General features: G+C 67.7%; 47 protein-coding genes. 21 read left to right on the forward strand and 26 right to left on the reverse strand.

Annotated elements, in window-relative coordinates:
• The 4 genes from sdhA to gltA all read left to right on the forward strand — a co-directional run.
• A partial coding sequence (gene sdhA / locus RMP06_RS00305; protein WP_310459778.1) for a succinate dehydrogenase flavoprotein subunit occupies positions 1–1,530 on the forward strand: 1,530 nt, incomplete at its 5' end.
• A 19-nt stretch (positions 1,531–1,549) separates the two neighbouring features.
• Entirely contained in the window at positions 1,550–2,254 is a 705-nt protein-coding gene (locus RMP06_RS00310; protein WP_310459779.1) for a succinate dehydrogenase iron-sulfur subunit, read from the forward strand.
• A gap of 25 nt (positions 2,255–2,279) precedes the next feature.
• Positions 2,280–2,546, forward strand: coding sequence for an FAD assembly factor SdhE (locus RMP06_RS00315; RefSeq protein ID WP_310459780.1), 267 nt, complete (start codon positions 2,280–2,282; stop codon positions 2,544–2,546).
• 58 nt (positions 2,547–2,604) lie between these two features.
• Positions 2,605–3,915 (forward strand): citrate synthase, encoded by a 1,311-nt coding sequence (gene gltA, locus RMP06_RS00320; RefSeq protein ID WP_310459823.1) that lies wholly within the window; start codon positions 2,605–2,607, stop codon positions 3,913–3,915.
• Between the two features lie 99 nt (positions 3,916–4,014).
• On the opposite strand, the gene RMP06_RS00325 is transcribed toward gltA, so the two are convergent.
• From RMP06_RS00325 to RMP06_RS00355, 7 genes are all read right to left on the reverse strand, one after another.
• A complete protein-coding gene (locus tag RMP06_RS00325; protein ID WP_310459781.1) occupies positions 4,015–5,364 on the reverse strand; it encodes a methyl-accepting chemotaxis protein in 1,350 nt (449 codons plus the stop codon).
• Between the two features lie 29 nt (positions 5,365–5,393).
• The gene (locus tag RMP06_RS00330) at positions 5,394–6,110 is read right to left on the reverse strand and encodes an RNA polymerase sigma factor FliA (RefSeq protein ID WP_310459782.1); all 717 of its coding nucleotides are present in this window, start codon (positions 6,108–6,110) and stop codon (positions 5,394–5,396) included.
• A 19-nt stretch (positions 6,111–6,129) separates the two neighbouring features.
• Complete coding sequence (locus RMP06_RS00335) at positions 6,130–6,966, reverse strand: flagellar biosynthesis protein (protein ID WP_310459783.1); 837 nt, start codon at positions 6,964–6,966, stop codon at positions 6,130–6,132.
• A 26-nt stretch (positions 6,967–6,992) separates the two neighbouring features.
• Positions 6,993–8,750: a flagellar biosynthesis GTPase FlhF gene (gene flhF / locus RMP06_RS00340; RefSeq protein ID WP_310459784.1), complete on the reverse strand. Its 1,758-nt coding sequence runs from the start codon at positions 8,748–8,750 to the stop codon at positions 6,993–6,995.
• Complete coding sequence (flhA, locus tag RMP06_RS00345; RefSeq protein ID WP_310459785.1) at positions 8,747–10,852, reverse strand: flagellar biosynthesis protein FlhA; 2,106 nt, start codon at positions 10,850–10,852, stop codon at positions 8,747–8,749. The genes flhF and flhA overlap by 4 nt, the downstream gene beginning before the upstream one ends.
• Entirely contained in the window at positions 10,849–12,030 is a 1,182-nt protein-coding gene (flhB, locus tag RMP06_RS00350) for a flagellar biosynthesis protein FlhB (RefSeq protein ID WP_310459786.1), read from the reverse strand. Before flhB ends, flhA begins: the two co-directional genes overlap by 4 nt.
• Positions 12,031–12,246: 216 nt before the next feature.
• A complete protein-coding gene (locus tag RMP06_RS00355) occupies positions 12,247–13,851 on the reverse strand; it encodes an ABC transporter substrate-binding protein (protein WP_310459787.1) in 1,605 nt (534 codons plus the stop codon).
• A gap of 120 nt (positions 13,852–13,971) precedes the next feature.
• Between RMP06_RS00355 and RMP06_RS00360 the strand changes: the two genes are divergently transcribed.
• On the forward strand, positions 13,972–16,212 hold the full coding sequence (locus tag RMP06_RS00360) for a heavy metal translocating P-type ATPase (RefSeq protein ID WP_310459788.1): 2,241 nt from the start codon (positions 13,972–13,974) through the stop codon (positions 16,210–16,212).
• Positions 16,213–16,230: 18 nt separating this feature from the next.
• On the opposite strand, the gene RMP06_RS00365 is transcribed toward RMP06_RS00360, so the two are convergent.
• Entirely contained in the window at positions 16,231–16,839 is a 609-nt protein-coding gene (locus RMP06_RS00365) for a c-type cytochrome (protein WP_310459789.1), read from the reverse strand.
• 276 nt (positions 16,840–17,115) lie between these two features.
• Between RMP06_RS00365 and RMP06_RS00370 the strand changes: the two genes are divergently transcribed.
• From RMP06_RS00370 to ubiA, 3 genes are all read left to right on the forward strand, one after another.
• Complete coding sequence (locus tag RMP06_RS00370) at positions 17,116–18,054, forward strand: hydrogen peroxide-inducible genes activator (RefSeq protein ID WP_310459790.1); 939 nt, start codon at positions 17,116–17,118, stop codon at positions 18,052–18,054.
• A 104-nt stretch (positions 18,055–18,158) separates the two neighbouring features.
• Positions 18,159–20,621 (forward strand): putative bifunctional diguanylate cyclase/phosphodiesterase, encoded by a 2,463-nt coding sequence (locus tag RMP06_RS00375; protein ID WP_310459791.1) that lies wholly within the window; start codon positions 18,159–18,161, stop codon positions 20,619–20,621.
• 16 nt (positions 20,622–20,637) lie between these two features.
• Positions 20,638–21,492 (forward strand): 4-hydroxybenzoate octaprenyltransferase, encoded by an 855-nt coding sequence (gene ubiA / locus RMP06_RS00380; RefSeq protein ID WP_310459792.1) that lies wholly within the window; start codon positions 20,638–20,640, stop codon positions 21,490–21,492.
• Here ubiA and pdxA read toward each other — a convergent pair.
• Positions 21,477–22,553 (reverse strand): 4-hydroxythreonine-4-phosphate dehydrogenase PdxA, encoded by a 1,077-nt coding sequence (pdxA, locus tag RMP06_RS00385; RefSeq protein ID WP_310459793.1) that lies wholly within the window; start codon positions 22,551–22,553, stop codon positions 21,477–21,479. The genes ubiA and pdxA overlap by 16 nt on opposite strands.
• Before the next feature lie 57 nt (positions 22,554–22,610).
• On the opposite strand from pdxA, the gene hisI reads away from it, so the two are divergent.
• From hisI to tatC, 6 genes are read left to right on the forward strand one after another with little or no spacing between them, the layout of a single operon-like run.
• A complete protein-coding gene (gene hisI / locus RMP06_RS00390; RefSeq protein ID WP_310459794.1) occupies positions 22,611–23,021 on the forward strand; it encodes a phosphoribosyl-AMP cyclohydrolase in 411 nt (136 codons plus the stop codon).
• 8 nt (positions 23,022–23,029) lie between these two features.
• Entirely contained in the window at positions 23,030–23,380 is a 351-nt protein-coding gene (locus RMP06_RS00395; RefSeq protein WP_310459795.1) for a phosphoribosyl-ATP diphosphatase, read from the forward strand.
• Positions 23,377–23,724: a histidine triad nucleotide-binding protein gene (locus RMP06_RS00400; RefSeq protein ID WP_310459796.1), complete on the forward strand. Its 348-nt coding sequence runs from the start codon at positions 23,377–23,379 to the stop codon at positions 23,722–23,724. Before RMP06_RS00395 ends, RMP06_RS00400 begins: the two co-directional genes overlap by 4 nt.
• A gap of 37 nt (positions 23,725–23,761) precedes the next feature.
• Positions 23,762–24,013 carry a Sec-independent protein translocase subunit TatA gene (tatA, locus tag RMP06_RS00405; protein ID WP_310459797.1) on the forward strand — a complete coding sequence of 84 codons (252 nt, stop codon included), beginning with the start codon at positions 23,762–23,764 and terminating at the stop codon, positions 24,011–24,013.
• 20 nt (positions 24,014–24,033) lie between these two features.
• Entirely contained in the window at positions 24,034–24,528 is a 495-nt protein-coding gene (tatB, locus tag RMP06_RS00410) for a Sec-independent protein translocase protein TatB (protein ID WP_310459798.1), read from the forward strand.
• Between the two features lie 3 nt (positions 24,529–24,531).
• The gene (gene tatC / locus RMP06_RS00415; RefSeq protein WP_310459799.1) at positions 24,532–25,305 is read left to right on the forward strand and encodes a twin-arginine translocase subunit TatC; all 774 of its coding nucleotides are present in this window, start codon (positions 24,532–24,534) and stop codon (positions 25,303–25,305) included.
• 27 nt (positions 25,306–25,332) lie between these two features.
• Here the strand turns inward: tatC and RMP06_RS00420 are convergent, their stop codons facing one another.
• Complete coding sequence (locus RMP06_RS00420) at positions 25,333–26,499, reverse strand: S1C family serine protease (RefSeq protein WP_310459800.1); 1,167 nt, start codon at positions 26,497–26,499, stop codon at positions 25,333–25,335.
• 11 nt (positions 26,500–26,510) lie between these two features.
• Between RMP06_RS00420 and RMP06_RS00425 the strand changes: the two genes are divergently transcribed.
• Positions 26,511–27,275, forward strand: a complete 765-nt coding sequence (locus RMP06_RS00425; RefSeq protein ID WP_310459801.1) for a Nif3-like dinuclear metal center hexameric protein — start codon at positions 26,511–26,513, stop codon at positions 27,273–27,275.
• Between the two features lie 21 nt (positions 27,276–27,296).
• Here RMP06_RS00425 and RMP06_RS00430 read toward each other — a convergent pair whose 3' ends face one another.
• Entirely contained in the window at positions 27,297–28,136 is an 840-nt protein-coding gene (locus RMP06_RS00430) for a DODA-type extradiol aromatic ring-opening family dioxygenase (protein ID WP_310459802.1), read from the reverse strand.
• 97 nt (positions 28,137–28,233) lie between these two features.
• Between RMP06_RS00430 and RMP06_RS00435 the strand changes: the two genes are divergently transcribed.
• The gene (locus RMP06_RS00435) at positions 28,234–30,828 is read left to right on the forward strand and encodes an ABC transporter permease (protein WP_310459803.1); all 2,595 of its coding nucleotides are present in this window, start codon (positions 28,234–28,236) and stop codon (positions 30,826–30,828) included.
• Between the two features lie 21 nt (positions 30,829–30,849).
• Here the strand turns inward: RMP06_RS00435 and RMP06_RS00440 are convergent, their stop codons facing one another.
• Together RMP06_RS00440 and RMP06_RS00445 are read right to left on the reverse strand one after the other, a co-directional pair.
• Complete coding sequence (locus RMP06_RS00440) at positions 30,850–32,910, reverse strand: chemotaxis protein CheA (RefSeq protein ID WP_310459804.1); 2,061 nt, start codon at positions 32,908–32,910, stop codon at positions 30,850–30,852.
• Between the two features lie 28 nt (positions 32,911–32,938).
• On the reverse strand, positions 32,939–33,301 hold the full coding sequence (locus tag RMP06_RS00445; protein ID WP_310459805.1) for a response regulator: 363 nt from the start codon (positions 33,299–33,301) through the stop codon (positions 32,939–32,941).
• Between the two features lie 137 nt (positions 33,302–33,438).
• On the opposite strand from RMP06_RS00445, the gene RMP06_RS00450 reads away from it, so the two are divergent.
• Both RMP06_RS00450 and RMP06_RS00455 read left to right on the forward strand, forming a co-directional pair.
• Positions 33,439–34,599 (forward strand): hybrid sensor histidine kinase/response regulator, encoded by a 1,161-nt coding sequence (locus RMP06_RS00450; protein WP_310459806.1) that lies wholly within the window; start codon positions 33,439–33,441, stop codon positions 34,597–34,599.
• The gene (locus RMP06_RS00455) at positions 34,596–35,225 is read left to right on the forward strand and encodes a response regulator (protein ID WP_310459807.1); all 630 of its coding nucleotides are present in this window, start codon (positions 34,596–34,598) and stop codon (positions 35,223–35,225) included. Before RMP06_RS00450 ends, RMP06_RS00455 begins: the two co-directional genes overlap by 4 nt.
• 13 nt (positions 35,226–35,238) lie before the next feature.
• On the opposite strand, the gene hisF is transcribed toward RMP06_RS00455, so the two are convergent.
• The 11 genes from hisF to RMP06_RS00510 all read right to left on the reverse strand — a co-directional run bounded on the left by hisF (position 35,239) and on the right by RMP06_RS00510 (position 43,575).
• Positions 35,239–36,018 carry an imidazole glycerol phosphate synthase subunit HisF gene (gene hisF, locus RMP06_RS00460; protein ID WP_310459808.1) on the reverse strand — a complete coding sequence of 260 codons (780 nt, stop codon included), beginning with the start codon at positions 36,016–36,018 and terminating at the stop codon, positions 35,239–35,241.
• Between the two features lie 16 nt (positions 36,019–36,034).
• A complete protein-coding gene (gene hisA, locus RMP06_RS00465; RefSeq protein ID WP_310459809.1) occupies positions 36,035–36,784 on the reverse strand; it encodes a 1-(5-phosphoribosyl)-5-[(5-phosphoribosylamino)methylideneamino]imidazole-4-carboxamide isomerase in 750 nt (249 codons plus the stop codon).
• A 1-nt stretch (position 36,785) separates the two neighbouring features.
• Positions 36,786–37,457, reverse strand: coding sequence for an imidazole glycerol phosphate synthase subunit HisH (hisH, locus tag RMP06_RS00470; RefSeq protein WP_310459810.1), 672 nt, complete (start codon positions 37,455–37,457; stop codon positions 36,786–36,788).
• A complete protein-coding gene (gene hisB, locus RMP06_RS00475; protein ID WP_310459811.1) occupies positions 37,457–38,080 on the reverse strand; it encodes an imidazoleglycerol-phosphate dehydratase HisB in 624 nt (207 codons plus the stop codon). The genes hisH and hisB overlap by 1 nt, the downstream gene beginning before the upstream one ends.
• An 11-nt stretch (positions 38,081–38,091) precedes the next feature.
• Positions 38,092–39,186, reverse strand: a complete 1,095-nt coding sequence (gene hisC / locus RMP06_RS00480; RefSeq protein WP_310459812.1) for a histidinol-phosphate transaminase — start codon at positions 39,184–39,186, stop codon at positions 38,092–38,094.
• Positions 39,183–39,644: a PIN domain-containing protein gene (locus RMP06_RS00485; RefSeq protein WP_310459813.1), complete on the reverse strand. Its 462-nt coding sequence runs from the start codon at positions 39,642–39,644 to the stop codon at positions 39,183–39,185. Before RMP06_RS00485 ends, hisC begins: the two co-directional genes overlap by 4 nt.
• Positions 39,616–39,855, reverse strand: a complete 240-nt coding sequence (locus RMP06_RS00490) for a CopG family transcriptional regulator (protein ID WP_310459814.1) — start codon at positions 39,853–39,855, stop codon at positions 39,616–39,618. The genes RMP06_RS00485 and RMP06_RS00490 overlap by 29 nt, the downstream gene beginning before the upstream one ends.
• 69 nt (positions 39,856–39,924) lie before the next feature.
• Positions 39,925–41,244 carry a histidinol dehydrogenase gene (gene hisD / locus RMP06_RS00495; RefSeq protein ID WP_310459815.1) on the reverse strand — a complete coding sequence of 440 codons (1,320 nt, stop codon included), beginning with the start codon at positions 41,242–41,244 and terminating at the stop codon, positions 39,925–39,927.
• Positions 41,245–41,257: 13 nt separating this feature from the next.
• On the reverse strand, positions 41,258–41,899 hold the full coding sequence (gene hisG, locus RMP06_RS00500; RefSeq protein WP_310459824.1) for an ATP phosphoribosyltransferase: 642 nt from the start codon (positions 41,897–41,899) through the stop codon (positions 41,258–41,260).
• Positions 41,900–41,922: 23 nt separating this feature from the next.
• Positions 41,923–43,194, reverse strand: coding sequence for a UDP-N-acetylglucosamine 1-carboxyvinyltransferase (gene murA / locus RMP06_RS00505; protein WP_310459816.1), 1,272 nt, complete (start codon positions 43,192–43,194; stop codon positions 41,923–41,925).
• Positions 43,195–43,305: 111 nt separating this feature from the next.
• Positions 43,306–43,575 carry a BolA family protein gene (locus RMP06_RS00510; RefSeq protein WP_310459817.1) on the reverse strand — a complete coding sequence of 90 codons (270 nt, stop codon included), beginning with the start codon at positions 43,573–43,575 and terminating at the stop codon, positions 43,306–43,308.
• A gap of 70 nt (positions 43,576–43,645) precedes the next feature.
• Here RMP06_RS00510 and RMP06_RS00515 point away from each other — a divergent pair, with 70 nt between their 5' ends.
• Both RMP06_RS00515 and RMP06_RS00520 read left to right on the forward strand, forming a co-directional pair.
• The gene (locus RMP06_RS00515; protein WP_310459818.1) at positions 43,646–43,918 is read left to right on the forward strand and encodes an AbrB/MazE/SpoVT family DNA-binding domain-containing protein; all 273 of its coding nucleotides are present in this window, start codon (positions 43,646–43,648) and stop codon (positions 43,916–43,918) included.
• Positions 43,905–44,300 (forward strand): type II toxin-antitoxin system VapC family toxin, encoded by a 396-nt coding sequence (locus RMP06_RS00520; protein WP_310459819.1) that lies wholly within the window; start codon positions 43,905–43,907, stop codon positions 44,298–44,300. Before RMP06_RS00515 ends, RMP06_RS00520 begins: the two co-directional genes overlap by 14 nt.
• A gap of 21 nt (positions 44,301–44,321) precedes the next feature.
• On the opposite strand, the gene RMP06_RS00525 is transcribed toward RMP06_RS00520, so the two are convergent.
• Together RMP06_RS00525 and RMP06_RS00530 are read right to left on the reverse strand one after the other, a co-directional pair.
• The gene (locus tag RMP06_RS00525; protein WP_310459820.1) at positions 44,322–45,113 is read right to left on the reverse strand and encodes an ABC transporter permease; all 792 of its coding nucleotides are present in this window, start codon (positions 45,111–45,113) and stop codon (positions 44,322–44,324) included.
• On the reverse strand, positions 45,110–46,021 hold the full coding sequence (locus RMP06_RS00530) for an ABC transporter ATP-binding protein (protein WP_310459821.1): 912 nt from the start codon (positions 46,019–46,021) through the stop codon (positions 45,110–45,112). The genes RMP06_RS00525 and RMP06_RS00530 overlap by 4 nt, the downstream gene beginning before the upstream one ends.
• 99 nt (positions 46,022–46,120) lie before the next feature.
• Between RMP06_RS00530 and RMP06_RS00535 the strand changes: the two genes are divergently transcribed.
• Complete coding sequence (locus RMP06_RS00535) at positions 46,121–46,336, forward strand: hypothetical protein (RefSeq protein ID WP_310459822.1); 216 nt, start codon at positions 46,121–46,123, stop codon at positions 46,334–46,336.
• Positions 46,337–46,572 lie beyond the last annotated feature (236 nt).

The raw sequence follows: 46,572 nt of genomic DNA on the forward strand, positions 1-46,572 counted from the left end.
CGCGAAGCGCCGAAGGTTGTCTATGAGCTTGAGCACATGGGCATGCCTTTCGACCGCAACCCCGACGGCACGATCTACCAGCGCCCCTTCGGCGGCCACACCGCCAATTACGGTGAAAAGCCGGTGCAACGCGCCTGTGCCGCCGCCGACCGCACGGGTCACGCCATGCTGCACACCCTGTACCAGCAAAACGTGAAGGCCCGCACCAACTTCTTCGTCGAATGGATGGCGCTCGACCTGGTGCGCGATGCGGCGGGTGATGTGCTGGGTGTTGTCGCCATGGAAATGGAGACTGGCGACGTGCACATCATGGAAGCCAAGACCACGCTGCTCGCCACCGGCGGCGCCGGGCGCATCTACGCCGCGAGCACCAACGCCTACATCAATACCGGCGACGGCCTCGGGATGGCGGCGCGCGCCGGCATTCCGCTGCAGGACATGGAGTTCTGGCAGTTCCACCCGACCGGCGTGGCCGGCGCGGGCGTGCTGTTGACCGAAGGCTGCCGCGGCGAAGGCGCGATCCTGCGCAACGCCAACGGCGAGCGCTTCATGGAACGCTATGCCCCGACGCTGAAGGACCTGGCGCCACGCGACTTCGTCTCGCGCTGCATGGACCAGGAAATCAAGGAAGGTCGCGGCTGCGGTCCGAACAAGGACTACATCCAGCTCGACATGACCCACCTGGGCGGCGACACCATCCTCAAGCGCCTGCCCTCGGTGTTCGAGATCGGCCACAACTTCGCCAACGTCGACATCACCAAGGAGCCGATCCCGGTGGTGCCGACCATCCACTACCAGATGGGTGGCATCCCGACCAACATCAACGGCCAGGTCGTCACGCCCAAGGGCGATGACTACAAGAGTGTCGTCAATGGTCTGTACGCCGTGGGCGAGTGCTCCTGCGTGTCGGTGCACGGCGCCAACCGCCTGGGCACCAACTCGCTGCTGGACCTGCTGGTGTTCGGCCGTGCCGCCGGCAACCACATCGTCGAGGCGATCAAGTCGGCGCCGAAGTCCCACAAGGAGCTGCCGAAGGATGCCGCGGACCTGGCGCTGGCCCGTCTGGCCCGCCTGGACAAGAGCGGCTCGGGTGAGTATTCGCAGGCCGTGGCAGGCGACATGCGCGATGCCATGCAGCAGCACGCTGGCGTGTTCCGCACCCAGAAGACGATGGACGCCGGCGTGGTCAAGATCAACGCCCTGCGCGAGCGCGTGAACCACATCACCCTGAAGGACAAGTCCAAGGTCTTCAACACCGCCCGCATCGAGGCGCTGGAAGTGGACAACCTGATGGAAGCTGCCCAGGCCACCATGACCTCGGCAGCGGCCCGCCAGGAATGCCGCGGCGCGCACACGGTCAAGGACTACGAGCGCGGCGCCGATGACGCGCAGTTCCCGCTCGGCCGCAACGATGCCGAGTGGATGAAGCACACCCTCTGGGACAGTGCCACCAACACCCTGTCGTACAAGCCCGTCAACCTCAAGCCGCTGACGGTGGATTCGGTTCCGCCCAAGGTCCGCACCTTCTGACCTTCTGAAGAGACCCAACATGGCCAAGCGCACATTCCAGATCTACCGCTACGACCCGGACAAGGATGCCAAGCCCTACATGCAGTCGATCGAGGTCGAACTCGACGGCAATGAGCGCATGTTGCTGGATGCCCTGATCAAGCTCAAGGAAGTCGATCCGACCTTGAGCTTCCGCCGCTCCTGCCGCGAAGGCGTCTGCGGTTCGGACGCGATGAACATCAACGGCAAGAACGGCCTGGCGTGCCTGACCAACATGCGCGACCTGCCGGGCGCCGTGGTGCTCAAGCCGCTGCCGGGGCTGCCGGTCATCCGCGACCTGATCGTGGACATGACCCAGTTCTTCAAGCAGTACAACTCGATCAAGCCGTATCTGGTGAACGACGAGATCCCGCCGGACAAGGAGCGTCTGCAGTCGCCGGAAGAGCGCGACGAGCTGAACGGCCTGTACGAGTGCATCCTGTGCGCGAGCTGCTCGACCAGCTGCCCGAGCTTCTGGTGGAACCCGGACAAGTTCGTCGGCCCGGCCGGTCTGCTGCAGGCGTATCGCTTCATCGCCGACAGCCGCGACCAGGACACCGCCGCCCGCCTGGACAACCTGGAAGATCCGTACCGCCTGTTCCGCTGCCACACGATCATGAACTGCGTGGACGTCTGTCCGAAGGGCCTGAATCCGACCAAGGCCATCGGCAAGATCAAGGAATTGATGGTCCGGCGTGCCGTCTGACGGTCAGACCCCTGAAAGTACGGCGATGGACACTCTGCTCGACGAGCGGGCCCTCAGCAAGCTGCACTGGCGTTGCCGGCGTGGCTTGCTGGAAAACGATCTGTTCATCGAGCGGTTCTTCGGACGCTACGAGTCCAGCCTGACCGTTCGACAGGCCCGGGGCCTGGAAGTTTTGATGGATCTTGCCGATAACGACCTGCTGGACCTGCTGCTGTGCCGGCGCGAACCCGAAGGCGATCTGGATCAGCCAGACGTGCGGCTCGTGCTGGGCATGCTGCGGCAGCGTCCTTGAGGTCCGGGCAGGATCGACCCGATACAGACACTATTGACCTACCGAGGAAACCGCCATGATGATCCCCTCCGACGTGAAGGCCACCCTATCGTTCTCCGATGGCAGTGCCTCGATGGACCTGCCGCTCTACAAGGGCACGATCGGCCCGGATGTCATCGACATCCGCAAGCTCTACGCGCAGACCGGCAAGTTCACCTACGATCCCGGCTTCCTGTCCACGGCCTCGTGCAACTCGACCATCACCTACATCGACGGTGACAAGGGCGAGCTGCTGTACCGCGGCTACCCGATCGAGCAGCTCGCGGTCAACTGCGACTTCCTCGACACCTGCCACCTGCTGCTGTACGGAGATCTGCCGAACGCGGACCAGCGCACCGACTTCCATGGCCGCGTGACCAACCACACGATGGTCAACGAGCAGATGCAGTTCTTCCTGCGCGGTTTCCGCCGGGACGCACACCCGATGGCCATCCTGACCGGCCTGGTCGGCGCCTTGTCGGCCTTCTACCACGACAGCACGGACATCAACAATCCGCAGCACCGCGACATCGCCGCGATCCGCCTGATCGCCAAGATGCCGACGCTGGTGGCCATGGCGTACAAGTACACCGTGGGCCAGCCCTACATGTACCCGCAGAACAACCTCTCGTACGCCGGCAACTTCATGCGCATGATGTTCGCCACACCGTGCGAGGACTACAAGGTGAACCCAGTGATCGAGCGCGCGCTCGACCGCATCTTCATCCTGCACGCGGACCATGAGCAGAACGCCTCGACCTCGACCGTGCGCCTGTGCGGCTCGTCGGGCACCAACCCGTTCGCGGCCATCGCGGCTGGCGTGGCCTGCCTGTGGGGCCCGTCGCACGGTGGTGCCAACGAGGCCTGCCTGAACATGCTGGGCGACATCCAGAAGATGGGTGGCGTGGCCAAGGTCGGCGAGTTCATGAACCAGGTGAAGGACAAGAACTCCGGCGTCAAGCTGATGGGCTTCGGTCACCGCGTCTACAAGAACTACGACCCGCGCGCCAAGCTGATGCGCGAGACCTGCCACGAAGTGCTGGGGGAACTCGGTCTGCACGACGACCCGCTGTTCAAGCTGGCCATGGAGCTGGAGAAGATCGCGCTGGAAGACGATTACTTCGTCGCCCGCAAGCTCTATCCGAACGTGGACTTCTACTCCGGCATCGTGCAGCGCGCCATCGGCATCCCCGTGCCGCTGTTCACCGCGATCTTCGCGCTGGCCCGCACCGTGGGCTGGATCGCGCAGCTCAACGAGATGATTGGCGACCCGGAGTACAAGATCGGCCGTCCGCGCCAGCTCTATGTCGGCGCAGCCCGCCGCGACGCGCCGCCGCTGTCGGCGCGCTGATCCGGTTCGGCACCTGCACGCAGGTGCCGCAGCCGAAACGCACAAGGCCCCTTCAAGGGGCCTTGTTCATTGGGGAAAGGTGATTCGCGGCGGCCCGGATCAGAACCGGTAACCGATGCGCAGCGCGCCCCAATGACGACCCTGGACCACGATCGGCGCGGCCACCTCCTTGAGCAGCACGAAACTGCCGCCGCCCATGTCGCGCCGGTAGGTCTGCACGAGGAACGGCCGGCGGTTGCGGGCCGATGCCAGGCCCGTGCGGTCGTTGAAGATGCGCCTGTAGCGGCTGTTGGCGGTGTTCCACACCACGTCCCCACGTCGCTGCGCCTGGCAATAGATGCGGTTGTGCGTGGCCACATAGCCGTTGCGATCGACCGCGATGCAATACGCCACCTTGTCGCCACGGGCCAGCACCTGCTCCTGCACCTCCGGGAACAGGCGGTCGGCCAGCGGCACGAAGCGGGTCAGGAACTGCGGCGGATCGGTTTGTGCAATGGGCTGGTACTGCTCGTCGAACAGCGCCTGCAGATCGATCTGACCGCCTGCGATCGCCTTGTCCAGCAACTCGGTGATGCGCTGCGCGGCGGCCTGCGCCGAACGGATCAGCGGGGTGTCCTCCGTCTCGACCCCACAGCCGGCCAGCTCGTCGATCAGACGCTCCGACACCGCGAGGAAGCGGTTGCTGCAGTGCATCGCCGTGTCCAGACCACTGATCGCGCCCTGGATCTCCTTGCCCAGCACCTGCGTCTTGTCGATCACCTGCTGTGCGATCGAGCGGCTGATGTCGGCGGCGGAATCGATGCGGTGAACGGCAGTTTCCACGTCGGCAAAGGCCCGGTGAATCTGACCCTGCCGTTCAGCGACGAGGTCGACACGGATGTCGCGCGAAAACGCTTCGATGCGCCGATCCAGATCGACCAGTGTGCTCATGATGGTGCGAGAGGACGACTCGACGCGCCCGGCCAGGTCCTTCACGGCATCTGCCACCACGCCAAAGCCGCGCCCCGCCTCCCCTGCCCGCTTGGCCTCGACCGAGGCATTGAACGCCACCAACCGGGTCTGCAGCGCAATCTGTCCGATGTCACCGGCGGCATTGGCCACTTGGTGCAGCACCTCGACGATGCCCGTCACCTCGCGCGCCACCTGCTCGACCTGCTGCCGGGCACGGACCACCGCCTCCCGGCTCGACCCCGTGGCCTCGCCGATGGCGCGCTGGGTTTCCTGCACCCGGCCGAGGTCGAGGTTGAGGTGGTTCATGGCCTGCAGCTGCGCGGTCACGATCTTCTGGGTGTCCTCGATCACGCCGCGGGTTTCCGCCGCGTCCCGACCGATGTTCGACACCTGGCGCGACAGCCGCTGCACCACGTCGGCTGGTTTGGCCGTGGCCGCACCGGCCTCGGTCTCCGGCGCCACAGGGACAGATCCCCGAGGTCGAAGTAGATTCATCATGGGGCAATCCTCTGGACGTCGGGGCGGTCTTACCAGGTGCGCAGCTTGGCGCGCAAGCGAGCGATGGATTGGCTGTGCAGCTGGCAGACCCGAGACTCGGTCACGCCCAGCACGGCGGCAATTTCCTTGAGATTCATGTCCTCCTCGTAGTACATGCTCATCACGAATTGCTCGCGTTCAGGCAGGTGCTTGATGGCCTCGACCAGCGCCTCGCGCATGCGCCGGTTGTTGAGGCGCGCCAGCGGATCGGCGTCGTTATCGGCAACGATGTGACGGTCCAGATAGTCGTTCTCGCCCTCGTCGCCACTGAGGTCTTCGAGGTACACCAGCTGCGTTCCGCGCACCCGGTTCAGCAGGTCCTGGTAGTCAGTGAGCGACAGGCCCATCTCGACGGCGATCTCGCTCTCGTGCGGCGCACGGCCGAAGCGCTGTTCCAGCCGGTGCACGGCGGCCTCGATGTCGCGCTGGTGCTTTCGGTTGCTGCGGCTCATCCAGTCACCGCCGCGCAGTTCGTCCAGCATCGCGCCACGGATGCGCTGTGTCGCGAAGGTCTCGAACTGAACCCCCTGCTTCACGTCGAAGCGTGTCAGGGCGTCGGTCAATCCGATCATGCCGACCTGGATCAGGTCGTCGAGTTCGACGTTGGCTGGCAGCCGGGCAATCATCTGGTGCGCCAGACGCCGAACCAGCGAGCTGTATTGCTCCAGCATCTTGTTGGCTTCGAGTTGGCCCTTGGAGGTGTACATCAGGTGGCTCCGGATCGGTTCAGACCATCGGCTGCAAAAGGGGTGACGACGTCACCGGCACCGGGCCACGGCGCCCCATCTCGGGCAGGACAAAAGCCGCAGCAGCGTTCATGGAGGCTTCCATGAACGCCATGAGCGAGGCCGAGGCCGTCGCAGGCAACACCACGGCACGCGGGTCGATATCGACCGAGTCGTGCCGGACACCGCCAAAAAACAGCGCGGCACACTGCGCCAGCCGGTCCTTGACCAGCCGGATGCCGGCCGAGCCAGCCGCAGCACTCACCAGCAGATCGTGCGACACCCAGTCCGCGCGCTGCGACAGCACCTTCAGCGCCGCGTAGGCATGGGTCATCGCATCGGGTTGCTCGTCACAGATGACGATCGGCCGCGGCCGGCTCAGGTGCAGCTCGCCGCGCCCGAACAACCGCGCCAGCTCACTCGCCGAGCCGTGCACGACCACCGCCTGCGACAACGGCGCCGCGTCGATCACGGCCTGCAGGAACCCCTGGGTCGATCCGCTGGCGTTGGTCCAGCGGGCCGGCAGTCCACGCGCCGGCAGGCTGGCCGTGCGGTCGGTCAGTACCTGGATGCGGTCGGCCAGATCGACCAGGGGGTCGAGCCGACCGCCGGTCTCGCGCACCGGGGCACGGACGTGGTCACAGACATCGACGACCAGGGTATAGAGCCCGAGTTGCTCCAGTGCGGCGCAGACCTGGCGGATCAACACGGATTCCTGTGCAACGAAGGGGTTCGACACGACGGGAATGAAGCGCACGGTGCGTGTCGAGAAGAGGCGGCGCAAGCCATCGGCCTGGTCACCGGGTTGAGCACGACGAACATCAGAAGGAACAGCCATCAGCGACTCCGTCGGCCGGTCCGGGCTCATGCGCCCAGGTCTCGCGAGGCATAAGCGCTGCGACGCAGCGCCGACCCCGTCGACACGCCGGGGCGTGCGAAGGTCATGCTCACGTCTCCGGGGCTCATGCGCCAGGCCTGCGAAGCGCTGCCGCGCAGCGCGCGCTGGATCAGCGTCTGGCTGTTCAGGTGGTGCCAGTCCTCTGGCACCCGCTGTCCGGTGGAGACCGCCAGCACCTTCAGCCGGTGCCGGATCATCGCGTCGAGCGCCGGGCCAAGCTTCACCGCTTCGTCGAGCTTCGACAAGATGATGCCCTTGGCCTGGCTCGCCTTGTAGGCGGTGATCACGTCCTCGATCGTCTCCGCCTGCTGCGCCGCGTTGACCACCAGCAGGCGCTTGATGCTGCGGTGGGTGAGCATGTCGAGCAGATCACGGGTGCGGGCATCGCGCTGGGCCAGACCTGCCGTGTCGATCAGCACCATCTTCTTGCCGGACAGCAGATCGAGCAGGTCCTCCATCGCCGCGCGGTCGTGCGCCGTGTGGACCGGCACACCGAGGATGCGGCCATAGGCGCGCAGCTGCTCGTGGGCGCCGACGCGGTAGGCGTCCAGCGTGATCAGGCCGAGCTGCGACGGGCCGTGGCGCGTGGCAAAGGCGGTGGCGAGCTTGGCGGTCGAGGTGGTCTTGCCGACGCCGGTCGAACCGATCAGCGCGTAGACACCGCCCTCGTCTTCCAGATCGGCCTCGTCCTCGCTGGTCAGCAGGTTGCGCTGCAGCAGGTCGGTCACGGCGCCGAGTTCATCGCCTTCGTCCAGCGGGGTGCCGTCCACCAGCTCGCGCACCAGGGCCGGCGAGAAACCACACTCCAGCAGCCGCGTGCTGAGCTGCACCTGGCGGGGATTCTTCTGCAGCCGGTCCATGAACGCCATCATGGTGAAGCGCTCCTCGATCAGGCTCTTCATGGAGCGGATCTCGGCCAGCATGTCCGCATCGGCAGATGGGGACGAGGTGATCTCCATCTCGTCGTCCACGCTGTCGTCCACCGGGGCAGAACGCACCGCGGGAATCGGAGCTGGGCTGTCGGCGGCCGCCGGGCGTGCCGCGCTGGTCTGGCGGGCCGGCGCCGAAGGACTCAGCAGGAACGGGCGGATCGACGCTTCATCGGCGCCCACCGGAGCCGGTGCATCCAGATGGGCACTCTCAGGCGGCGTCGACCAGTCGCCATAGCTCGGCTCGGGCGCCGGCGCCTGGCGGGTGGACAGGGGCTCGCGCCGAGCGTCGTTGCGCACGTCCGGACGCGGTGCCGCGCGGGGATCGGTCGATGGGGCGCGGACGTCGGGCTCGGGCGAGGCAACGCCATCGCGCCCGCTCAGCTCGGCCTTGCGCTTCTTGAGCATGCGCTCGCGGACATAGTCCTGGAACGACAGGGTGCTCATCGCCAGCGTGCCCACATCGTCCTGCACCGGCGTGGCCGATGGCTCGGGAGCGGCCGGCGCCCTGGGCGCAGCCGGGGCCCGCGGCGCAACGGGTGCCGCCGGTGCAGCCAGGGAGCGTGAGGCGGGCTTGTTCGACTGTGGCAGGGCAGGCTTCGGTGCGGGTACTGGCGAGGCAGCGGGGGATTCATGGCGCTCCAGCGCATCGATGCTCTCGGACGGCATCGCCACCACTTCGACACCGTCGCTGCTCGGTTTGGTCGACAGGATCACCGCGTTGTCGCCGAAGGTCTGACGCACTTTCTGCATCGCTTCGCGCGAATTGCGCCCGAAAAAGCGCTTCACATTCATGAGTGTGCTCCGATGATCGAACCGATGCGGATCGAGTGGGTGTCAGGTATTTCGCTGTGCGCCAGCACCTTCAGGCGCGGTGCGGCACGGCGCAGCAGGCGCGACAGCGACAGGCGCAGCGAGTCCGGCACCAGCAGGCAGGCCGCCTGGCCGAGGTCTTCCTGGCGACGGGCCGCGTCGGAGGCGCCGCGGCTGAGCTGGTCGGCCACGCTCGGGTCGAGCACCGGGCCATTCGCTGCCGTCAGCGCCTGGGTCAGCAGCCGCTCCAGCTCGGGCTCCAGCGCGATCACGTCCAGCTCGCGCTGCGTGCCGTAGATCTGCTGCACGATGGCCGGCGCCAGTGCCACGCGCAGCCGCCGCGCCAGCTCGGCCGGATCGGTCACACCGGCCGCCGATTGCTCGGCCAGCGATTCGACGATCGAGCGCATGTCGCGGATGTGCACGCCTTCTTCCAGGAGGGACTGGAGGATTTTCTGCAGTGGGACGATGCCGATCATCTTGGGGATCACGTCTTCTATCAGTTTGGGCGCCAGCTTGGTCACATGCTCGACCAGCGCCTGGGTTTCGGTGCGGCCCAGCAAACGGGCCGCGTGTTGTTGCATCAAGTGTGAAAGATGGGTCGCCACGACGGTCGAGGAATCAACAACCGTGTACCCAGCCATTTGGGCGGTTTCTCGCTGGCGTTCATCGACCCAGACCGCCGGCAGTCCGAAGGCTGGATCGACGGTCAGCTGGCCCTGCAACGCCGGCTGTGCATTGCCCGGATTGATGGCCAGGAACATGCCCGGATAGGCCTCGCCCTCGCCCATGACGGCGCCGCGCAAGGTCAGGCGGTACATGCTGGGCTTGAGTTCTAGGTTGTCGCGGATGTGCACCGATGGCGGCAAAAAGCCCACCTCTTGCGCGAACTTCTTGCGCACACCCTTGATCCGGTTGAGCAGGTCACCGCCGCGCTCCTTGTCCACCAGCGCGATCAGGCGGTAGCCGACCTCCATGCCCAGCGTGTCCACCGGCTGCAGGTCGTCCCAGCTGGCCTCCTCGCCGGGCGCCTTGAGGGCCGGCTCGTCGGCCAGCGCAAGGCCCGCGGCTTCGGCGGCTGCGAGTTGTGCGCCACGTCCGCGCATCGTGTACGACAGGTAACCCAGGCCCCCCGCCACCAGCAGGAACACCAGATGCGGCATACCCGGCACCAGCCCCAGCATCCCGATGACCGCTGCGGCCATGCCGACCGCCTGCGGCGTGCGGAACATCTGGCCGATGATCTGCGTGCCCACGTCCTGCTCCTTGCCGACGCGGGACACGACCATCGCCGCCGCCACCGAGATCAGCAGGCTGGGGATCTGGGCCACCAGCGCGTCGCCCACGGCCAGCAGCACATAGGTGCTGGCAGCGGCCGAAGCGGTCAGGTCGTGCTGGGCCACGCCGATGATGAAGCCACCAATGATGTTGATGACCAGGATCAGGATGCCGGCGATGGCGTCCCCGCGCACGAACTTCGAGGCACCGTCCATCGAGCCGAAGAACTCCGCCTCGTTGCCGACCTCGATGCGCCGGCGCTTGGCCTCCTTCTCGTCGATCAGGCCGGCGTTCAGGTCAGCGTCGATGGCCATCTGCTTGCCGGGCATCGCGTCCAGCGTGAAGCGCGCGCCGACTTCGGCGATCCGCTCGGCGCCCTTGGTCACGACGACGAAATTGATGACCACCAGGATCGCGAAGACGATGAAGCCGACCGCAAAGTTGCCGCCGATCAGGAAGTGGCCGAAAGACTCGATCACCGCGCCCGCTGCGCCCGGTCCGGTGTGGCCCTCCAGCAGCACGACCCGGCTCGACGCCACGTTCAGCGACAGGCGCAGCAGCGTGGTCAGCAGCAGCACCGACGGAAAGGCCGCGAAGTCCAGCGGGCGCACCATGTAGGACGCCACCACCATCACCATCAACGCCGAGGCGATGTTGAAGGTGAACAGCAGGTCGAGCATGAAGGTCGGCAGCGGCAGCACCATCATGGCCAGGACCATGATGATCATCACCGGTGCGGCCATGCCCTGCAGCCAGGCGGTGTTGCTGCCGAACAGGCGTTGCAGATGGGGGGTCAGGGCGTTCATGGCGTGGGGGCTCCACCGTGGCGGGCGGCATGCCGGTTATGGCGGGGATCGGCCGGATCAAGCTCCGGCGGCACAGGAATCAGGTCGAGCGAGGTCGGGTACGGCGCGCGGCCCGCAACCGCTTCCCGCAGGCGGAACACGTGCGCCAGCACCTGCGCCACGGCGCTGTAGAGCGCCACGGGAATCTCGCGGTCCAGCTCGGTCGTGGCGTAGAGCGCGCGGGCCAGCGGCGGCGCTTCCAGCACCGGCACCCGTGACGCGGTCGCCAGGTCACGGATCTTCAGCGCCACCTGGTCCGTGCCCTTGGCGACGACCTTGGGCGCGCCGCCGCCGTCCTCGCTGTACTTGATCGCCACCGCGTAGTGGGTCGGGTTCATCACCACCAGATCCGCCGTCGGCACCGCGGTCATCATCCGGCGGCGCGAGGCCTCGCGCATGCGCTGGCGCAGGCGGCCCTTGATCTCCGGATTGCCTTCCTGCTGCTTGTGCTCGTCCTTGATGTCCTGGTGGCTCATCTTCAGCTTCGAGGCGTGCATGAAGCGCTGCAGCGGCAGGTCGATCACCGCGAACAGCGCCAGCACCAGCACCAGCAACCACAGGCCCGACAGGATCTGGCTGCCCGCCTCCGTGAACGCGGCCGTCAGCTCGACCGCCTGGCTGCGCACGAAGTCATCGCGGTGCGCCCACATCCACAGCGCACCCACGGCACCCAGCAGCAGCGCCAGCACGCAGGACTTGAGCGTGTCACTCAGCTTGTCCTTGGACAGCAGATTGACCAGGCCGCTGAGCGGGTTGAGCTTGCCGAAGTTCGGCGCCATCACTTTCATCGTGAAGACCCAGCCTCCCGACACCATCGACGCCACCACCGACACGAAGCTGACCACGGCGCCCAGGAACAGGCTGAGCAGCAGCATGTCCGGCACCACCGACGCCAGGCGCTCGGTCATGAAGGCCGGACTGGCCACCGTCACGGCGTCAAAGCGCAGCGCAGCCGCGAGCAGGTCACGCAGTCGCTGCGTGACCGAAGGCGCCACCGAGGACATCACGCCCAGCGAGGCCGCCACCACCACAAAATGCCCGAGGTCCCGCGAGCGCACCACCTGGCCTTCGGCACGCGCCTTTTTCAGGCGCTGCGCGGTGGCGGGTAGTTGCTTGTCTTGGGAGCTGTCGCCGGACATCGGGTGGTGGGATCAGAAAGGGCGTATCGGAGGAAGGGGCTTCGCCGCCATTCTTCCGCCCGGACCCTGGAACTGGAATCCGATAAGCGCACCCTTTCTCGGCGTATTCCCCCTCGGCGACCCTCACCCACAACCCGACCCGCGCCAAGCAGAAAAAAGGCGGCCCGCGGCCGCCTTGATCCGAACTTGGGCGCGCTCACCGCCCCTGCCGCAACCTCAACGCGGCGCCACGGTCACCCACTGCCACTCCAGCCAGTTGTCCGCACGGTGGACCACGGTCACGTTCTGCCGCGCCGCCCAGGGCACGAACTGCCGGTGCAGTGGAATGTGGTGGATCTGCGCGTTGTGCTCGGCAAACACCTGCTTGATGAGGCCCTGGCGCTTGGTCACATCCGCCTCCCTGCTGGACGCTGCGGCCAGCGCATCCAGCTTGTCGTTCTTCACGTTGCCGAAGTTCCAGTCGCCCACGCCCTTGTCGGCACGGCTGCGGTAGATCGGGGTGAACGTCGTCTCCGGGTCGGTGATCGAGCCGCCCCAGCCGAGCAGGTAGAGACTGGTGTCGAGCTTCTGCAGCTTGGGGAAATACACCGCGCGCGGCATCGCGTTGACACGCACCTTGACCTTGAGCTGCGACCACATGCCCGCCAGCGCGACACAGAGTTCCTCGTCGTTGACGTAGCGGTTGTTCGGGCAGTCCATGCCGACCTCGAAGCCGTCGGCGTAGCCCGCGTCGGCCATCCCCTTGCGGGCGGCGGCCAGGTCGAAGGGCAGGCGGCGCTCGATCTCCGGGTCGTTCAGGCTGCCCAGCGGACTCGGCACCACGGCCCCGGTCGGGATCGCCTGCCCGTTCATCAGCTTGGTCTTGATGGCCTCGATGTCGATCGCCTGGTAGAGCGCACGGCGCACCCGCACGTCCTTGAACGGGTTGGTGTCGCCCGGCACCTGCCCGTAGAGCAGCTTGTCGCGGGACTGGTCCATGCCGATGAAGAGCACGCGGTTCTCCACCCCCTCGACCACCTTGACGCCCGCGGTGCTCTTCAGGCGCGCCACGTCGCGCGGCGCCGGGTCGAGCACGAAGTCCACCTCGCCCGAGACCAGCGCGGCCAGCCGGGTCGCGTCGCTCTTGATCGGGGTGTAGACGACCTCCTGCAGATTGCCTTCGAACTTGCCCCACCACGCCGGGTTGCGCTTGTAGGTGGTCTTGATGTCGGGCTGGCGGCTGACGAGGATGAACGGGCCGGTGCCGTTGGCGTTCATCGCCGCGAAGCTCTCTTCCTTGTTCTTGAAATCCTGCGGCTTGGTGACCCGGTTCTTCTCTGACCACGACTTGCTCAGGATGAAGAGCGTGTTCATGTGCTGCAGGAACACCGGGTTCGGCTCGGCGAGGCGGAATTCCACCGTCAGCGGATCGATCTTCTTCGGCTCGCCCACCTGGTTGGCGTAGGCAATCAGGTTCGAGCTGGGCTCGCGGGCGCGCAGGATGGAGAACACCACGTCGTCGGCGGTGAACGCCGAGCCGTCGTGGAACTTCACGTTCGGCCGCAGCTTGAAGCGCCACACCAGCGGCCCGGTCTGCTGCCACTCGGTAGCGAGCTGCGGGACGATGCCGAGCTGCTTGTCGCGGCCGACCAGCGTCTCGTAGACCTGGGCGTTCATCTGGTTGGTGAGCGACTCGTTCTGCGCGTGCGGGTCCATGGTCTGCGGATCGCCCTGGGTCGCCCAGCGCAGTGTCTGGGCCGAGGCGGGCAGGCCGAGCGCGGCCGCGAGCACGGCAGCAACAACGGTGGGCAACAGCGGGCGAACAGTGGAGACTGTGGACATGGGAGGGACTCCTGCAAACTTCGATGGATGCAGTGTAGGCGGATCGACCGTGCATTGTTCTCGCGCAGCCGACTTGACTGGCGTCAAGACGGGCCCGGCAAATCCGGGCACATTGGCGGCATGAACACCACCGTGATGCCGACCGAACCCGCCCTGCGCGAATGGACACTGCCCATCGACGGCATGACCTGCGCCTCCTGTGTCACGCGGGTCGAGAAGGCGCTGAAGAAGGTGCCCGGCGTGGTCGAGGCAGAGGTCAATCTGGCCATCGAACAGGCGCATGTCGTCGCCCGCGCCGACACCGCCACCCGCGAGGCGCTGCAGGCGGCCGTGCGCCGCACGGGGTTCAGCGTGCCCGACGAGGTGGCCGCCGATGCGCCGCCGCCCGTGGTCGTCGAGCCGTGGCTGAACGAGGGGCGGCGTGTGGCGATCGCGGCACTGCTGTCGGTGCCGCTGGTGCTGCCGATGCTGGCGGAGCTGTTCGGCGGGCACTGGATGCTGCCGGGCTGGCTGCAGTGGGCGCTGGCCACCCCTGTGCAGTTCTGGCTCGGGGCGCGCTTCTACCGCGCCGGCTGGGCGGCGCTGCGCAGCGGCAGCGGCAACATGGACTTGCTGGTCGCCATCGGCACCAGCGCCGCGTATGCGCTGTCGGTCTGGCTGCTGCTGGACGACACCTCGGGCATGCCACACCTGTATTTCGAGAGTTCGGCGGTGGTGGTCACGCTGGTGATGCTGGGCAAATGGCTGGAGTCACGCGCCCGGCACCACACGGTGGACGCCATCCGGGCACTGCAGGCGCTGACCCCGGCGTTCGCCCATGTCGTCGGCCCGGATGGCACCGAGGCGGATCGACCCCTGGCCCGACTGCGTGTCGGCGACCGGGTGGTGATTCGCCCGGGCGAGCGCATTCCGGTGGATGGCGAGGTGCTCGAAGGTGCCAGCCATGTCGACGAGTCGCTGCTGACCGGCGAGAGCCTGCCGGTGGCACGCGAACCCGGTCAGCGCGTGATCGGTGGTGCCGTCAACGGCGAGGGCCGGCTGCTCGTGCGCACGCTGGCCATCGGTGCCGAGACCACGCTGTCGCGCATCGTCCGGCTGGTGGAATCGGCGCAAGCGAAGAAAGCGCCGATCCAGCGGCTGGTCGATCAGGTCAGCGCGGTGTTCGTGCCCGCGGTGGTGGTGATCGCCGTGGTCACGCTGCTCGGCTGGGGGCTGACGACGGGCGACTGGCCGATGGCCGTGCTGCGGGCGGTCGCGGTGCTGGTGATCGCCTGCCCCTGCGCGCTGGGGCTGGCGACGCCGGCGGCGATCATGGTCGGCACCGGTGCCGCAGCCCGCCACGGCATCCTGATCAAGGATGCGCAGGCGCTCGAACTCGCCCACGCCGTGCGCATCGTCGCCTTCGACAAGACCGGCACGCTCACGGCGGGCAAGCCGGCACTGGTCGGGCATGCCGCCTCGCCGGAGCAGACCGAAGACGACGTGCTCGCCTGGGCGGCAGCGCTGCAGTCGGGCAGCGAACACCCATTGGCCCGCGCCGTCGTCGCTGCAGCGGCCGGCCGCACCCTGCCGGCAGTGGACGAGATGCGCGCGCAGGCGGGCCGTGGGGTCATGGGCGTGGTGCAAGGCCGGACGCTGCGACTGGGCAGCCGGCGCTGGATGGAGGAACTGGGGGTGCCGGTCGGGCCGTTGCGAGCGATCGCCGACGGGTGGCAGTCGCAGGGGCAGACGCTGGCGTGGCTGGCGGAGGTGCCGGCCGAGGGCACACCGGGTACACCGCAATTGCTCGGCTTGCTGGCCTTCGGGGACACGATCAAGCCCGGCGCGCGCGAGGCCATCGACCAGTTGCACGCGCTGGGTGTGCGCACGCTGCTGGTCAGCGGCGACAACCGCGACGCGGCGGGCGCCGTGGGCCGGGCACTGGGCATCGACGAGGTGCGGGCGGAGGTGTTGCCCGGTGACAAGGCCGGCGTGATCACCGCTTTGCGGGCAGACGGCACCCGCGTGGCGATGGTGGGCGATGGCCTGAACGACGCGCCAGCGCTGGCCGCGGCCGATGTCGGCATGGCCATCACGCACAGCGACGGCACGGGCACGGATGTGGCGATGCACGCCGCCGGCATCACGCTGATGCGGGGCGACCCGCGCGCCGTGGCCGAAGCGATCGACATTTCACGCCGCACCACGGCCAAGATCCGCCAGAACCTGTTCTGGGCGTTTGCCTACAACGTGGTGGGGATCCCGCTGGCAGCGTTCGGGCTGCTGAGCCCGATGGTGGCAGGTGCGGCCATGGCGGCCAGCAGCGTGAGCGTCATCAGCAATGCCTTGCTGCTGGCGCGGTGGTCACCACGATCGCGGTGAACCACCAGCCCAGACCGTTCAGCGGAACTTGGCGTTTGGAACGACCTGCAGATCGCTGGGCATCGAACCGATGTAGTTCGCCAGCGTCTTCAGTTCCGCGTTGGTGAACGGCTTGGCCATGCCACCCATGATCGCGTTGCCGCGGCCGACGTTGGCGTTGTTCTCGGTCTTGTAGGACTTGAGTGCAACGAACAGGTAGTCGGCGTGCTGGCCCGCCAGCTTGGGGTAGCTGGCGTCGATCGGCTTGTTCAGGTTCTCGCCGTGGCAGGACGCGCAGTTGCCCTTCTTGAGCAGCTCGGCTACTGCGGCACTCGGTACCGGCGCTGCCGCCGTGGAGGCAGCCACCTGATGACCCGCGTAGAACGCCGCCACATCGGCCATGTCCTGCTCGGACAGGGAGCCGGCAATGCCGCGCATCGTCGGGTGCTTGCGCTCGCCCTTCTTGTAGGCGGTCAGCGCCGACACGATGTACTTGGCCCCCTGGCCAGAGATCATCGGGACCTGGTGGATTTCGGGGAAGCTGGCGCGGTAGCCCGGGATGCCGTGGCAGCCGATGCACATCGCGGCCTTCTTCTGACCGGTGGCCGCATCTCCAGCCGGATTGTCCTGAGCATGCACGGAAGACATACCGGCTGCGAGTGCAAAAGCGGAAGCGACCGTGACAAGTATCTGTTTGCTCATATGGTGGTTTTGATGTCGATCAAGCAAAAACGCCGCGAATTATAGATTCGCCTCCCTGACATTCGGCCCGTTTTCGGTCCGGCAGAAATCCGGCCGATGCCCTGACGCCACATTTTCCCGAGAGGCAGTGGCGCGGTCATCCGGGCAGGCACCATGACACTGCTCCTCATTTTGAGCACAATCCAGCCATGCGGCGCCTTTGCCGCGCGCCTGGGACCAGCAATGACCCTCACCGAACTGCGTTATATCGTGGCCGTCGCCCGAGAGCGGCATTTCGGACGGGCAGCCGAGGCCTGCTTCGTCTCGCAACCCACGCTGTCAGTGGCGATCAAGAAGCTGGAGGAGGAGCTGGAAGTGAAGCTCTTCGAGCGCGGAGGCAGCGAGGTGAGCGTCACACCGCTGGGTGAGGAAATCGTCCGGCAGGCACAGACCACGCTGGAAAGCGCCGCCGCGATCAAGGAAATCGCGCGCCGTGGCAAGGATCCGCTGGCCGGGCCGCTCCGGCTGGGCGTGATCTACACGATCGGCCCTTACCTGCTGCCCGACCTCGTGCGCAACGCCATCGAACACGTGCCGCAGATGCCGCTCATGCTGCATGAGAACTTCACCGTTCGGCTGCTGGAAATGCTGCGCACAGGCGAACTGGACTGCACGATCCTGGCCGAGCCCTTTCCCGACACCGGTCTGGCAATCGCACCGCTGTATGACGAGCCGTTCATGGTGGCCATGTCGCGCAACCACCCACTGGCCGGGCGGACCTCGATTTCGTCGGCCGAGCTGAAGCAGCAGACGATGCTGCTGCTGGGCACCGGCCACTGCTTCCGCGACCATGTGCTGGAGGTCTGCCCGGAGTTCGCCCGCTTCTCCAGCGACACCGAAGGCATCCGCAAGAGCTTCGAAGGCTCGTCGCTGGAGACCATCAAGCACATGGTGGCCTCGGGCATGGGCATCACCGTGGTGCCGCAACTGTCGGTGCCGGTCGGGCATGACGCACCGGACAACCCCTCGCTGCTGCGCTACGTGCCGTTCAGCGATCCGGTGCCGACCCGGCGGGTGGTTCTGGCCTGGCGGCGCTCCTTCACGCGCTACGAGGCCATTGCGGCACTGCGTAACGCGGTCTACCAGTGCGCCCTGCCCGGGGTCCACCGCGTGACCGACTGACCGGGGACGGCCGGCGGACCGCCTCGCCGCCTCAAGCTGCCCGCATCGCTGCCGAAATCAGCAACGGGGACATGGTCCGACATGTCCGGTTGCGAGTTTCCCCGATGCCCTCCTCCCCGAAAACGAACCGCACTTCTTCGACGTCACTGCGGCGTCGTGACGCGGAACGCCGCCGCACCGATCGTCGGAACTCGGTCCAGTCGTCCGAGGCCGCTGTCGATGCCCGGGTGCGGCTGCGCCAGCACGCCACCGTGTTGCGCACGCTGCCGTACATGGCCGGCATGTCGCTGATGAACGCCCTGCTGCTGGCGTTCACCGCGTCGCCGCAGATTCCGCAGACCCTCTTGCTCGTGTGGCTCACCGCGATCGTCGCCCTCACGCTGGCGCAACTGCAGTTCTGGTTCAACCACCGCCGCGTGCGCGCCTCGGCCGTCTCCTCGCAGCGCATCACGACCTACGACCTGCACGCCGCCCTGATAGGCGCCGTCTGGAGCCTGGCGCCCGCCACCCTGGTCTTCGACAACCAGCCCGCGCACCAGCTCACCATCGGCCTGTCCATGGTCGCCATGCTCAGTGCCGGAGCCTTCACGCTCCTGTCACTGCCCCGGGCGATGAATGCCTTCACGGGTGCGATGAGCGTGGGCACACTGGTGTCCTATGTCGGTTGGGGCTCGGCGCTGCAGAGCTATGGCGTGGTGCAGTGGATCGTGCTGACGGGGCTGGCGATCGGCGCCTCGCGGGGCGTACGCCGCAACCTGCAGGCCCGCGTCAGCGCCGAGGTCAAGGCCGAGCACCAGAACCAGCTCATCGGCCTGCTGCTGCGCGACTTCGAGGAGCATGGCAGCGACGTGCTGTGGGAAATCGATTCGGCAGGCCGCCTCAAGCATGTCTCCAAGCAGTTCGCCGGTGCACTGGGCCTGACGGTGGAAGACCTCAACGACCACTCGCTGCTCGCGCTGCTGGCCGACCTCCAGAAGAAGCTCAGCGAGTCCGACCGCGAATCCGCCAACACTCTGCACGAGCGCCTGACCCAAGGCCATCCCTTCCGTGACGTGCTGCTGCCGATGGTGATCCAGGGCAAGCAGCGCTGGTGGTCGATGACCGCCAAGCCGCTGGTGGACGAACGCGGCAGCGCCATCGGCTGGCGCGGCGTGGCCCGCGATGTCACGCAGGCCCGCATCGCCGACCGCCGACTGGCCTGGCTGGCGCACTACGACACGCTCACCGGGCTGACCAACCGGGCCCATTTCCGCGTGCTGCTCGAAGGTGCACTGCAGACCAGCCGCACCCGGCTCAGCCAGGGCGCCGTGATGTGCCTGGACCTGGACGGGTTCAAGAACGTCAACGATACCCTCGGCCACGCCACCGGCGATGCGCTGCTGGTGGAGGTATCCCGCCGCATCAAGGAAGCGGTCGGGCGCAGCAACGTCGTCGCCCGGCTCGGCGGCGACGAATTCGCGGTGCTGCTGCGCTCGGTGCGCGAAGAGGCCGAGATCGGCACCACGGCCCAGCGCATCGTCGACGCCATGCGCGCGCCCTGCGAGGTGATGGGCGCGGCCGTGCCGGTGCGCGTGAGCATCGGCATCGCGCGCTTCCCGCAGGACGGGACCACCGTCGACGAGATGATGCAGAACGGCGACCTCGCCCTCTACGACGCCAAGGCGAATGCCACGGGCTCGATGCGCTTCTTCGTCGCCCGGCTGGGTGAGCAGATCCGCCGCCGGCTGGTGCTGGAGCGTGACCTGCGCGAGGCGATGGAGAAGAACCAGCTCTCCTTGCACTACCAGCCCAAGGTCAGCCTGCACGACTGGGAAGTCATCGGCTTCGAGGCCCTGCTGCGCTGGAACCACCCGGAACACGGCGCCATCACACCCGCCGAGTTCATCCCGGTGGCCGAGGAAAGCGGCCTGATCCTGCCGATGGGCGAGTGGGCCCTGACCGAAGCCTGCTGCCAGGCCGCCCGCTGGCCGGATCCCTTGCAGGTGGCGGTCAACATCTCGCCCGTGCAGGTGATGGCGCAGAACCTGCCCGAGGCGGTGCTGCGCGCGCTGAAGGCCAGCGGCCTGGCCCCCGGCCGGCTGGAGCTGGAGATCACCGAATCGGTGTTCATCAACGACAACCGCGGCACGGTGGAGCGGCTGCACGCACTGCGCCGACTCGGTGTGCAGATCGCGCTGGACGACTTCGGCACCGGCTATTCGTCGCTGGCCTACCTGCGCCGCTTCCCCTTCGACACGCTCAAGATCGACCGCGCCTTCGTGCGCGAACTGCTGATCAGCCGGGACGCCCGCTCCATCGTGCGCAACATCCTGGCGCTGGCCAAGTCGCTGCGCATGTCGACCGTGGCCGAGGGCGTGGAGGAGCCGCTGCAGATCAACGTGCTCGAAGCCGAGGGCTGCAACATGGTGCAAGGCTACTTCGCCTCGCGCCCGATGCCGGCGGACCAGGTGCTGGAGTTCGTGCTCAAGTGGCGCGAGCGCGACCGGCCGCAGCGCCCGCGCGAGCTGGAGCTGGAGGACACCCGCACTGCCGAACTGATGCCTTCGCTGCCCGAGACCATGCTGTGACGTGACAATCGCGGACATGAAGAAGCTCGCCCTCTACCTTGACCTGATCCGATGGAGCCGCCCGGCCGGCTGGCTGCTGCTGCTGTGGCCGACGCTGGCCGCACTCTGGCTGGCGGCGGCGGGTTTCCCGGGATGGCACCTGCTGGCAGTGTTCACGCTGGGCACCATCCTCATGCGCAGCGCTGGCTGCTGCATCAACGACGTGGCCGACCGCGATTTCGACCGCCACGTCCAGCGCACCGCCGCCCGGCCCGTGACCAGCGGCGCGGTCTCCGTCAAGGAAGCCCTGGCGCTCGGTGCGGCACTGGCGCTGGTCGCGTTCGCGCTGGTGCTGACCACGAATGCGTTGACCATCTGGCTGTCGTTCGGCGCGCTGGCGGTGACGCTGGTGTATCCGTATGCCAAACGCTTCGTCTCGATGCCGCAGGCGGTGCTGGGCGTGGCGTTCAGCTTCGGGATCCCGATGGCGTTCGCAGCGACCCGCGCCGAGATCCCGCCGCTGGCCTGGGGGCTGCTTGCGGGCAACCTGTTCTGGGTGCTGGCCTACGACACCGAGTACGCGATGGTGGACCGCGCCGACGACCTCAAGATCGGCATGAAGACTTCGGCGATCACGCTCGGCCACTGGGACGTGCCCGCGATCATGGCGTTCTACGCGGTCTATCTGGCGGTCTGGGCATGGCTGGGCCTGCGCGCCGGTCTTGGCAACATGTTCCTCGTCGGCATCGCGGTGGCCGCCGCACAGGCGCTGTGGCACTGGACGCTGATCCGCGACCGCTCGCGCGACGGCTGCTTCCGCGCCTTCCGCGAGAACCACTGGCTGGGTGCTGCAGTCTTCGCGGGCGTCGTGCTCGACTACGCGCTGCGCTGACCGGCGGGCACCTCGCCCGCCAACCGCCGCGCCATCGCCAGCGCCGCCACCAGACTCGACGCATCCGCCACGCCGCGCCCGGCCACGTCGAAAGCCGTGCCGTGGTCCGGGCTGGTGCGCACGAAGGGCAGGCCCAGCGTCACGTTCACGCCCTGCTCCACGCCCAGGTATTTCACCGGGATCAGCCCCTGGTCGTGGTACATCGCCAGCACCACATCGAACTCGCCGGTGCGGGCGCGCATGAACACCGTGTCCGGTGCGAACGGGCCACGGGCGTCGATGCCCTCGGCGCGTGCGGCAGCGATGGCCGGCGCGATGACCTCGATCTCCTCGCGGCCGAACAGACCGCCCTCGCCCGCGTGCGGGTTCAGCCCGGCCACGGCAATGCGCGGCGCCGGCTGCCCCCAGCGCGCCGCACTCGCGTGGGCAATGCGCAGCGTGGACAGCACCGCGTCGAACGTCACCCGCTCGATGGCCTCCCGCAGCGAACAGTGCACCGTCACCAGCACGGTCTTCAGCTCCTCGTTCGCCAGCATCATGCGCACGTCCGCTGGCTGCCCGTGTCTTGCGCTCTCGGCGGCGAGCATCTCGGTGTGGCCCGGATACGGCTCGCCCGCGGCAAACAGCGCCTCCTTGTGGATCGGCGCCGTGACGATGGCCGACACCGCGCCGCGGCTGGCCAGTGCCACCGCGTCGCGGATGCAGGCGGCGGCGAGCCGGCCGCAGCGGGCGTCGACCGTGCCCCACGGTGCCTGCGCCAGTTCCGGACAGCGCCAGCTCGGCAGCAACACCGGAAGTGCGCCCGGCGGCACCTCGGCCAGATCGGCCACCGTGTCGATCACGGCGATGGGCAGCTCGGGCACATCGGCCCGCTGGCGCCAGACGCTTGCCGCACGGCGCAGCACTGCGGGCTCGCCAATCACCAGCGTCCGTCCGACGGGACCGGTACGGGCATCGAGAAAGGCGCGGGCGATGATTTCCGGGCCGATGCCCAGCGCGTCGCCCAGCGTGATCACCACAGGGGGTGTGGCGAGAGGTTGAACAGGGTCAAGGTATGCCATGGGGAGATTGTCACGGAACGGACGGACCGGTCATGCCCGGTTGATACACTCCCCCGCATGAACTGGTTGGACAAGATTGCATGGACTGCCGACGGCCTGGTGCCGGTGATCGCGCAGGAAGCGGGCACGAACGACGTGCTGATGTTCGCGTGGATGAACCGCGAGGCGCTGGCGCTCACCGCCGAGCGCGGCGAAGCCGTCTACTGGAGCCGCTCGCGCAAGCGTCTCTGGCACAAGGGCGAGGAGTCGGGCCATGTGCAGCAGGTGCATGAAATCCGCATCGACTGCGACCAGGATGTCGTGCTGCTCAAGGTCACGCAGCGCGGCCACGAACCCGGCATCGCCTGCCACACCGGGCGGCATTCCTGCTTCTACGAGCAGCTCTTGCCCGGCGCGGACGGGCAGTCCGCGTGGCAACCCGTCGATCCGGTCCTGAAAGATCCCAGCTCCATCTACGCCAAGCGATGAAGATGCCGATGACGACACCTGCTTCCCAGGACAGCCTGGCCCGTCTCGCCGAGGTCATCGCCTCGCGCCGCGGCGGCGATCCGGACAAGAGCTACGTCGCACGCCTGTTCCACAAGGGCACCGACACCATCCTCAAGAAAATCGGCGAGGAGGCCACCGAGGTCGTGATCGCCGCCAAGGATGGCGACGCGCAGAAGATCGTCTACGAGGTCGCTGACCTGTGGTTCCACAGCATCGTGGCGCTCACCCAGTTCGGGCTGACGCCGGCCGACGTGATTGCCGAGCTGGAACGCCGCGAAGGACTGTCCGGTCTGGCCGAGTTCGCCAGCCGACCCTCAACTCCCCCTGCCGCACCATGAGCCACCATCCGAACTGCCTGTTCTGTCGCATCGCCGCTGGCGAGATCCCCGCCCAGAAGGTCTACGAGGACGACGAGCTGATCGCGTTCAAGGATATCCACCCGGCCGCGCCCGTCCACCTGCTGGTCATTCCGCGCCAGCACATCGCCGGCCTCGGCGACGTGACCGCGGAGCACGAAGCGCTGCTGGGCCGCATGATGACGCTGGCCCCGCGACTGGCCGTCGAGCAAGGCGCGACCAACGGTTTTCGCACCGTGATCAATACCGGCCCGGACGGCGGGCAGGAGGTCTACCACCTCCACATGCACGTGATGGGCGGACCCCGACCCTGGAAACACGGCTGACCTAGAATTCTTCGCTAACCCGCACCGGAGCACCACCATGGGCCTGTCCACCACCCACCTGATCATTTTCCTCGTCATCATCGTGCTGGTCTTCGGCACCAAGAAGCTCAAGAACCTCGGCTCCGATCTCGGCTCGGCCGTCAAGGGCTTCAAGGATGGCGTGAAGGATGGCGACAAGGTGGATGCAGCCGCTGCGGCTGCATCCACCGCCGCACCGGCCGCTCAGGTCGTCGCAGAGAAGCGCCTCGACAGCCAGACCATCGACGTCGAAGCCAAGACCAAGCTGTGATGCAGCGCGGCACCTGACCCATGCTCGACATCGGCATTTCCAAGATCATGCTCGTGGCAGGCATCGCGCTGGTCGTGATCGGCCCGGAGCGGCTGCCCCGCGTGGCCCGCATGGCCGGCACGCTGATCGGCCGGGCACAACGCTATGTCGCCGACGTGAAAGCCGAGGTCAACCGCTCGATCGAGCTGGAAGAGCTGACCAAGGTCCGCGAACAGTTCGAGACCGCGGCCCGCGACGTCAGCCAGTCGGTGTCCGGCGGGCTGAACGACGCCACGCGCGACGTGAACGCCGCCCTGGGCCAGCACGTCGATGGCGACACCCCGACCTACGAGCCCTACAACTGGGACAGTACACCGGCCCCGACGGCCTACAAGCCCCCCAAGAAGAACTGGCGCATCAAGCGTTCTGCGGTGCCCCAGTGGTACAAGAAGAGCGAGAACGTGCGCCGCCATGTGCAGTCGGGCGCCGCCCGGGTGGCACGATTCCGCCCTGCGCGCCCGACGCGTCCGCTCTGATCCATGTCCACTCCCCCCGATGAATTGCAAGGCACCGAAGCGCCCTTCGTCAGCCACCTGATCGAGCTGCGCGACCGCCTGCTCAAGACTGTCTACGGCGTCGGAGCGATCTTCGCGCTGCTGTGCCTGTTTCCCGGCCCGTCGCGGATGTACGACCTGCTGGCGCTGCCGCTGGTCAAGGCGCTACCCGTGGGCTCGAAGATGATCGCGGTCGGCGTTGTCTCGCCTTTCCTCATTCCGATCAAGGTGACGCTGCTGGTGGCCTTCGGCGCGGCCTTGCCATGGGTGCTCTACCAGATCTGGGCGTTTGTGGCGCCGGGGTTGTACAAGCACGAGCGTCGGCTGGTGCTGCCGCTGGTGACGAGCAGCACGGTGCTGTTCTACCTGGGCGTGTCCTTCTGCTATTTCTTTGTCTTCGGACAAGCATTCCCGGCCATCCAGTCGATGGCACCGGCTTCGGTGGCGGTGAGCCCGGACATCGAGGCCTACCTCGACTTCGTGATCACCATGTTCATCGCCTTCGGTGTGGCCTTCGAGGTGCCGGTGGCGGTGGTCGTGCTGACGCGGCTGGGCGTGCTCACGGTGGACCAGCTGCGCGAGTTCCGGCGTTACTTCTGGGTGGCCGCTGCGGCTGCCGCCGGGCTGGTGACGCCGCCGGATGCCGTGTCGATGGTCGCGCTGCTGCTGCCGATGGGCCTGCTGTACGAGGTGGGCATCGTGGCGTCGCAGTTCTTCCTGAAGCACACCCAGGCCCCTGCGTCGGAGTCGGCCGACTGACGGGCCACGCGGCGGCGACTCGGTTGGCTACTCGGCCGACTTGCGGCCCGCGACCTTGGCCTTCGGGCGCTGCGCGACTTTCACGGTGAGGTCCACCGCCTGCTCGCCGCGCTGCACCGTGATCACCGCTGACGACAGCGGCTTGAGTGCCGCCACGGCGTTGAGCAACTGCGCGGTATTGGCCACCGCCGAGGCTCCCACCTTCAGCACGACGTCACCCGGCTGCATGCCGGCGGCGCTGGCGGGGCCGTCCTGCAGCACGCCCGTGATCAGCACGCCGTGGTCCACCTTGAGCTTGAAGGACTCGGCCATGTCGGCGGTCAGGTCGCTGGGCTGCACGCCGATCCAGCCGCGGGTCACGACACCTTCGGTGATCAGCCCTTCCATCACCTGCCGTGCCGTGGACACCGGGATCGCGAAGCCGATCCCCATGCTGCCACCCGAGCGCGAGTAGATCGCCGTGTTGATGCCGAGCAACTGCCCGGTGGCATCGACGAGCGCACCGCCCGAATTGCCGGGGTTGATGGCGGCATCGGTCTGGATGAAGTTCTCGAAGGTGTTCAGCCCCAGCCCGGTGCGACCGACCGCGCTGACGATGCCCGAGGTGACCGTCTGCCCCACGTTGAACGGATTACCGATGGCCAGCACGACATCGCCCACCTGCAAGCCGTCCGCGTCCCCGAAGGTGATCGCAGGCAGGCCTTTGAGCGCCACCTTCAGCACCGCGAGGTCACTGTCCGGGTCGGTGCCGATCACCTTGGCCACCACGCGCCGACCATCGGCGAGGCCGATCTCGATCTGACCAGCGTTTTCGACCACGTGGTTGTTGGTGAGCAGGTAACCGTCGGCCGAAACGATCACGGCCGAGCCAGTGCCGCTGGTCGGGCCTTCCTGGTCACCAAAATAACGGTGGAACCAAGGCTCGGCCGGGTTGGGCTTGCGCTTGGGGTCCGCCGCCGCACTGGTGACCACGCTGACCACCGAAGGAGAGGCCCGCCGTGCCGCAGGCGCGAAACTGCCTGGGCTGGAAGAGGCACTGTTCGCACCCGCAGGCGGTGCCTGCGAGATGTTCAACTGCACGGCCGGGCCGCCGGCCGGCGCACCGATCCACTGCGGCTTGAGCGTGGCCAGCACGAAGACCACGGCCAGAGCGACCGTGACCGCTTGAGAGAATACGAGCCAGAGCCTGCGCATGGAGATCAAAGATGACTGAGAACGTGGTGAATCGAACCGAGTTGGCCGACCATCTGGAGCAGTATCTGGAGGTGACCCGGTTCGCCGATTATGGTCCCAACGGGTTGCAGGTGGAGGGGCGCGCCGAGGTGCGGCGCCTCGTCAGCGGGGTCACGGCCAGCCTCGCGCTGATCGAGGCCGCGGCCGCAGAAGGCGCGGACGCCATCCTCGTTCACCACGGCCTGTTCTGGCGCGGCCAGGATGGCCGTGTGACCGGCTGGATGAAACAGCGCCTGGCCGCGCTGCTGCGCCACGACATCAACCTGTTCGCGTTCCACCTGCCTCTGGATGCCCACCCCACGCTCGGCAACAACGCGCAGCTCGGCGTCCAGCTCGGGCTGGTCACCGAAGGCACCTTCGGCGACAAGGCGCTCGGCGTGATCGGCCGGCCGGTCGATGGCCCCTGCACGCTGGATGCGCTGGCGGCCCGGATCGGGACACGGTTGGGCCGGGCGCCGGTCGTGGCCCCGGGTGATGGCCGGGAAGTCCGACGGGTGGCCTGGTGCACGGGCGGCGCGCAGGGCTGGTTTGAATCAGCGATCGCGGCCGGGGCCGATGTCTACCTGACCGGAGAAATCTCCGAGCCACAGGCCCACATCGCCCGCGAAACCGGCGTGGCCTTCCTGGCCTGCGGGCACCACGCCACCGAGCGTTACGGCGTGCAGGCGCTCGGCGCGCACCTGGCCACGCACTTCGGCATAGAACACCGCTTCATCGACATCGACAACCCGGGCTGAGCCGGATCGGTGCCGTGCCGCTCAGGCCAACGCCGCCGCCAGCGCCCCGGCGTGCGGCCCGAACGCGAAGCTGTCCATCGCCAGCACACCGGCATCGACGCTGCTGTGGATGCGCACGACCGGTGACGCTTCGCCCCCGGCGCCCGCGGCGATGTAGTAAGGCAGCCAGTGTTCATCCGTCGGGTGCTGCAGCGCGGCACCGGGCGCCTGCTTGCGGTAGTCCAGCAAGGCAGGCCAGTCGCGCTCCGCACCGCGGGTGTGCACCCAGTCCTGGAACGCCACCACGTCCGGCTCGATCTGGCCCTCCGGCACGGTGCGCGCGCCGAAGAAGCGCCGCAGGTTGTGCGTCATCGCGCCGCTGCCAATGATGAGCACGCCGTCCTCGGCCAGCGCCGCCAGCGCACGGCCCGCCGCCCAGAGCTGCGCCGGCGTCCACGTCGGCACGAGCGTCAGCGGCACGACCGGCACTTCGGCACCAGGCCAGGCGCGCTTCATCACGGTCCAGATGCCGTGGTCCAGACCACTGGCGTCCACCGCCTGCGTCGGGATACCCGCCTCGCCCAGCCGGCGCGCCACCTCGTGCGCCAGCGACGCGTCACCGCGCACGTCGTAACGCTGCGCGTACAGCTCGGCCGGGAAGCCGCCGAAGTCGTGGATCGCCTCATGGCGGGCGCCCGCCAGCACCATCGGCTGGCGCGTGGCCGAATGCGGCGAGACGACCACCACCGCCCGCGGTCGCCCGAAGGTGCGGTCGATCGCCGCGCCGAGGCGGTCGAGGAACTGCGAGGCCGGCGATGTTTCGATGGCGATCATCGGCGAGCCGTGCGACAGGTAGAGCGGGGGCAAGGGATGTGTGTGCATGGTGGACTCGATTGAAGCACCGCGATCGGCCACCGACATTCTGTGCCTTTGCACACAGCGTTCGGCCGAGACCCGCGCGGTGGTGTACCTTGGCGGAATGAACACCGTGAACGTGCCTGCACCCGCCCTGTCGCCGACCACCACCCTCACTCCGCCATCGGTGCTGCGGCTGGCCTGGCGGCAACTGCTGCGCGATTTTCGGGCCGGAGAGCTGCGGCTGATGCTGGTGGCGGTGGCACTGGCGGTGGCGGCGATCTGCGCGGTGGGGTTTTTTGCCGATCGCCTGCAGGCCGGACTGGCGCGGGACGCACTGACGCTGCTCGGCGGCGACGCGGTGGTCGCCAGCGACCAGCCGCTGCCGGCCAGTTTCGAGGCGACCGCCCGCGAGATGGGCCTGAAGACCGCCCGCAACGTGCGCTTTCCGAGCATGGCCCGCGCGCCGGACGAACGCGGAGGGGCGTCGAAACTGGTGTCGGTCAAGGCGGTATCGACAGGCTATCCGCTGCGCGGCACGCTGGGCGTCAGCGAGAGCGCCACCGGGCCAGTGCGCGAGCAGACCTCAGGGCCGACGGCGGGCACGGTCTGGGTCGATGCCGCCGTGCTGGACGCGCTGGCTGTGCAGGTCGGCGATGCCCTGCTGCTGGGCGACGCCCGGCTGCGCATCGCGCAGGTGCTGCGGGTCGAGCCGGACCGGGACGCCGGCTTCATGAGCTTCGCACCCCGGGTCCTGCTGGCCGAGACCGATCTGGCCGCGACCGGCCTGATCCAGCCAGCCAGCCGCGTGAACTGGCGCTTGGCAGTGGTCGCTGCGGACACCAAACGGCGCGCCACAGCGCAGGCCGCCGTGCGCGGCTACGTCGCCTGGGTGGACGCCACCGTCGAGCGCGACCACCTGCGCGGCACCCGGGTCGAATCGATGGACAACGCCCGCCCCGAGATGCGCCAGACGCTGGACCGGGCCGCGCAGTTCCTGCAACTGGTGGCCGTGCTGGCGGCGCTGCTGGCGGCGGTGGCGGTGGGCATCGCGGCGCGGGGGTTTGCGGCGCGGCATCTGGACGCCTGCGCGATGCTGCGGGTGCTGGGCCTGCCGCAACGGCGGATCGCAGCCATCTACGGGCTGGAGCTGGGCCTGGTCGGTGTGGCGGCGAGTGCGCTGGGTGTATTGATCGGGCTGGTCGTCCACCAGGTATTCGTGGTCCTGCTGGCCGGGCTGGTGGAGACGAATCTCCCGGCGCCCGGCGCGTGGCCGGGGGTGTTCGGGCTGGCGGTCGGGCTGGTGCTGATCGCGGCGTTCGGGCTGCCGCCGGTGCTGCAACTGGCGCAGGTGCCGCCGCTGCGGGTGATCCGGCGCGACATGGGCGATCTGCGGGCCGCGTCGCTGGTGGTGCTGCTGGCGGGGCTGGCGGGCTACGCCGCGCTGCTGATGGTGGTGGCGCAGGATCCGAAGCTTGGTGCCATCGCGGTCGGCGGTTTTGCCGTGGCCTGGGCGGTGTTCGCGGGTGCCGCATGGCTGGCGGTGCAGGCGCTGCGCCGGGCGGTGCCCGAGGTGGGCGCGCCGCGCTGGCTCACGCTGGCCACGCGCAGCCTGAGTGCGCGGCCGGCGCTGGCCGTGCTGCAGGTCAGTGCGCTGGCGCTGGGCCTGATGGCGCTGATGCTGCTGGTGCTGCTGCGCACCGATCTGATCTCCAGTTGGCGCGCGGCCACGCCGGCAGACGCGCCGAACCGCTTCGTCATCAACATCCTGCCCGAGCAAGGTGATGCGTTCCGGCAGTCCCTGGCGAATTCGGCGGTCACCCGCTATGACTGGTACCCGATGATCCGCGGCCGGCTGGTGGCCGTGAACGGCCGCGAGGTCGGGCCGTCCAGCTACCCGGATGTGCGCGCACAGCGGCTGGTCGAGCGCGAGTTCAACCTCAGCCACAGCGCGGTGCTGCCCGGCCACAACGAGGTGGTCACCGGTCAGTGGAAGGCGGAGGAAACCGACGGCCTGAGCGTGGAGGAGGGACTGGCGAAGACGCTCGGGCTGAAGCTGGGCGACCAGATGCGCTTCGACATCGCCGGCACGCCGATCGAAGGCCGCATCAGCAGCCTGCGCAAGGTGGACTGGGGCTCGATGCGGGTGAACTTCTTCGTGATGTTTCCGCGCAGCCAGATGCCCGACCTGCCGGCGACCTACATCGCCGCTCTGCGGGCGCCGGCCAAGCCCGGCTTCGACGCCGCGCTCGCGCATGATTTCCCCAACATCACCAGCGTGGACGTGTCGGCCCAGCTCGGGCAGGTGCAGCGCGTGCTGGACCAGGTGATCCGGGCGGTGGAGTTCCTGTTCGGCTTCACGCTGTGCGCGGGCCTGCTGGTGCTGTTCGCCGCCGTGAGCGCCACCCGGGAGGCACGCGCCCGGGAGTTCGCGCTGCTGCGTGCGATGGGTGCCGGCAGCGTGCTGCTGCGGCAGGTGCAGCGGGCGGAGTTGCTCGGCGTGGGTGCGCTGGCGGGTTTGCTGGCCTCGGTTGCGGCACTGGCCGTGGGCTGGGCGCTGGCGCGGGAGGTGTTCAATTTCCAGTGGAACCCGCCGCTGTGGGTGCCGCTGTTCGGCTCGGCGGCGGGTGCGTTGCTGGCGCTGGGGGCGGGATGGTGGAGCCTGCGCGAGGTGCTGCGCCGCCCGGTGAGCGAAACGCTGCGGCAGGCCACCACCTGAGGTCTGGCGAAATGCCTGAATTCAGCGTCGGCTGACCAGCGTGCCCACGTCCAGGATCAGCGCCACCTTGCCGTTGCCGAGGATGGTGGCACCAGAGACATCGGGAATGCGGCGGAAGTGGGTCTCCAGGTTCTTCACCACCACCTGCTGCTGCCCGACCAGCTCATCGACCAGCAGGGCCGCGCGCAAGCCCTCGGATTCCACGATGACCATGATGCCCGGCGCCGCCTGTCCCTCGGTCCGCGGCGAACCCAGCAGCTCGGCCAGATCGACCACCGGCAGGTAGTCGTCGCGCACCTTGGCCACCCGGCCACCGCCGCCCAGCGAGCGAATCGAGTCGGGGCCGACCAGATCGCTCTCGACGACCGAGGCCATCGGCAGGATGTAGACCTCGTCGCGCACTGCCACGCTCATGCCGTCCATGATGGCGAGCGTCAGCGGCAGGCGCACCTTGACGCTCATGCCGCAACCCGGCGCCGAGTCGATCTCGACCCGTCCACCCAGCCCGGTGATGTTCTTCTTCACCACGTCCATGCCGACACCACGGCCGGAGACGTCGGTGACGACATCCGCCGTCGAGAACCCCGGCTCGAAGATCAGGTTCCAGACCTGCGTGTCGGTCAGCGAGTCCGGCGCCGCCAGTCCGCGTTCGCGGGCCTTGGACAGCAGCTTCTCGCGCGACAGGCCCTTGCCATCGTCGCGCACCTCGATCACGACCGAGCCGCCCTGGTGCCAGGCAGACAGCGTGATCGTGCCGTGCGCGGTCTTGCCGCTCTGGGTGCGGACCTGGGGCAGTTCGATGCCGTGGTCGCAGGAATTGCGCACCAGGTGGGTCAGCGGATCGGTAATCTTCTCGACCAGGCCCTTGTCCAGCTCGGTCGCCTCGCCGATGGTGACCAGCTCGACCTGCTTGCCCAGCTTGCTGGACAGGTCGCGCAGCATGCGCGGAAAGCGGCTGAAGACCGCCGACATCGGGATCATGCGGATCGACATCACGGCGTCCTGCAGATCCCGTGAATTGCGCTCCACCAGGCTGATCGACGACAGCAGCGCCTGGTGCGCGACCGGGTCGAGCGCGCGGCTGCTCTGGATCAGCATGGCCTGCGTGATCACCAGCTCGCCGACGAGGTTGATGAGCTGGTCGACCTTGTCCACCGACACACGCAGCGTTGTCGCATCCACCGCAGCCCCGGCTCCCCCACCCCCGGGCCGTGGCGCCGCGGGTGCCGCGACCGCGCTGGCGGCAGGCGCGGCCTGCGCCGCCGTGGTCGCCTTGACGGCCGCCTGTGATGGTGCGCCCGGATTGCCTTCATGGAAACCGTAGCCCAGACCGAGCACACTGAGGTGCACCTGCGCCCGATCGACGTGGAAGCTGAACAGATCCAGCAGCTCCGAGTCGGTGCAGCTGGTCGTCACGCTGAAGCGGCGCATGCCATCGACGGCTTCGCCAAAGTCGAGCGGACGCATCTCGCCCAGACCCGGGATTTCCTCGAACAGCTCGTGCAGATGGTTGGCTGCACCCGGATGGTCCAGCGGTCCGATGCGCACCTCCAGCTCGCGCTGACCAACCAGCGACTTGATCGGCGCAGCGGCAGCGGCCGGCGCGTCAGCCGACGAAGCGCGCGCCAATGCCGCCGCCGGGGAACTCGACAGGCGAGCCAGTTGCCGGATATCGGCCACGAGCGGCTCGGTGGGCGGGGTTTCCGGCGCCTGTCCCTGGCGGAACGAGAGCTGTGCCCACAGGGCATCACCGCCGCGCAGCAGCACGTCGACCATCGGTGGCGTCGGCGACAGCTCGTGGCGGCGCAGCCGGTCCAGCAGCGTCTCCATCTCGTGCGACAGCTCGGCCACTTCGGTGAAGCCGAAGGTGGCGGCACCGCCCTTGATCGAGTGGGCAACACGGAAGATGGCGTTGAGCGTCTCGTCATCGACGGCGGCCGGGTCCAGTGCGAGCAGCAACTGCTCCATGCGCTGGAGATTCTCGGCCGCCTCTTCGAAGAAGGTCTGGTGAAACTGCTGCAGATCGAGACCACCGTCGCTGGAGCGGTTTGGGTCTCGGTGGTCCTGGGTGGAGTCAGTCATGGAGTACGCCTGGAGATGAACGCCGCATTCAGCGGATGACCATGCGAAGGACTTCGAGCAGCTTGATCGCATCGAAGGGCTTGACCAGCCAGCCGGTCGCACCCGCGTCGCGCCCCGCCCGCTTCATGTCCTCGCCGGACTCGGTCGTGAGGATGAGGATGGGGGTGGACTGGTATTGCGAGGTCTCGCGCAGCTTGCGGGTCAGCGAGGTGCCGTCCAGCCTGGGCATGTTCTGGTCGGTCAGGATCAGGTCGAAGGCCTGCCTTCCGGCCTTGTCCCAGGCATCGGCGCCGTCGACCGCTTCCACCACCTGGTAGCCGGCGCTCTTGAGCGTGAAAGAAACCATCTGCCGCATGGAGGCGGAGTCATCGACAGCGAGGATCAAAGGCATGAAGCACTACTCCGGCAGGGGCCAGACGCGTCCTGGTTGCAGGGTATGCGTCAACTGTCTCATTTTTTCTCACTACCGGGCCCTGGTGGTGCAAGGATCACGCCGCAAAATCCAGCCCAGTTTCCAGGAGACGCACCATGTACCGCCCGCCTCCACCGCGCCGCCTGCGCATCCTGCACCTCGAAGACTCGGACATGGACCACCAGCTGGTCCTGGTCCACCTGCGCCGCGGCGGCATCGAGGCCACGATGCACCGGGTCGACACCGAAGGGGCCTTTCTCGCGGCCCTCGGCCAGAGCTGGGATGCCGTCATCTCGGACTACAACCTGCCGGGCTTCTCCGGGCTGATCGCGCTGGAGCTGCTGCGCGACCGCGACACGCTGCTGCCCTTCATCCTCGTCTCGGGCGAGATCGGCGAGGACACAGCCGTGGAGGCCATGCGCAATGGCGCCTCCGACTATCTGCTCAAGAGCAACCTGAACCGGCTGGTGCCCGCGCTGCTGCACGCGGTGGAGGTCTGTGAAGGCCAGCGGGCACGCCAGCGCACGGACGAGGAACTGACCCGCTCGCGCAAGCGCCTGTCGGAGCTGGCCCAGCACTTGCAGACCAGCATCGAGATGGAGCGCGCCGCCATCGCCCGCGAGGTCCACGACGATGTGGGCGGCTCGCTGACTGCGGTCAAGTTCGATCTGGCCTGGATCGCCCGCCATGCCCCGAATGGCCCGATGGCCGAACGCGCCCAGCAGGCGCTGGAGTCCGTCAACCACGCCATCGAGGCCAGCCAGCGGATCATGCACAACCTGCGTCCCGCCATCCTGGAGCAGGGTCTGGTGGCCGCGCTGCAGTGGATGACCCAGCGCTTCGAGCGCCGCACCGGCATGCGCACCACCTTCCGCACCAGCCACGACCACCTCAGCCTGTCACCCGGTGTGCCGCTGGTGGCCTACCGCACGGCCCAGGAAGCGTTGACCAACATCTCCAAGCACGCCCAGGCCAACCGGGTCCAGGTGGACCTGACCGTGGCGGCCGGCGTGTTGTCGCTGGAGATCAGCGACAACGGCCGCGGGCTGGCCAACGGCGATCTGGGCAAGGACCATTCGTTCGGAATTCGCGGCTTGCATGAACGAGCGGACACCGTGGGCGGCTGGATCGACCTGAGCAGCTCGCCGACCGGCACGACCCTGATACTCTCCATGCCTCTCGATCTGAGCGGCGAGCTTTCGCATTCCGGCGATGCCGAGACCGATCTCCCGCTGACCAGCAGCCCGCATGATCCCTCCACCTGGGGCGCCCTATGACCCGCGTAATTCTCTGTGACGACCATGCCCTGATCCGCCGGGGCATCCGCGACACGCTGGCCGAGCAGCCCGACATGCAGATCGTCGGCGAGGCCGGCGAATATGGCGAGCTGCGCACCCTGCTGCGCACCACCACCTGCGACGTGCTGGTGCTGGACATCAACATGCCGGGGCGCAGCGGTCTGGACGTGCTGCACGCGCTCAAGGACGAAGGCTCGCCGATCCGGGTGCTGATCGTGTCGATGTACCCGGAGGACCAGTACGCGCTGCGCGCCCTGCGCGGCGGCGCCTACGGCTACGTCAACAAGGGCGGCGACACGGCGCAGATCGTCACCGCCGTGCGGATGGTGGCGCAAGGCCGCAAGTACATCACCGCCGAGATGGCGCAGATGCTGGTCGAAAGCCTGACCACGCCCGCCCCGGAAGCCGCGCACGACAAGCTCTCCGACCGCGAACTGCAGACGCTGACGATGATCGCCTCCGGCAAGCGGCTGAGCGACATCGCCGAGCAGCTGTCGCTGAGCCCGAAGACGGTGAGCGTCTACCGGGCGCGGGTGCTGGAGAAGCTCAGCCTCACGAACAACTCGGAACTGACGGTCTACGCGATCCGCAACGAGCTGGTCTGACGCCAGCCAGCGCTCAGATCCGCACCGGAATCCCGCGCGCCGCCATCAGCGCCTTGGCCTCGCCGACCGTGTGCTCGCCGTAGTGGAAGATGCTGGCGGCCAGCACCGCATCCGCCCCGCCCTGCTGCACGCCATCGGCGAGGTGGTCGAGATTGCCGACACCACCCGACGCGATCACGGGCACCGACACGGCATCCGCGACCGCGCGGGTCAGCGCCAGGTCGAAGCCGATCTTGGTGCCGTCGCGGTCCATGCTGGTCAGCAGGATCTCGCCGGCGCCCATCTCGGCCATCTGGCGCGCCCAGGCCACGGCGTCGAGGTGCATGTTCTTGCGCCCGCCGTGGGTGTAGACATCCCAGCCCGGCCCCTTGGCGGCCAGATCCTCGCCGACACGCTTCTTGGCGTCGATGGCGACGACGATGCACTGCGCGCCGTACTTCTCCGACGCCTCGCGGATCACCTGGGGATTGGCCACGGCGGCCGAGTTGAAGCTCACCTTGTCCGCGCCCGCGTTGAGCAGCCGGCGCACATCGGCCACCGTGCGCACGCCGCCGCCCACCGTCAGCGGGATGAAGACCTGCGACGCCACCGCCTCGATGATGTGCAGGATCAGGTCGCGGCCGTCGCTGGTGGCGGTGATGTCGAGGAAGGTCAGCTCGTCGGCGCCCTGGTCGTTGTAGCGGGCGGCGATGTCCACCGGATCGCCCGCGTCGCGCAGGCCGACGAAGTTGACGCCCTTGACGACCCGGCCGCCGGTCACGTCGAGGCAGGGAATGATGCGTTTGGCGAGCATGGGGGTCCGTTCCGGCTCAGGCCGTGGTGCCATTGCGTTCGTCGGCCAGGCGCTGCCCTGCCGCGAAATCGAGGTCGCCGGTGTAGATCGAACGCCCGCAGATCACGCCCTGCACGCCCTCGCTCTCCACCGCGCACAGCGCCTCGATGTCGGCGATGTTGGACAGTCCGCCCGAGGCGATCACCGGGATCGTCAGCGCCTGCGCCAGCTTCACGGTGGCGTCGATGTTGATGCCGGTGAGCATGCCGTCGCGGCCGATGTCGGTGTAGATGATGCTTTCGACGCCGTAGCCCTCGAACTTCTTCGCCAGATCCACGACCTCATGGCCGCTGAGCTTGCTCCAGCCGTCGGTGGCGACCAGCCCATCCTTGGCGTCGAGGCCCACGATGATGTGGCCGGGGAAGGCAGTGCAGGCATCGCGCAGGAAGCCGGGGTTCTTCACCGCCGCCGTGCCGATGATCACGTAGGTGATGCCGGCGTCGAGGTAACGCTCGATGGTGTCGAGGTCGCGGATACCGCCGCCAAGTTGCACGGGGATCTTGCCATCCACCTCGGCCAGGATCGACTGGATCGCCCCGGCGTTGACCGGTTTGCCGGCGAATGCGCCATTCAGGTCCACCAAGTGCAGGCGTCGGCCGCCCGCGTCGAGCCAGCGGCGGGCGACCACCGAAGGGTCGGCGCCGAAGGTGGTGGAATCGTTCATGTCACCTTGCTTGAGGCGCACGCATTGGCCGTCTTTGAGATCGATCGCCGGAATCAGCAGCATGTCAGGGCTTCCAAGCTAGGAAATTGCGGTACAGCGCCAGCCCGTGGGCGGCACTTTTTTCGGGGTGAAACTGGGTGGCGAAAATGTTGTCCCGCGCCACCGCGCAGGTGAACGACGCGCCGTAATCGGTCTCGCCGGCCGTGTGGCGCGGGTCGTCGGGCGTCGTGAAGTAGCTGTGGACGAAGTAGAACCAAGCGCCGTCGGGCACACCCGCCCAGACCGGATGCACCGCTCCGTCATGGGCGAACTGGCGCACGCGGTTCCAGCCCATCTGCGGCACCTTGTAGCGGCTGCCATCGGGCTGCAGGCGACCGTCCAACTGGAAACGCTTCACGCGGCCGGGGATCAGGCCGAGGCCGGGCGTGTCCTGCTCCTCGGAGTGGTCCAGCAGCATCTGCATCCCGACGCACACGCCCATCAGCGGCTTGGTCGCGGCGGCTTCGAGCACGGCGTCCTTCAGCCCGGAATCGTGCAGCTCGCGCATGCAGTCGCGCATCGCGCCCTGCCCCGGCAGCACGACACGCTCCGCGGCGCGTACCTCGTCGGGCTTTGACGTCACGACGACCTCCAGCCCCGAGCCTTGCGCCACATGCAGCACCGCCTGCGACACCGAGCGCAGGTTGCCCATGCCGTAATCGACGACGGCGACGGTGCGACGGTTCGTGCTGGTCATCAGAGGCACCCCTTGGTGGACGGGATCACGCCGGCCGAGCGCGGATCGGGCGTGATCGCCATGCGCACTGCGCGGCCGAACGCCTTGAACATCGTCTCGCACTGGTGGTGGGCGTTGTGGCCCTTGAGGTTGTCGATGTGCAGGCTGACCAGCGCGTGGTTGACGAAGCCCTGGAAGAACTCGTAGACGAGCTGCGTGTCGAGCGCGCCGATCATCCCGGCGGTGAACTTCACGTCCATCTCCAGCCCCGGCCGCCCGGAAAAGTCGATGACGACGCGGGACAGCGCCTCGTCCAGCGGCACGTAGCTGTGGCCGTAGCGCGTCAGGCCCTTCTTGTCGCCGACCGCCTTGGCCACCGCCATGCCCAGCGTGATGCCGACGTCTTCGACCGTGTGGTGGCCGTCGATGTGCAGGTCGCCGTCAGCCTCGATCTCCAGGTCGATCAGGCCGTGGCGGGCGATCTGGTCGAGCATGTGGTCGAAGAAGCCGATGCCGGTGGCGAGCTTGGACACGCCGGAGCCGTCGAGGTTGACCCGCACGCGGATCTTGGTCTCGTTGGTGTTGCGCTGGATCTCGGCGATCCGGGGGGAGAAGTCAGTGCTGACGCTGCTTGGAGTGTTCATGGTGCTCATCTTCAGACCGACACACGCAGCGCGTCGATCATGCGGGTATTTTCTTCCGGGGTGCCGACCGTCAGGCGCAGGCAGTTGGCCAGCAACGGGTGAAGCGCCGCGACATGCTTGATGAGGACGCCGCGCTGCTTCATGCCCTCGAAGGTCGCCTTCGAATCGGCGACGCGCACGAGGATCATGTTCGCCTCGCTCGGCCAAGCCTGCACGCCGGGCATGTCGCGCAGCGCCGCTTGCAGCCGCTCGCGCTCTTGGCGCAATACCGCGGCTTGGCGGGCGTATTCGTCGGCGTGTTCCAGGGCGAACAGCGCGGCTTCAGCGTTCAGCACGCTGACGTTGTACGGCGGGCGTGCCTTGTCGATCTCGGCGATCAGCGCGGCCGGCCCGACCATGTAGCCCAGGCGGATACCGGCGAGGCCGAACTTGCTCAGGGTGCGCATCACCAGCACGTGGTCATGCTCGCCTGCCCGCGGCAGCCAGGTGCGCGAGGAAAACGGCTGGTACGCCTCGTCGAACACGATCAGCCCGTTCTGTGCGCTGACCGCCGCGACGATCTTCTCGATCACGGCGTCGTCGAACAGGTTGGCGGTCGGGTTGTTCGGGTAGGCGATGTAGGTGATCGCGGGGCGGTGCTGCTCGATCGCGGCCAGCATCGCGGCCTCGTCCAGCTCGAAATCCGCCGTCAACGGCACGCCGACGAAGTTCAGCCCCTGCAACTGCGCCGACATCGCGTACATCACGAAGCCCGGCACCGGCGCCAGGACCGTGGCACCCGGCACGTCGCAGGCCAGCGCCAGCAGCGAGATCAGTTCGTCCGAGCCATTGCCGAGCATCAGCGCACAGCCTTCCGGCATCGCGATGTGGGCGGCCAGCGCGGACTTCAGGTCGTCAATGCGCCCGCCAGGGTAGCGGTTGATCGCCACCTCGCCGAGGCGCTGCCCCAGTTCGGCCTGCAGCGCGGGCGGGAGCAGGAAAGGGTTCTCCATCGCGTCCAGCTTGATGAAACCGGCGCTCGGCTGGACGGCGTAGGCGTGCATGCCCTGGACATCCTGGCGGAGCGTGGTCGAGAGGCGTGCGGGAAGTGCGGGAAGTGCGGTCATGGTGGGGATAAGGGCATGTCAAGAACCTCGGTCCCGACAACAAACGGATTGAGGATCTGCAACCGATCCATCTGCTGGCCATGCTGCAGGTCTTCGGTGAGCAGGTAGCGGCAGCCTTGCTGCTGGGCGGCGGCCACCATCAGCGCGTCCCAGTAGCTCAGCGCGAAACGGTCTTGCAGCGTCCAGGCCAGATCGACCGTGGTGTCATCGACCGTCCACGGCCGCCAGGTCCGGTAACGCCGCACCAGGGCACGCCCTTCGGCCAAGTCGAGCTGCGGGGCGGTGCGGCGCAAGTTGACATACAGCTCGTTGAGCACCTGCGTGCTCAGGCGACCACAGCCTTCGCGCCAGCAATGGGCGACCCAGGCCGACGCACGCCCCTGCTTGTCCGGCACACGGGGATCCTGCGCATACAGCAGGACGTTGGTGTCAACGAAAACGGTCGAGTCGCTCGGCATAGACCTCGTCCCGTGACAGGTACGGACGTTCAAAAGGAATCGGCGTGAACGCCAGTGCCTCGCGCATCGCCCGTTCATAGGCGTCATCGTGGTGCATCTTTTCCGCCAGGAACTCGCCCAGCAGCCGCGAGACGCTGGTATTGCGGCGGGCGGCCTCCATGCGTGCCCAATCGGCCACATGGTCTTCCATGGTGATGGTGACGTTTTTCATCATCGCTCCGTTACACGAATACAGTGTTGCAAGATATTCGTGCAACACGAACTTCGTGTCAACAGCATCTCAACGATTCCTGAGGCGGAACTCGGCGGCCTGCGCATGCGCCTGCAAGCCTTCGCCATAGGCCAGCTCCGCCGCGATCACACCCAGCGTCTGCGCCCCCTGCTCGCTCACCTCGATCAGGCTGCTGCGCTTCTGGAAGTCATACACCCCCAACGGCGACGAAAAACGCGCAGTGCCCGAAGTCGGCAGCACATGGTTCGGACCGGCGCAGTAGTCGCCCAGGCTTTCGCTCGTGTACGCGCCCAGGAAGATCGCCCCGGCGTGGCGCAGCAGCGGCTCCCAGCGGTGCGGATCAGACGAGCTGACTTCCAGATGCTCCGGCGCGATGCGGTTGCTGATCGCGCAGGCTTCATCCATGTCGCGGGTCAGGATCAGCGCACCCCGCCCTTCCAGCGAGGCGCGGATCACGTCGCATCGCGGCATGGCGTCGATCAGGCGGTCGATCTCGGCCTGCACCTTGGCGATGTACCCGGCGTCCGGGCACAGCAGGATGGACTGCGCCAGCTCGTCGTGCTCGGCCTGCGAGAAGAGGTCCATCGCGACCCAGTCGGGCGGCGTCGTGCCATCGGCCAGCACGAGGATTTCCGACGGGCCGGCGATCATGTCGATGCCCACCTGACCGAAGACACGCCGCTTGGCGCTCGCCACGTAGGCGTTGCCGGGGCCGGTGACCTTGTCCACACGCGGCACGGTCGCCGTCCCGTAAGCCAGCGCGCCGACCGCCTGCGCCCCGCCGATCGTGAACACCCGGCTCACGCCCGCGACATGGGCGGCGGCCAGCACCAGCGCGTTCTTCTCGCCCTTCGGCGTCGGCACGACCATGATGATCTCGCCGACCCCAGCGACGTGCGCCGGGATCGCGTTCATCAGCACCGAGGACGGATACGCCGCCTTGCCGCCCGGCACATAGATGCCGACGCGGTCCAGCGGCGTGACCTTCTGGCCGAGCAGCGTGCCGTCCTCGTCGCGGTACTGCCAGCTCAGGCCGCACGCCTGCAATTGCCGCTCGTGGTAGCTGCGCACACGCTTCGCTGCGGCTTCCAGCGCGTGGCGCTGCGCGGGCGTGATCGCCTCGAACGCGGCCTTCAGTTCCTCGCGGGTCAGCTCCAGCGCGGCCATCGACTCGGCCTGCATGCCATCGAAGCGGTTCGTGTACTCGATCACCGCCGCGTCGCCGCGCTGCTGCACGTCCTTCAGGATGGCCGCGACCCGCTCCTCGATCGCGTGGTCCGTCTCCGCCGACCAATGCAGCACGCGCTGGAACTCGGCGTCGAAGTCCGGGGCGGCGGTGTTCAGGTGGCGGATGGCGACGGGGGACATGGCGGGGCTTTCTTCAGTCTTTGGGGATGGCGGAGGCAAAAGCGTCGATCAGCGGCCGAAGCTGGTCACGCTTGAGCTTGAGCGCAGCCTGGTTGACGACGAGGCGCGACGAGATCTGCATGAACGGCTCGACCTCGACGAGGTGGTTCGCCACCAGCGTCTTGCCGGTGGAGACCAGATCGACGATGGCGTCGGCCAGCCCGGTCAGCGGCGCGAGTTCCATCGAGCCATACAGCTTGATCAGATCGACGTGGACGCCCTTGTCGGCGAAGTGCTGGCGGGCGATGGCGGTGTACTTGGTCGCCACGCGGATGCGCGACCCCTGCTTCACCGCTGCCGCGTAGTCGAAGCCTTCGCGCACCGCCACGCTCATGCGGCACTTGGCGATGTTCAGGTCCAGCGGCTGGTAGAGACCTTGGCCGCCGTGCTCGATCAGGATGTCCTTGCCGGCCACGCCGAGGTCGGCGCCGCCGTACTGCACGTAGGTCGGCACGTCGGTGGCGCGCACCAGCACGACCTGCACGTCCGGCCGGTTCGTCGGCAGGATCAGCTTGCGGGACTTCTCGGGGTCTTCCAGCACCTCGATGCCGGCAGCGGCCAGCAGCGGCAGCGTTTCCTCGAAGATCCGGCCCTTGGACAGCGCCAGCGTGATCATTCCGTTCGTGGGCGCGTTCGTGCTCATGCCGGAACCCTTTCGATGTCCGCGCCGATGCCGCGCAGCTTCACTTCCATGGCGTCGTAGCCGCGGTCGAGGTGGTAGATGCGGTCCACGGTGGTCACGCCGTCGGCCACCAGCCCGGCGATCACCAGCGACGCCGAAGCGCGCAGGTCAGTCGCCATCACGGTCGCGCCCGACAGGCGCGGGATGCCTTCGACCAGCGCCGTGTGGCCGTCCACGGCGATGTGCGCGCCCAGCCGGACCAGCTCGTTGACGTGCATGAAGCGGTTCTCGAAGATCGTCTCGGTCACCCGCGCCACGCCCTCGGCGATGCAGTTCACGGCCATGAACTGCGCCTGCATGTCGGTCGGGAACAGCGGGTGCTCGCTGGTGCGGAAGCTCACGGCCTTGGGGCGTGCGCTCATCTGCACGCGGATCCAGTCGTCGCCCACCTCGACCGTGACACCGGCTTCGCGCAGCTTGGTGATCACGGCGTCCAGGTGGCGCGCGTCGGCGCGGCGCAGCGTCACGTCGCCGCCCGCTGCGGCGACGGCGCACAGGAAGGTGCCGGCCTCGATGCGGTCCGGGATGATCTGGTGCGGCACCTTCGGCGCGTGCAGGCGCTCGACGCCAGTGATGCGCAGGTGGCTGGTGCCGCGGCCCTCAATTTGCGCGCCCATCGAGACGAGCAGGTCCACGAGGTCGGTGATCTCCGGCTCCTGCGCGGCGTTTTCCAGCACCGTCTCGCCGTCGGCCAGCGTCGCGGCCATCAGCAGGTTCTCGGTGCCGGTGACGGTCACCATGTCGGTGGTGATGCGGGCGCCCTTGAGACGGGGCGAGGCGGTGGCGTGGATGTAGCCATGCTCGACGCGGATCTCGGCGCCCATCGCCCGCAGGCCCTTGATGTGCTGATCGACCGGCCGCGAACCGATCGCGCAGCCGCCCGGCAGCGACACCCGCGCGACACCGAAGCGCGCCAGCAGCGGGCCGAGCACGAGGATCGAGGCGCGCATCGTCTTCACGAGGTCGTAGGTCGCCTCGGTGGAGGTGATGTTCGAGGCATCGACGGTCACCACGTCCGGCTGCTCGGCCGTGCGGGTGGAGGTGGCGCCGAGCTGGGCGAGCACCTTGAGCGTGGTCGCCACGTCCTTGAGCACCGGCACGTTGGCCAGCGTCACCGGCTCGGCCGTCAGCAGCGTCGCGCACAGCTCGGGCAGGGCGGCGTTCTTGGCGCCGGAGATCGTGACTTCACCCTGGAGGGTGCGGCCGCCGCGAATGAGGAGCTTGTCCATCGGTGTGTGCCTGTGCGGGCGCGAGGTCCGGGCCGGGGATCGGGCGGGCCTGTCGCACACCGCAGGGGCATGCACACGCCCGCGCCGCAGCCTGGGCCGCGCGCGGGGTGGTCAATGGTGGGAGGGGGTGGCCGGGGTGGCTTGCGCAGCCCACTCGGTCGGGGTGAGCGTCTTCATCGACAGCGCGTGGATCTCTTCGCGCATGCGCTCGCCAAGGGCTGCGTAGACGAGCTGGTGGCGGGCCACGCGCAGCTTGCCGGTGAAGGCGCTGGAGACGATGGTGGCAAAGAAATGACGGCCGTCGCCTTCGACTTCGAGGTGCTCGCAGGACAGGCCGGCGGCAATGAAATCGCGGACTTGGGTGGGGGTGGGATCGGCCATGGTGCGCGAGATTGTAGCGGCATCGGCATCGGCTTATGATCTTACTTTCGTCTTACCCTGGAGGTGTCCAATGGAAACCATCCCAACGACACGCATGTCCAGCAAGGGGCAAATCATCATCCCCAAGCCCTTGCGCACCCTGTACCACTGGGCACCTGGCACCGAGCTGGAAGTCATCGACGTGGGAGATGGCCTGCTGCTGCGCCCGCGTGTCACGTTTCCCGTCACCCGACTGGACGACGTGGTCGGCTGCCTGCCGTACACCGGCCCGGCGCTGACCGACGACGACATCGCTGCTGCGTTGGCGAAGGGCGTGAAGGAGCAGTGGCTTGATCGCGATTGACACCAACGTCGTCGTGCGCTTTCTCGTCGCCGACGAGCCGGCGCAGCACGCCGCCAGCGCCCGCCTGCTGCGCGAGCACGACGTGTTCGTGCCGGACACGGTGGTGATCGAGACCGAGTGGGTGCTGCGCTTCGCCTACCGGTTCGAGCCGGCACAGGTGGTGCGCGGCCTGCGCGGACTGTTCGGATTGCCGAACGTGCATCTGGCGCAGGCCGCCCCGATCGCGCAGGCGCTGCGGTGGCATGAAACGGATGGGCTGGATTTCGCCGACGCGCTCCATCTGGCGCAGAGTCAGCACCTCGCCGCGCTGAAGACCTTCGACCGGAAGTTCATCCGGCGGGCGACGACGCTGGGCACCTGCCGTGTCGAAGCGCCGGATTGACCGACGAGGCGAATACCCGCCTCAGTGCCGCAGCTTGTACCCGCTCGCCAGCAGCCGCAGCGCCACCGTCGCGATCACCAGGAAGCTGACCGACACGACCCCCAGGCTCACCCACGGCGACACGTCGCTGACGCCGAAGAAACCACGCCGGAAGCCGTCGATCATGTAGAAGAACGGGTTCAGGTGGCTGATCTGCTGCCAGATGCCGGGCAGCGAATGCACCGAATAGAACACGCCCGACAGGAAGGTCATGGGCATGATGATGAAGTTCTGGAACGCCGCCATCTGGTCGAACTTGTCGGCCCACAGCCCGGCGATCAGGCCCAGGCTGCCCATCATCGCCGCGCCCAGCACCGCAAACACCAGCGCCCACCACGGCTCGGCCATGCGCAGCGGTGCGAACCACACCGTCACCGCGAACACGCCGAACCCCACCACCACGCCCCGCACCACCGACGCACCGACGTAGGCGACAAACCACGCCCAGTGCGACAGCGGCGAGACCAGCAGGAAGACCAGGTTGCCGGTGATCTTGCTCTGCACCAGGCTGGAGGAGCTGTTGGCGAAAGCGTTCTGCAGCACGCTCATCATCACCAGCCCCGGGATCAGGAAGCTGGTGTAGCCCACCGAGTCGTAGACCTTCACATGGTCTTCGAGCACATGGCCGAAGATCAGCAGGTACAGCACCGCCGTGAGCACGGGCGCCGCCACCGTCTGGAAACCGACCTTCCAGAAGCGCAGCACCTCCTTGTAGAACAGCGTGCCGGCGCCGGCGAAGACCGGGTTCGTGGATGTCGTTGCGGACGTGCTCATGCGCGGCCTCCTTGCATGATTTCGAGGAACACGTCTTCAAGGTCAGCGCGGCCGATTTCGAGGTCTTCCAGCCGCACACCCGCCGTGCGCAGGCGTGCCAGCAGTTGCTCGACCTCGGCGGCGTCGTGCGCCTTGACCTGCGCGATGCGGCCGGTGACGCGGGCGTGGGCGGCGATGTCGGCGGGCAACGCGTCGTCGGTCTTGAAGCGCAGCATCGTGCTCGACGTGCCCGCGAGCAAGTTGCTCGTGCGGTCGAGAGCGACGATGCGGCCCTGCTTGAGCATCGCGATCCGGCCGCACAGCGCCTCGGCCTCTTCGAGGTAGTGCGTGGTCAGCAGCACGGTGTGGCCTTCCTTGTTCAGCCGGGCGATGAACTGCCACAGCGTCTGGCGCAGCTCCACGTCCACGCCCGCCGTCGGCTCGTCCAGCACGATGACCGGCGGCCGGTGCACCAGCGCCTGCGCGACCAGCACCCGGCGCTTCATCCCGCCCGACAGTTGCCGCATGTTGGCGCCGGCCTTGTCCGCGAGGCCGAGGCCGCTCAGCAGCTCGTCGATCCAGGCGTCGTTGCCCTTCACGCCGAAGTAGCCGCTCTGGATGCGCAGCGTCTCGCGCACCGAGAAGAAAGGGTCGAACACGAGTTCCTGCGGGACGATGCCGAGCGCCTTGCGGGCCGCCGCGTAGTCGTCCACCACGTCATGGCCCATGACGCGCACGCGGCCGGTCGTCGCCCGCGACAGGCCGGCCAGGATGCTGATCAGGGTGGTCTTGCCGGCGCCGTTGGGGCCGAGCAGACCGAAGAATTCACCTGGGGCGATGTCGAGGCTGACACCGTCGAGGGCCTGCAATGCACCGCGCGGGGTGCTGAAGGTCTTGCTGACCTGCTGGAAGGAGATGGCCGGAGTCATTGCGGGGGGATTGTAGAGAGACCGCGCAATTCCTCACGCGGGCGACGGCAGCTCTCTCGATACAGTCGGCGCAACCTGAACCATCGAAGGAGTCCCGCGATGCAACGCCCCGCTGTCCTGCTGCTGCCCCTGGCGCTGACCCTGCTGATCGCCCTGCCCGGCTGCGCTGTCCACACCCCGGCCGGCTCGGTCATCATCGACCCGCCGCCCGTTGCCCGCCCGGCTGGCGGTCCGGGCCACGGCAACGGCAACGGCAACGGCAACGGCAACGGCACGTTCTGTCCGCCTGGGCAGGCCAAGAAGGGCAATTGTTGATTAGCCTCACAAGAGAACTGCATCCATGTCGCAGATTCACTCCCACTATGAAAACCTCAAGGTTGCTCGAAGTGCTCCACCAGAAGTTATTCGTGCGGGGCTTTGTTGCACAACCCACCCAGCCGGCCGGTGGTCGAGCGGTGAGGTAGGCTGACGGGATGAGCAAGCCGGCGAAGAAGAAGTACACGACGAAGAACTGGTCGCCCTACACGAAGGCGCTGAGAGCCAGGGGGTCG

The organism is Sphaerotilus sp., assembly GCF_031429695.1.
Taxonomy (GTDB): domain Bacteria; phylum Pseudomonadota; class Gammaproteobacteria; order Burkholderiales; family Burkholderiaceae_C; genus Sphaerotilus.

Excerpts from the sequence above, each read along its gene's own strand:
- RMP06_RS00310 (WP_310459779.1), top strand. The coding sequence starts at position 1,550 with ATGGCCAAGCGCACATTCCAGATCTACCGCTACGACCCGGACAAGGAT.
- RMP06_RS00315 (WP_310459780.1), top strand. The coding sequence starts at position 2,280 with ATGGACACTCTGCTCGACGAGCGGGCCCTCAGCAAGCTGCACTGGCGT.
- gltA (WP_310459823.1), top strand. The coding sequence starts at position 2,605 with ATGATCCCCTCCGACGTGAAGGCCACCCTATCGTTCTCCGATGGCAGT.
- RMP06_RS00325 (WP_310459781.1), bottom strand. The coding sequence starts at position 5,364 with ATGATGAATCTACTTCGACCTCGGGGATCTGTCCCTGTGGCGCCGGAG.
- RMP06_RS00330 (WP_310459782.1), bottom strand. The coding sequence starts at position 6,110 with ATGTACACCTCCAAGGGCCAACTCGAAGCCAACAAGATGCTGGAGCAA.
- RMP06_RS00335 (WP_310459783.1), bottom strand. The coding sequence starts at position 6,966 with ATGGCTGTTCCTTCTGATGTTCGTCGTGCTCAACCCGGTGACCAGGCC.
- flhF (WP_310459784.1), bottom strand. The coding sequence starts at position 8,750 with ATGAATGTGAAGCGCTTTTTCGGGCGCAATTCGCGCGAAGCGATGCAG.
- flhA (WP_310459785.1), bottom strand. The coding sequence starts at position 10,852 with ATGAACGCCCTGACCCCCCATCTGCAACGCCTGTTCGGCAGCAACACC.
- flhB (WP_310459786.1), bottom strand. The coding sequence starts at position 12,030 with ATGTCCGGCGACAGCTCCCAAGACAAGCAACTACCCGCCACCGCGCAG.
- RMP06_RS00355 (WP_310459787.1), bottom strand. The coding sequence starts at position 13,851 with ATGTCCACAGTCTCCACTGTTCGCCCGCTGTTGCCCACCGTTGTTGCT.
- RMP06_RS00360 (WP_310459788.1), top strand. The coding sequence starts at position 13,972 with ATGAACACCACCGTGATGCCGACCGAACCCGCCCTGCGCGAATGGACA.
- RMP06_RS00365 (WP_310459789.1), bottom strand. The coding sequence starts at position 16,839 with ATGTCTTCCGTGCATGCTCAGGACAATCCGGCTGGAGATGCGGCCACC.
- RMP06_RS00370 (WP_310459790.1), top strand. The coding sequence starts at position 17,116 with ATGACCCTCACCGAACTGCGTTATATCGTGGCCGTCGCCCGAGAGCGG.
- RMP06_RS00375 (WP_310459791.1), top strand. The coding sequence starts at position 18,159 with ATGCCCTCCTCCCCGAAAACGAACCGCACTTCTTCGACGTCACTGCGG.
- ubiA (WP_310459792.1), top strand. The coding sequence starts at position 20,638 with ATGAAGAAGCTCGCCCTCTACCTTGACCTGATCCGATGGAGCCGCCCG.
- pdxA (WP_310459793.1), bottom strand. The coding sequence starts at position 22,553 with ATGGCATACCTTGACCCTGTTCAACCTCTCGCCACACCCCCTGTGGTG.
- hisI (WP_310459794.1), top strand. The coding sequence starts at position 22,611 with ATGAACTGGTTGGACAAGATTGCATGGACTGCCGACGGCCTGGTGCCG.
- RMP06_RS00395 (WP_310459795.1), top strand. The coding sequence starts at position 23,030 with ATGACGACACCTGCTTCCCAGGACAGCCTGGCCCGTCTCGCCGAGGTC.
- RMP06_RS00400 (WP_310459796.1), top strand. The coding sequence starts at position 23,377 with ATGAGCCACCATCCGAACTGCCTGTTCTGTCGCATCGCCGCTGGCGAG.
- tatA (WP_310459797.1), top strand. The coding sequence starts at position 23,762 with ATGGGCCTGTCCACCACCCACCTGATCATTTTCCTCGTCATCATCGTG.
- tatB (WP_310459798.1), top strand. The coding sequence starts at position 24,034 with ATGCTCGACATCGGCATTTCCAAGATCATGCTCGTGGCAGGCATCGCG.
- tatC (WP_310459799.1), top strand. The coding sequence starts at position 24,532 with ATGTCCACTCCCCCCGATGAATTGCAAGGCACCGAAGCGCCCTTCGTC.
- RMP06_RS00420 (WP_310459800.1), bottom strand. The coding sequence starts at position 26,499 with ATGCGCAGGCTCTGGCTCGTATTCTCTCAAGCGGTCACGGTCGCTCTG.
- RMP06_RS00425 (WP_310459801.1), top strand. The coding sequence starts at position 26,511 with ATGACTGAGAACGTGGTGAATCGAACCGAGTTGGCCGACCATCTGGAG.
- RMP06_RS00430 (WP_310459802.1), bottom strand. The coding sequence starts at position 28,136 with ATGCACACACATCCCTTGCCCCCGCTCTACCTGTCGCACGGCTCGCCG.
- RMP06_RS00435 (WP_310459803.1), top strand. The coding sequence starts at position 28,234 with ATGAACACCGTGAACGTGCCTGCACCCGCCCTGTCGCCGACCACCACC.
- RMP06_RS00440 (WP_310459804.1), bottom strand. The coding sequence starts at position 32,910 with ATGACTGACTCCACCCAGGACCACCGAGACCCAAACCGCTCCAGCGAC.
- RMP06_RS00445 (WP_310459805.1), bottom strand. The coding sequence starts at position 33,301 with ATGCCTTTGATCCTCGCTGTCGATGACTCCGCCTCCATGCGGCAGATG.
- RMP06_RS00450 (WP_310459806.1), top strand. The coding sequence starts at position 33,439 with ATGTACCGCCCGCCTCCACCGCGCCGCCTGCGCATCCTGCACCTCGAA.
- RMP06_RS00455 (WP_310459807.1), top strand. The coding sequence starts at position 34,596 with ATGACCCGCGTAATTCTCTGTGACGACCATGCCCTGATCCGCCGGGGC.
- hisF (WP_310459808.1), bottom strand. The coding sequence starts at position 36,018 with ATGCTCGCCAAACGCATCATTCCCTGCCTCGACGTGACCGGCGGCCGG.
- hisA (WP_310459809.1), bottom strand. The coding sequence starts at position 36,784 with ATGCTGCTGATTCCGGCGATCGATCTCAAAGACGGCCAATGCGTGCGC.
- hisH (WP_310459810.1), bottom strand. The coding sequence starts at position 37,457 with ATGACCAGCACGAACCGTCGCACCGTCGCCGTCGTCGATTACGGCATG.
- hisB (WP_310459811.1), bottom strand. The coding sequence starts at position 38,080 with ATGAACACTCCAAGCAGCGTCAGCACTGACTTCTCCCCCCGGATCGCC.
- hisC (WP_310459812.1), bottom strand. The coding sequence starts at position 39,186 with ATGACCGCACTTCCCGCACTTCCCGCACGCCTCTCGACCACGCTCCGC.
- RMP06_RS00485 (WP_310459813.1), bottom strand. The coding sequence starts at position 39,644 with ATGCCGAGCGACTCGACCGTTTTCGTTGACACCAACGTCCTGCTGTAT.
- RMP06_RS00490 (WP_310459814.1), bottom strand. The coding sequence starts at position 39,855 with ATGAAAAACGTCACCATCACCATGGAAGACCATGTGGCCGATTGGGCA.
- hisD (WP_310459815.1), bottom strand. The coding sequence starts at position 41,244 with ATGTCCCCCGTCGCCATCCGCCACCTGAACACCGCCGCCCCGGACTTC.
- hisG (WP_310459824.1), bottom strand. The coding sequence starts at position 41,899 with ATGATCACGCTGGCGCTGTCCAAGGGCCGGATCTTCGAGGAAACGCTG.
- murA (WP_310459816.1), bottom strand. The coding sequence starts at position 43,194 with ATGGACAAGCTCCTCATTCGCGGCGGCCGCACCCTCCAGGGTGAAGTC.
- RMP06_RS00510 (WP_310459817.1), bottom strand. The coding sequence starts at position 43,575 with ATGGCCGATCCCACCCCCACCCAAGTCCGCGATTTCATTGCCGCCGGC.
- RMP06_RS00515 (WP_310459818.1), top strand. The coding sequence starts at position 43,646 with ATGGAAACCATCCCAACGACACGCATGTCCAGCAAGGGGCAAATCATC.
- RMP06_RS00525 (WP_310459820.1), bottom strand. The coding sequence starts at position 45,113 with ATGAGCACGTCCGCAACGACATCCACGAACCCGGTCTTCGCCGGCGCC.
- RMP06_RS00530 (WP_310459821.1), bottom strand. The coding sequence starts at position 46,021 with ATGACTCCGGCCATCTCCTTCCAGCAGGTCAGCAAGACCTTCAGCACC.
- RMP06_RS00535 (WP_310459822.1), top strand. The coding sequence starts at position 46,121 with ATGCAACGCCCCGCTGTCCTGCTGCTGCCCCTGGCGCTGACCCTGCTG.